The organism is Neisseria sp. P0004.S004 (genome assembly GCF_051963335.1).
In the GTDB taxonomy this organism is placed as follows: domain Bacteria; phylum Pseudomonadota; class Gammaproteobacteria; order Burkholderiales; family Neisseriaceae; genus Neisseria.
Window position 1 is genome coordinate 1 of record NZ_JBQCUK010000011.1, and the last position, 57,671, is coordinate 57,671.

General features: G+C 49.2%; 48 protein-coding genes, 4 tRNA genes and 1 pseudogene (1 of these 53 running past the window's edge). 35 read left to right on the plus strand and 18 right to left on the minus strand.

The window, feature by feature from the left end; translation table 11 throughout:
* Window positions 1–554: 554 nt before the first annotated feature.
* The 6 genes from hpnD (at window position 555) to apaG (ending at window position 5,612) form a co-directional block, all read left to right on the plus strand.
* Entirely contained in the window at window positions 555–1,403 is an 849-nt protein-coding gene (gene hpnD, locus ACTHRY_RS09600; protein ID WP_049323122.1) for a presqualene diphosphate synthase HpnD, read from the plus strand.
* Window positions 1,400–2,707, plus strand: coding sequence for a hydroxysqualene dehydroxylase HpnE (hpnE, locus tag ACTHRY_RS09605; RefSeq protein WP_440374213.1), 1,308 nt, complete (start codon window positions 1,400–1,402; stop codon window positions 2,705–2,707). The genes hpnD and hpnE overlap by 4 nt, the downstream gene beginning before the upstream one ends.
* A gap of 95 nt (window positions 2,708–2,802) precedes the next feature.
* Window positions 2,803–3,522 carry an SDR family oxidoreductase gene (locus tag ACTHRY_RS09610; RefSeq protein ID WP_003747583.1) on the plus strand — a complete coding sequence of 240 codons (720 nt, stop codon included), beginning with the start codon at window positions 2,803–2,805 and terminating at the stop codon, window positions 3,520–3,522.
* 187 nt (window positions 3,523–3,709) lie between these two features.
* The gene (gene thiL, locus ACTHRY_RS09615) at window positions 3,710–4,666 is read left to right on the plus strand and encodes a thiamine-phosphate kinase (protein WP_101756106.1); all 957 of its coding nucleotides are present in this window, start codon (window positions 3,710–3,712) and stop codon (window positions 4,664–4,666) included.
* Window positions 4,659–5,147 (plus strand): phosphatidylglycerophosphatase A family protein, encoded by a 489-nt coding sequence (locus ACTHRY_RS09620; protein WP_063068949.1) that lies wholly within the window; start codon window positions 4,659–4,661, stop codon window positions 5,145–5,147. The genes thiL and ACTHRY_RS09620 overlap by 8 nt, the downstream gene beginning before the upstream one ends.
* Window positions 5,148–5,243: 96 nt before the next feature.
* Window positions 5,244–5,612: a Co2+/Mg2+ efflux protein ApaG gene (gene apaG, locus ACTHRY_RS09625; protein ID WP_003682575.1), complete on the plus strand. Its 369-nt coding sequence runs from the start codon at window positions 5,244–5,246 to the stop codon at window positions 5,610–5,612.
* Between the two features lie 66 nt (window positions 5,613–5,678).
* Here apaG and ACTHRY_RS09630 read toward each other — a convergent pair whose 3' ends face one another.
* Window positions 5,679–5,975 carry a DUF2288 domain-containing protein gene (locus ACTHRY_RS09630; protein WP_049323125.1) on the minus strand — a complete coding sequence of 99 codons (297 nt, stop codon included), beginning with the start codon at window positions 5,973–5,975 and terminating at the stop codon, window positions 5,679–5,681.
* Between the two features lie 270 nt (window positions 5,976–6,245).
* Between ACTHRY_RS09630 and ACTHRY_RS09635 the strand changes: the two genes are divergently transcribed.
* The 4 genes from ACTHRY_RS09635 (at window position 6,246) to ACTHRY_RS09650 (ending at window position 10,512) form a co-directional block, all read left to right on the plus strand.
* Window positions 6,246–6,971 carry a metal ABC transporter ATP-binding protein gene (locus ACTHRY_RS09635; RefSeq protein WP_107832113.1) on the plus strand — a complete coding sequence of 242 codons (726 nt, stop codon included), beginning with the start codon at window positions 6,246–6,248 and terminating at the stop codon, window positions 6,969–6,971.
* Window positions 6,972–7,047: 76 nt separating this feature from the next.
* The gene (locus ACTHRY_RS09640) at window positions 7,048–7,923 is read left to right on the plus strand and encodes a metal ABC transporter permease (RefSeq protein WP_003685375.1); all 876 of its coding nucleotides are present in this window, start codon (window positions 7,048–7,050) and stop codon (window positions 7,921–7,923) included.
* A gap of 79 nt (window positions 7,924–8,002) precedes the next feature.
* Window positions 8,003–8,908: a metal ABC transporter solute-binding protein, Zn/Mn family gene (locus tag ACTHRY_RS09645; protein ID WP_049323129.1), complete on the plus strand. Its 906-nt coding sequence runs from the start codon at window positions 8,003–8,005 to the stop codon at window positions 8,906–8,908.
* A gap of 266 nt (window positions 8,909–9,174) precedes the next feature.
* Window positions 9,175–10,512: a sodium-dependent transporter gene (locus ACTHRY_RS09650; RefSeq protein WP_049323130.1), complete on the plus strand. Its 1,338-nt coding sequence runs from the start codon at window positions 9,175–9,177 to the stop codon at window positions 10,510–10,512.
* A gap of 126 nt (window positions 10,513–10,638) precedes the next feature.
* Here ACTHRY_RS09650 and ACTHRY_RS09655 read toward each other — a convergent pair whose 3' ends face one another.
* Entirely contained in the window at window positions 10,639–12,615 is a 1,977-nt protein-coding gene (locus tag ACTHRY_RS09655) for a TonB-dependent copper receptor (protein ID WP_440374214.1), read from the minus strand.
* A 339-nt stretch (window positions 12,616–12,954) separates the two neighbouring features.
* On the opposite strand from ACTHRY_RS09655, the gene ACTHRY_RS09660 reads away from it, so the two are divergent.
* Window positions 12,955–13,728, plus strand: a complete 774-nt coding sequence (locus tag ACTHRY_RS09660; RefSeq protein ID WP_049323133.1) for a FadR/GntR family transcriptional regulator — start codon at window positions 12,955–12,957, stop codon at window positions 13,726–13,728.
* A 109-nt stretch (window positions 13,729–13,837) separates the two neighbouring features.
* The gene (locus ACTHRY_RS09665) at window positions 13,838–15,031 is read left to right on the plus strand and encodes an amino acid aminotransferase (RefSeq protein WP_049323134.1); all 1,194 of its coding nucleotides are present in this window, start codon (window positions 13,838–13,840) and stop codon (window positions 15,029–15,031) included.
* Window positions 15,032–15,122: 91 nt separating this feature from the next.
* Here ACTHRY_RS09665 and ACTHRY_RS09670 read toward each other — a convergent pair.
* A tRNA-Arg gene (locus tag ACTHRY_RS09670) sits at window positions 15,123–15,198 on the minus strand.
* A 285-nt stretch (window positions 15,199–15,483) separates the two neighbouring features.
* Here ACTHRY_RS09670 and ACTHRY_RS09675 point away from each other — a divergent pair.
* Window positions 15,484–16,350 carry a c-type cytochrome gene (locus ACTHRY_RS09675; RefSeq protein WP_049323135.1) on the plus strand — a complete coding sequence of 289 codons (867 nt, stop codon included), beginning with the start codon at window positions 15,484–15,486 and terminating at the stop codon, window positions 16,348–16,350.
* Window positions 16,351–16,566: 216 nt separating this feature from the next.
* Window positions 16,567–17,904, plus strand: coding sequence for a phosphoglucosamine mutase (glmM, locus tag ACTHRY_RS09680; protein WP_003747557.1), 1,338 nt, complete (start codon window positions 16,567–16,569; stop codon window positions 17,902–17,904).
* Between the two features lie 76 nt (window positions 17,905–17,980).
* Here glmM and lolA read toward each other — a convergent pair whose 3' ends face one another.
* Window positions 17,981–18,601 carry an outer membrane lipoprotein chaperone LolA gene (gene lolA / locus ACTHRY_RS09685; RefSeq protein WP_049323136.1) on the minus strand — a complete coding sequence of 207 codons (621 nt, stop codon included), beginning with the start codon at window positions 18,599–18,601 and terminating at the stop codon, window positions 17,981–17,983.
* Between the two features lie 289 nt (window positions 18,602–18,890).
* Between lolA and ACTHRY_RS09690 the strand changes: the two genes are divergently transcribed.
* The 5 genes from ACTHRY_RS09690 to ACTHRY_RS09710 all read left to right on the plus strand — a co-directional run bounded on the left by ACTHRY_RS09690 (window position 18,891) and on the right by ACTHRY_RS09710 (window position 23,066).
* Window positions 18,891–19,721 carry a ferritin-like domain-containing protein gene (locus tag ACTHRY_RS09690; RefSeq protein ID WP_049323137.1) on the plus strand — a complete coding sequence of 277 codons (831 nt, stop codon included), beginning with the start codon at window positions 18,891–18,893 and terminating at the stop codon, window positions 19,719–19,721.
* 15 nt (window positions 19,722–19,736) lie between these two features.
* The gene (locus tag ACTHRY_RS09695; RefSeq protein WP_049323138.1) at window positions 19,737–20,699 is read left to right on the plus strand and encodes a cation diffusion facilitator family transporter; all 963 of its coding nucleotides are present in this window, start codon (window positions 19,737–19,739) and stop codon (window positions 20,697–20,699) included.
* Between the two features lie 11 nt (window positions 20,700–20,710).
* On the plus strand, window positions 20,711–21,034 hold the full coding sequence (locus tag ACTHRY_RS09700; protein ID WP_049323167.1) for a hypothetical protein: 324 nt from the start codon (window positions 20,711–20,713) through the stop codon (window positions 21,032–21,034).
* Window positions 21,035–21,123: 89 nt separating this feature from the next.
* Window positions 21,124–21,774 carry an HAD family hydrolase gene (locus ACTHRY_RS09705; RefSeq protein WP_049323139.1) on the plus strand — a complete coding sequence of 217 codons (651 nt, stop codon included), beginning with the start codon at window positions 21,124–21,126 and terminating at the stop codon, window positions 21,772–21,774.
* Window positions 21,775–21,872: 98 nt separating this feature from the next.
* The gene (locus ACTHRY_RS09710) at window positions 21,873–23,066 is read left to right on the plus strand and encodes an amino acid aminotransferase (protein ID WP_049323141.1); all 1,194 of its coding nucleotides are present in this window, start codon (window positions 21,873–21,875) and stop codon (window positions 23,064–23,066) included.
* Window positions 23,067–23,130: 64 nt separating this feature from the next.
* Here the strand turns inward: ACTHRY_RS09710 and ACTHRY_RS09715 are convergent, their stop codons facing one another.
* Window positions 23,131–23,544 (minus strand): YqaA family protein, encoded by a 414-nt coding sequence (locus tag ACTHRY_RS09715; protein WP_049359720.1) that lies wholly within the window; start codon window positions 23,542–23,544, stop codon window positions 23,131–23,133.
* A gap of 249 nt (window positions 23,545–23,793) precedes the next feature.
* Here ACTHRY_RS09715 and ACTHRY_RS09720 point away from each other — a divergent pair.
* The 4 genes and pseudogenes from ACTHRY_RS09720 to nth form a co-directional block, all read left to right on the plus strand.
* Window positions 23,794–24,021, plus strand: a pseudogene (locus ACTHRY_RS09720) (glucose/galactose MFS transporter); the annotation flags it as partial.
* A gap of 114 nt (window positions 24,022–24,135) precedes the next feature.
* Window positions 24,136–24,759 carry an alpha/beta fold hydrolase gene (locus ACTHRY_RS09725; protein WP_440374215.1) on the plus strand — a complete coding sequence of 208 codons (624 nt, stop codon included), beginning with the start codon at window positions 24,136–24,138 and terminating at the stop codon, window positions 24,757–24,759.
* Window positions 24,760–24,939: 180 nt separating this feature from the next.
* On the plus strand, window positions 24,940–26,319 hold the full coding sequence (nhaC, locus tag ACTHRY_RS09730) for a Na+/H+ antiporter NhaC (RefSeq protein WP_049344642.1): 1,380 nt from the start codon (window positions 24,940–24,942) through the stop codon (window positions 26,317–26,319).
* A 123-nt stretch (window positions 26,320–26,442) separates the two neighbouring features.
* Window positions 26,443–27,072, plus strand: a complete 630-nt coding sequence (gene nth, locus ACTHRY_RS09735; protein WP_049323145.1) for an endonuclease III — start codon at window positions 26,443–26,445, stop codon at window positions 27,070–27,072.
* A gap of 58 nt (window positions 27,073–27,130) precedes the next feature.
* On the opposite strand, the gene putA is transcribed toward nth, so the two are convergent.
* The 4 genes from putA to ACTHRY_RS09755 all read right to left on the minus strand — a co-directional run bounded on the left by putA (window position 27,131) and on the right by ACTHRY_RS09755 (window position 36,144).
* Window positions 27,131–30,736: a bifunctional proline dehydrogenase/L-glutamate gamma-semialdehyde dehydrogenase PutA gene (putA, locus tag ACTHRY_RS09740; RefSeq protein WP_049323147.1), complete on the minus strand. Its 3,606-nt coding sequence runs from the start codon at window positions 30,734–30,736 to the stop codon at window positions 27,131–27,133.
* A gap of 222 nt (window positions 30,737–30,958) precedes the next feature.
* On the minus strand, window positions 30,959–32,485 hold the full coding sequence (gene putP, locus ACTHRY_RS09745; RefSeq protein WP_049323148.1) for a sodium/proline symporter PutP: 1,527 nt from the start codon (window positions 32,483–32,485) through the stop codon (window positions 30,959–30,961).
* A gap of 452 nt (window positions 32,486–32,937) precedes the next feature.
* Complete coding sequence (locus tag ACTHRY_RS09750) at window positions 32,938–33,732, minus strand: formate/nitrite transporter family protein (protein ID WP_049323149.1); 795 nt, start codon at window positions 33,730–33,732, stop codon at window positions 32,938–32,940.
* A gap of 198 nt (window positions 33,733–33,930) precedes the next feature.
* A complete protein-coding gene (locus ACTHRY_RS09755; protein ID WP_049323150.1) occupies window positions 33,931–36,144 on the minus strand; it encodes a RelA/SpoT family protein in 2,214 nt (737 codons plus the stop codon).
* Between the two features lie 88 nt (window positions 36,145–36,232).
* On the opposite strand from ACTHRY_RS09755, the gene grxB reads away from it, so the two are divergent.
* Window positions 36,233–36,943, plus strand: coding sequence for a glutaredoxin 2 (grxB, locus tag ACTHRY_RS09760; RefSeq protein WP_049323151.1), 711 nt, complete (start codon window positions 36,233–36,235; stop codon window positions 36,941–36,943).
* A gap of 60 nt (window positions 36,944–37,003) precedes the next feature.
* Here grxB and ACTHRY_RS09765 read toward each other — a convergent pair whose 3' ends face one another.
* The 3 genes from ACTHRY_RS09765 to ACTHRY_RS09775 are packed head-to-tail and all read right to left on the minus strand — an operon-like array spanning window position 37,004 to window position 40,490.
* The gene (locus ACTHRY_RS09765) at window positions 37,004–37,522 is read right to left on the minus strand and encodes an ABC-type transport auxiliary lipoprotein family protein (RefSeq protein WP_049323152.1); all 519 of its coding nucleotides are present in this window, start codon (window positions 37,520–37,522) and stop codon (window positions 37,004–37,006) included.
* A complete protein-coding gene (pqiB, locus tag ACTHRY_RS09770; protein ID WP_049323153.1) occupies window positions 37,522–39,183 on the minus strand; it encodes an intermembrane transport protein PqiB in 1,662 nt (553 codons plus the stop codon). Before pqiB ends, ACTHRY_RS09765 begins: the two co-directional genes overlap by 1 nt.
* Window positions 39,180–40,490, minus strand: a complete 1,311-nt coding sequence (locus ACTHRY_RS09775; RefSeq protein ID WP_079453771.1) for a paraquat-inducible protein A — start codon at window positions 40,488–40,490, stop codon at window positions 39,180–39,182. Before ACTHRY_RS09775 ends, pqiB begins: the two co-directional genes overlap by 4 nt.
* A 403-nt stretch (window positions 40,491–40,893) precedes the next feature.
* On the opposite strand from ACTHRY_RS09775, the gene ACTHRY_RS09780 reads away from it, so the two are divergent.
* Together ACTHRY_RS09780 and ACTHRY_RS09785 are read left to right on the plus strand one after the other, a co-directional pair.
* Window positions 40,894–41,517, plus strand: coding sequence for a biliverdin-producing heme oxygenase (locus ACTHRY_RS09780; protein WP_049329094.1), 624 nt, complete (start codon window positions 40,894–40,896; stop codon window positions 41,515–41,517).
* Window positions 41,518–41,691: 174 nt separating this feature from the next.
* A complete protein-coding gene (locus ACTHRY_RS09785) occupies window positions 41,692–44,169 on the plus strand; it encodes a TonB-dependent hemoglobin/transferrin/lactoferrin family receptor (RefSeq protein WP_440374216.1) in 2,478 nt (825 codons plus the stop codon).
* Window positions 44,170–44,246: 77 nt separating this feature from the next.
* Here ACTHRY_RS09785 and mnmC read toward each other — a convergent pair whose 3' ends face one another.
* Entirely contained in the window at window positions 44,247–45,857 is a 1,611-nt protein-coding gene (mnmC, locus tag ACTHRY_RS09790) for an FAD-dependent 5-carboxymethylaminomethyl-2-thiouridine(34) oxidoreductase MnmC (RefSeq protein WP_440374217.1), read from the minus strand.
* A 124-nt stretch (window positions 45,858–45,981) separates the two neighbouring features.
* Between mnmC and ACTHRY_RS09795 the strand changes: the two genes are divergently transcribed.
* Window positions 45,982–46,572: a tyrosine-protein phosphatase gene (locus tag ACTHRY_RS09795; protein WP_049323158.1), complete on the plus strand. Its 591-nt coding sequence runs from the start codon at window positions 45,982–45,984 to the stop codon at window positions 46,570–46,572.
* A 74-nt stretch (window positions 46,573–46,646) separates the two neighbouring features.
* Here the strand turns inward: ACTHRY_RS09795 and cysE are convergent, their stop codons facing one another.
* Window positions 46,647–47,465 carry a serine O-acetyltransferase gene (cysE, locus tag ACTHRY_RS09800; RefSeq protein ID WP_440374218.1) on the minus strand — a complete coding sequence of 273 codons (819 nt, stop codon included), beginning with the start codon at window positions 47,463–47,465 and terminating at the stop codon, window positions 46,647–46,649.
* A gap of 150 nt (window positions 47,466–47,615) precedes the next feature.
* Between cysE and grpE the strand changes: the two genes are divergently transcribed.
* The 3 genes from grpE (at window position 47,616) to ACTHRY_RS09815 (ending at window position 50,891) form a co-directional block, all read left to right on the plus strand.
* Window positions 47,616–48,176, plus strand: coding sequence for a nucleotide exchange factor GrpE (gene grpE / locus ACTHRY_RS09805; protein ID WP_003747507.1), 561 nt, complete (start codon window positions 47,616–47,618; stop codon window positions 48,174–48,176).
* A 302-nt stretch (window positions 48,177–48,478) separates the two neighbouring features.
* Entirely contained in the window at window positions 48,479–50,404 is a 1,926-nt protein-coding gene (dnaK, locus tag ACTHRY_RS09810) for a molecular chaperone DnaK (protein WP_049323161.1), read from the plus strand.
* 298 nt (window positions 50,405–50,702) lie between these two features.
* On the plus strand, window positions 50,703–50,891 hold the full coding sequence (locus ACTHRY_RS09815; RefSeq protein ID WP_234398619.1) for a hypothetical protein: 189 nt from the start codon (window positions 50,703–50,705) through the stop codon (window positions 50,889–50,891).
* Window positions 50,892–50,964: 73 nt separating this feature from the next.
* Here ACTHRY_RS09815 and ACTHRY_RS09820 read toward each other — a convergent pair whose 3' ends face one another.
* Complete coding sequence (locus tag ACTHRY_RS09820) at window positions 50,965–52,305, minus strand: DUF2868 domain-containing protein (protein WP_049323164.1); 1,341 nt, start codon at window positions 52,303–52,305, stop codon at window positions 50,965–50,967.
* Window positions 52,306–52,463: 158 nt separating this feature from the next.
* Window positions 52,464–52,548: transfer RNA gene (locus tag ACTHRY_RS09825), tRNA-Leu, on the minus strand.
* Between the two features lie 161 nt (window positions 52,549–52,709).
* On the opposite strand from ACTHRY_RS09825, the gene ACTHRY_RS09830 reads away from it, so the two are divergent.
* The 4 genes from ACTHRY_RS09830 (at window position 52,710) to ACTHRY_RS09845 (ending at window position 54,271) form a co-directional block, all read left to right on the plus strand.
* Window positions 52,710–53,375, plus strand: coding sequence for a hypothetical protein (locus ACTHRY_RS09830; protein ID WP_049323165.1), 666 nt, complete (start codon window positions 52,710–52,712; stop codon window positions 53,373–53,375).
* Entirely contained in the window at window positions 53,368–53,961 is a 594-nt protein-coding gene (gene ribA, locus ACTHRY_RS09835; RefSeq protein WP_003685106.1) for a GTP cyclohydrolase II, read from the plus strand. Before ACTHRY_RS09830 ends, ribA begins: the two co-directional genes overlap by 8 nt.
* A 125-nt stretch (window positions 53,962–54,086) precedes the next feature.
* A tRNA-Val gene (locus tag ACTHRY_RS09840) sits at window positions 54,087–54,162 on the plus strand.
* Between the two features lie 32 nt (window positions 54,163–54,194).
* Window positions 54,195–54,271: transfer RNA gene (locus ACTHRY_RS09845), tRNA-Asp, on the plus strand.
* 201 nt (window positions 54,272–54,472) lie between these two features.
* On the opposite strand, the gene parE is transcribed toward ACTHRY_RS09845, so the two are convergent.
* Window positions 54,473–56,458: a DNA topoisomerase IV subunit B gene (gene parE / locus ACTHRY_RS09850; protein ID WP_049359887.1), complete on the minus strand. Its 1,986-nt coding sequence runs from the start codon at window positions 56,456–56,458 to the stop codon at window positions 54,473–54,475.
* Between the two features lie 68 nt (window positions 56,459–56,526).
* Window positions 56,527–57,063: an RNA pyrophosphohydrolase gene (locus ACTHRY_RS09855; RefSeq protein ID WP_003747493.1), complete on the minus strand. Its 537-nt coding sequence runs from the start codon at window positions 57,061–57,063 to the stop codon at window positions 56,527–56,529.
* Window positions 57,064–57,391: 328 nt separating this feature from the next.
* Between ACTHRY_RS09855 and ACTHRY_RS09860 the strand changes: the two genes are divergently transcribed.
* Window positions 57,392–57,671 carry the start of a polyamine ABC transporter substrate-binding protein gene (locus tag ACTHRY_RS09860; protein WP_440374219.1) on the plus strand. 860 nt of this gene lie beyond the right edge of the window, so 280 of the gene's 1,140 nt are visible here — the first part of the coding sequence; the start codon lies at window positions 57,392–57,394; its stop codon lies beyond the right edge, outside the window.

The window sequence follows — 57,671 nt, forward strand, 5'->3', positions numbered from 1 at the left end:
GCCTGCCGTGAAAAAATAAGCCGGACTCTGCCTGTATGCCGCCCTGCGGCCGAACCGTTTGCCGGTTGGGCCACGGGACGGCTTTGTTTGGGGGCGGGGATGAAGCTTGAACCAGTGGGGGCTTCCGTCGGGCAATAAGGTAAGAGACAAGGGGGATTTGACGATATTGCATTAAAAAACGGTTGTTGGGAAAGGAGCATGAGTAGGGGAAATGAAATAGAATTTACAAAATAGGTTTCAGGTTGAGACCTTCATAAAAATAGTCTGTTAACGACATTTAATGCATAAAAATACGCCATAAATTTTCAATTGACTAAAATCTTCCTCATATTGAACAAGAAGTTGGAAAATTAGAAAGTTTTTGTATTTTGAAAATGAGATTGATCATAAAATTTTGGTAACTTATATTATTGCAAGGTCTTAGGCCGTCTGAAAGATGCTGAAATCAGCTTTCAGACGGCCTTGTCGTAAGATGGGTTTTGATATTGGCGTACTTTTTTAAATACGGATAAAATCCCTGCTAATTATTTATAACAATATTTTTAGGATACACAGTGCTTGCTTTAGATTATTGTCGTCAAAAGGCTGCGGAAAGCCATTCCAGTTTTTTATCCGGTTTTCGTTTTTTATCAGTAGAAAAACGAAATGCGATCACTGTTTTATACGCTTTTTGTCGTGAACTGGATGATGTGGTCGATGGCTGTACTGATCCGAATGTGGCTCAGATTACCTTGAATTGGTGGCGCAGTGATCTGGACAAAGTGTTTAATAATGAGATGCCTGAGCATCCAGTTCATCAAGCTTTAAAGGATATTCGGGCAAGTTTTGATTTGCCGAAGAATGAATTTGAAGCTTTGATTGATGGCATGCAGATGGATTTGGAGCAGGCTCGTTATGGTAGTTTTGATGAATTAAAGCTGTATTGCCACCGTGTTGCCGGAGTAGTGGGGCGTCTTATTGCACGGATTTTAGGTTTTTCCAATCTGAAAACTTTGGAATATGCGGACAAAATGGGCTTGGCTTTGCAGTTGACGAACATTATTCGCGATGTGGGCGAAGATGCACGGCAGGGAAGAATTTATCTGCCGATAGAGGAAATGCAGAAATTTGATGTACCTGCCAACGTCATCATGCAATGTAAACCGACAGACAATTTTGCGAAATTAATGCAGTTTCAAGTGGATAGGGCGCGTGAAACTTATCGTGAGGCTATGTTGCTTTTGCCGGCTGAGGATAAGAAATCGCAAAAAGTCGGCCTGATTATGGCGGCTATTTATTATGCGCTGTTGAATGAAATTGACCGTGATGGCGCACAAAATGTTTTGACTTACAAAATTGCGATTCCTTCTCCCCGTAAAAAACGTATTGCTTTGAAAACTTGGCTGTTTGGATTTAAACCATGAATACTCAGCGTCCAAAAATTGCTGTGATTGGTGCCGGTTGGGCAGGTTTGTCTGCGGCGGTTTCCCTGATTCAACGAGCTGATATTGCTTTGTTTGAAGCCGGGAGGCAAGCGGGCGGTAGGGCGCGTGCCTTAGCAGGGAAAGATGATGGATTCAGCTTTTTGGATAATGGGCAGCATATTTTATTGGGTGCGTATCATGGTGTTCAAAATTTGATGCGACATATTGGCGTTCAATCTGAATCAGCCTTTTTACGCCAGCCTTTGCAATGGTACATCCATGAGGGATTGCAGTTTCAGACGGCCTCTCTACCTGCACCGTGGCATTTGCTTGTCGGTATCCTGCGTGCAAAAAATCTTTCCTTTTCATTGAGAATCAAATTGCTGTCGGATATGTCGGCATTGCAACGTTGGGCAGGCCATCATAAAACCGATTTGACGGTTGCAAAGTGGTTGAGAACACGAAATGTTCCCCGCAGCCTGCTTGGCCAGTTTTGGCAACCTTTGGTCTGGGGTGCTTTAAATACACCGTTAGAACAGGCATCGTTGCGCATTTTATGTAATGTATTGAATGATGGTGTGTGGTCTGAAAAGGCGAACAGTGATTATCTTTTGCCTAAGCAGGATTTAGGGCGGATCGTAGCCGAACCGGCTTTGGATTTTCTGCACAAGCATGGTGCAAAGATACATCTTGAAACTCGTGTTTCCCATTTAAACCATCATATTGATGGACGAATTGAAATCAATGGCGAAGTATTTGATGCGGTTGTTTTGGCTGTTGCGCCATATCATGTTGACGCGCTTTTGCCTGAAGATACGCCTGACTATATTCAGACGGCCTATCAATCGTTGCATTACCATGCGATTACTACGGTTTATTTGCGTTATGCCCAAACAGTCAAACTACCTGCGCCTTTAACCGGTCTTGACGATGGTACGGCGCAATGGGTGCTGCATCGGGGGGCATTGGGTTTGCCGGATAATGAAGTCGCGGTTGTCATCAGCGTTTCCGATTACACCGAGGCTTGGAAGGATAAAGATTTAGCCGAGAAAATTCATGCGGACATTAAGCGGGTTTGTCCGGATTTGGATAAACCCGAAGCCGTACGCATTATTACGGAAAAACGCGCGACTACGGCGGCAACGGTTGATTTTGTACAACCTGATTTCTCATGGCTGCACCATCGCCGTATTTATCCGGCCGGCGACTACCTCCATCCGCGCTATCCTGCAACATTGGAAGCGGCGGTTCAGTCAGGTTTTGCCGCGGCTGAAAAGCTTATGCTGGATTTGCGGTTTGAATAAACTGAGGCCGTCTGAATGTTCAGACGGCCTTTTTGACTTTACAAAACTTACCAAGCCGATACAATATCCGAAACCATAAAGTTCAAGGAAAAGTCATGACGACATTAGCGGACAAAACCATCTTGGTTACCGGCGCATCCCAAGGCTTGGGCGAGCAGGTTGCCAAAGCCTATGCGGCGGCCGGAGCGACTGTCATTTTGGTGGCGCGTCATCAAAAGCGTTTGGAAAAAGTATATGATGCCATTGTGGCTGCGGGCAGCCCAGAGCCGTTTGCCATCTGCTTTGATTTGATGAGCGCTGAGGAAAAAGAATTTAAACAGTTTGCGGAAACCATTGATGAAGCTACCGGCGGAAAATTGGATGGCGTGGTGCATTGCGCCAGCTATTTCTATGCCTTGTCGCCATTGGATTTCCAAACCGTATCGGAATGGGTCAACCAATACCGTATCAATACCGTTGCGCCTATGGGCCTGACCCGTGCGCTGTTCCCATTGTTGAAGCAATCCGAAGACGCTTCTGTGATTTTTGTCGGCGAAAGCCACGGCGAAAAACCGCAAGCCTATTGGGGCGGTTTCGGAGCTTCTAAAGCCGCGCTTAATTATTTGTGTAAAGTGGCCGCGGACGAGTGGGAACGTTTTGACAATCTGCGTGCCAATGTTTTGGTGCCGGGGGCCATCAATTCGCCGCAACGTATCAAATCCCATCCGGGCGAATCGAAAAGCGAACGTAAAAACTACGAAGATGTCCTGCCGCAATTTATTTGGTGGGCAAGTCGAGAGAGCAGGGGGCGGACAGGCGAAATCGTCTATCTGTAAATCTACCTGCTCAGAGTGGTTTGAGAACATGAGGCCGTCTGAAATCTGTATTTTCAGACGGCCTTTAACTTATTGAGTTTTATATCTAAATAATATGGAAGTTTGATGTTTGACGTTTTAGCAGGCAAACATTAGGCTGGCACAAAATTAGATATAGTAATCTAAGTTATAGTTATATTGGATAAATATGACGGAATTTGACTTTATCAGACAATATTTGCAGCGACAAAAATCGGAAGGTTTGATTTTGGGCATAGGCGATGATGCCGCTATTATTCGCCCAAGTAACGGATTTGATTTATGTTTTAGCGCTGATATGTTGGTTAAGGGTAGACATTTTTTTGAAGATGTTTTGCCCGAAGATTTGGCATGGAAAATGCTTGCAGTAAATTTGTCCGATATGGCCGCAATGGGTGCCAAGCCGCGGTGGGTGTTGCTCAGTGCTGCCTTGCCTGAATTGAATCAAGACTGGCTCAAACGTTTTTGCGATAGCTTTTTTGCTTTGGCCGCGCGTTTTGATACGGTGTTGATTGGTGGCGATACCACTAAAGGTGATTTGGTCTTTAATGTAACGATAGTAGGTGAAGTTCCGACAGGGCGTGCCCTGCGGCGTGATGCGGCCGAAGTCGGCGACGATATTTGGGTATCGGGTCGGTTGGGTTTGGCTGCTGCTGCGTTGAACAAACATCTTGGGCATTATCAATTGCCGTCTGAAATCATGGCGGTTTGCGATGATAAATTGCTCCGTCCGGAGCCGCGCGTTTCATTGGGTCAGGCATTGTTGCCGTTTGCCCATGCCGCGCAAGATGTTTCAGACGGCCTGGCTCAAGATGTGGGGCATATTTTAAAAGCCTCTGCTGTCGGTGCAGAAATATTTGCCGATTGTGTGCCGTCGTTGCCTGAATTGAAAAACGTTTTGTCGCGCGAACAATGGTTGTCGGCAGTATTGGCCGGCGGCGATGATTATGAACTGATTTTTACTGCTGCTCCAAAAGACAGTGAACGCGTTTGTCAGGCAGCGGAACAAAGTGGCGTACCGGTTGCCCGAATTGGTAAAATTACTGACTCAGGCCGTCTGAATATTTTGGATGCCAAAGGCGGCGTATTGGAACTGACTTCTTTAGGATTTGATCATTTTGGCTGAACGTAAACCTACTTTTTCTTGGCTGTTGCACAAACCATTGTGTTTTTTAGGATTCGGTTTCGGCAGCGGCTTGTCGCCGGTTGCGCCGGGTACGGCCGGAACGCTGGCAGCATTACCTCTGGCTTTTGTATTGTGCCTGTTGGGCATAGACGGCTGGATATTGCTTTTATTGTGTATCGCCTTGTTTTTCTGGGGTATCCGCATTTGCGGTTATACCGAGAGGGAACTGGGTATTCAGGATTACGGCGGTATCGTCTGGGATGAAATTGTCGCGATGCTGCTGGTGCTGTCGCTGATTCCTTTTAAATGGAGCTGGTGGCTGGCGGCTTTTGTTATTTTCCGCTTGTTTGATGCGTTGAAACCATGGCCGATCAAATGGTTTGACCGGCGGATTCATGGAGGTTTGGGCATTATGCTTGATGATTTGATTGCGGCTGCGATGACCTTGATGGTCTTGGGCCTGTTTTATTGGATCGCGTGATGCGCTTTAAGTGTTTCGACCCTTTGCAAAAATAGGGCGGGCACGCCGGAATTATCCGGATTGAAATAAAATAAATACCATACGGGGTAAACAATTATGAATGAAATCGAGATTAACGTGGAGCCACGTTATATGGCCGGCCAAAGCGACGTCTACCGCGACCGCTACGCCTTCAATTATCTGATTACTATCTGCAACCGCAGCGATGAAATCATTACTTTGCGTCAGCGTTTTTGGGAAATCACCGACGGACACGGTGAAACAGAGCAAGTCGGCCATGCCGGCCTGATTGAAGAGCAACCTGTTTTGTACCCGGGCGAAGCTTATGAGTACAACAGCGGCTCGCAAATCAGCACGCCTTGGGGCAGTATTGAAGGCGCGTATGAGTTTGAAGACAGCATCGGCAAACGTTTCGTTATCGGGGTGCCGAAGCTTGAATTCAAAGCAGGCTTTACGTTGCAATAGGCCGTCTGAAAAATGAAAAACCGGAGCATGTGAAATGTTCCGGTTTTGTTTTTTCAGACGGCCTTATCAGTCTTTGCAAGGTTGTACCAATACCCACGGTGCTACAACGACCGCCCACATTTCCTGCTTATCCGCTAGAAAAGTACGCGCCATATCATCGCTGACGGCACCGAATTTGCCTTGTTCCATCCATTGTTTCAATGGCGCGGCTTCATCTTCGGCAACATGGCGGGCGACGGCAATCAAATCCAAATCAGGCGCAACATAAACGGCGGCGCCGCGTGCGAAGTGGGGTTGCAGCTCTTCCCATGAAATGCGGGCGGTTTCGGTATTGAGTTTTTCGTTTAAGAGTGGAATAGACATAGGACAATCATCAAATAAAAAACGGATTGTAACCGATATTCGGCCTTTTGCCCGATGCCGTCTGAAAACGAAAGAAATTTACAGGGTTAACGTTATACAGTATCATTTTAATGTTTTAATTTTCTTTCAGACGGCCTGTTGTCCGTATTCGGGCAAGGGCGGTTTTAGGCTTATGAATTCTGTATTGTTGACCGGATTGCTGCAAAGGCTGCTGATTGCGCTTGCCGCATTGGCGGCGTTGTGGGCTGTATATTTTTGGGCGGTATCGCCATGAGTATCGTGGTAGAAAATCTAACGGTCAGCTATCAGCGCAGGCCGGTGGTGCACCATGTCGATATGGTGTTTGACGATGGCAAGATGTGGACGATTTTCGGGCCGAACGGCGCGGGCAAATCGACTTTGCTCAAAGCCATTATGGGCTTGCAGAAGACGGACACGGGCAGTGTGCGCTATGAAAATATGGCGCGCAAGGACATTGCCTATCTGCCTCAGCAGTCGGACATTGACCGCAGCCAGCCGATGACGGTGTTTGAATTGGCGGCGATGGGGCTGTGGTATGAAATCGGCTTTTTTGGACGTGTGAACGCGGAGCAGAAAAAGCGCGTGATGGCGGCTTTGGAACGCGTGGAAATGCAGGATTTTGCCACGCGCCAAATCGCGCACTTGTCCAATGGTCAATTCCAACGCGTATTGTTTGCGCGGATGCTGGTGCAGGATGCCAAATTTTTGCTGCTGGACGAACCGTTTAACGCGGTGGATGCGCGAACGACTTATGCGCTGTTGGAAGTTTTGCGCCAATGCCATCAGGACGGTCAGGCGGTGATTGCCGTGTTGCATGATTACGAGCAGGTGAGGGCATATTTTGCCAACACGCTGCTTTTGGCGCGTGAAAAAGTGACTGCCGGTGCGACTGAAAATGTGTTGACCGATGAGTTTTTGGCACAGGCAAACCGAATGATGCAGAAACAGGAAGCGGCCGATTGGTGCGCGGTTTAATGGACAAGGCCGTCTGAAAGTAAGTATTTTTCAGACGGCCTCAGGCTTTCAGAGATTAATAAAAAAGCGATAAAACATGGATTTATATGATTTGGTCGTCGCGCCGTTCGCCGAATTTGACTTTATGCGCTATGCCTTGGCGTCGATTTTTTGCCTGGCATTGAGCGCGGCGCCTGTCGGTGTGTTTTTGGTAATGCGCCGCATGAGTTTGGTGGGCGATGCTTTGAGCCATGCGGTTTTGCCCGGTGCGGCCATTGGCTATATGTTTGCCGGTTTGAGTTTGCCTGCGATGAGCGTCGGCGGTTTTGCGGCCGGTTTGCTGATGGCTTTGCTGGCAGGTTTGGTCAGCCGGTTTACTTCATTGAAAGAAGACGCGAACTTTGCCGCATTTTATTTGAGCAGCCTTGCCATCGGTGTGGTTTTGGTCAGCAAAAACGGCAGCAGCGTCGATTTGTTGCATTTGCTGTTTGGCTCGGTGTTGGCGGTGGATATTCCGGCTTTGCAGCTGATTGCCGTTTCTGCGAGTGTGACTATTTTGCTAATGGCGGTCATGTTCCGCCCACTGGTGTTGGAAAGCATAGACCCTTTGTTCCTCAAGGCTGTCGGCGGTAAGGGCGGCTTTTGGCATGTGTTGTTTTTGGTGCTGGTCGTGATGAATCTGGTTGCCGGTTTCCAGGCATTGGGCACGCTGATGTCGGTCGGTTTGATGATGTTGCCGGCGATTACCGCCAGACTGTGGGCGAAAAGCATGGGTTGGCTGATGATTTTGTCGGTCGCATTGGCTTTGCTTTGCGGCTTGGCAGGGCTGTTGTTTTCCTACCATATCGAAATCCCGTCCGGCCCGGCGATTATTTTATGCTGCGGCACGCTTTACCTGATTTCCGTCGTGTTTGGTTGGGAAGGCGGCATTTTGGCAAAATGGCTGCGCCGCAAGAAACACCGTACGGCATGATTTTTCAGACGGCCGCTTGAATAATCAGGCGGTCTGTTTTATGATGATGTTAATGTTACGTTATATCAATGGAGAGAATATGAAACATTGGAAACTCGGCATCGTTGCCGCATTATTGACCGGTGCCGCTTATGCCGCTCCGTTGCCTGTTGTCACCAGCTTCAGCATTTTGGGCGACGTGGCCAAACAGATTGGCGGCGACCGCGTGGCCGTTCAAAGCTTGGTGGGTGCCAACCAAGACAGCCATGCCTACCACATGACCAGCGGAGACATCAAAAAAATCCGCAGCGCAAAATTGGTATTGCTCAACGGCTTGGGCTTGGAAGCCGCCGATGTGCAACGCGCAGTCAAACAGAGCAAAGTGCCTTTCGCCGAAGCGACCAAAGGCATTCAGGCTTTGAAAGCAGAAGAGGGCGGTCATCATCATGACCACGATCACGAAGGCCATCATCACGATCATGGCGAATTTGACCCGCACGTTTGGACCGACCCCGTCCTGATGGGCACTTATGCGCAAAACGTTGCCAATGCGCTTATTCAAGCAGACCCTGAAGGCAAAACCTACTATCAGCAACGTTTGGGCAACTACCAAATGCAGCTGAAAAAATTGCACAGCGATGCGCAGGCTGCCTTTAATGCCGTACCTGCCGCCAAGCGTAAAGTTTTGACCGGACACGATGCATTCACATACATGGGCAAACGCTACAATATTGAATTCATCGCCCCTCAAGGCGTGAGCAGCGAAGCCGAGCCGTCTGCCAAACAAGTGGCTTCCATCATCCGTCAAATCAAACGCGAGGGCATTAAAGCCGTCTTTACCGAAAACATCAAAGACACGCGCATGATTGACCGTATCGCCAAAGAAACCGGCGTCAATGTCAGCGGACGTTTGTATTCCGATGCATTGGGTGGCGCACCGGCCAACAGCTACATCGGCATGTACCGCTACAATGTCAAAGTGTTGACCGATGCCATGAAAAAATAAAGTGGTTTAAAGATAAAGGCCGTCTGAAACTTGGAAACAAGGTTTCAGACGGCCTTTTATATGCTTATTTTTAAAATAAACCGTCAAATTTAAAATATAAAAATAAAATTTGTGCTATTAGAAGTTTAATTATCAAAAATTCATGCTAATTTGCTTGGTAAGTACGCACCATCCGTGCGAATTGCTTATCGGCTGTCTGCCGGCCACTCACGGCTTGACTTCACCCTGTTACAATTCGGCATCTTCACGTTTCTTAAACTTACATCATGAGCAATCATTCGTCTTGGTCATCCAAAATCGGCTTTGTGCTTGCTGCGGCAGGCTCGGCCATCGGTTTGGGTGCAATTTGGAAATTTCCTTATACGGCCGGTACCAACGGCGGCGCCGTATTCTTTCTTTTGTTTTTGATTTTCACCATTTTGGTGGCTTTACCGGTTCAACTGGCCGAGTTTTACATCGGCCGTACAGGCGGTAAAAACGCCATTGATTCTTTTAAAGTATTGCGCCCGGGTTCGCAGTGGCCGTGGGTCGGCCGCATGGGTGTGGCCGCGTGTTTTATTTTGCTGTCGTTTTACAGCGTGGTCGGCGGCTGGGTGTTGAACTACGTCGTGCACAGCTTTACCGGCGAAATTCATGCCGGCGCAGACTTTGAAGCCTTGTTCGGCAACACGATTTCTTCACCGTTTGGTTCGCTGTTTTACCAAGGCTTGTTCATGCTGATTACCATTTGGGTGGTTAAAGGCGGCATTTCAGACGGCATTGAAAAGGCAAACCGCGTGTTGATGCCGGGTTTGTTTATCCTCTTTATCGCGCTGGCTATCCGTTCGCTGACTTTGCCCGGCGCAATGGAGGGCGTGGCATTCTTGTTGAAACCGGATTGGTCGTATTTGAAACCGGGTACGATGCTGACTGCTTTGGGTCAGGCGTTTTTTGCATTGAGTATCGGCGTGTCCGCGATGATTACCTATGCTTCGTATTTGGGTAAGGATCAGGATATGTTCCGCTCCGGCCATACGATTATGTGGATGAACCTGTTTGTGTCGCTGTTGGCCGGTTTGGTGATTTTCCCTGCGGTATTTGCCTTCGGTTTTGAACCCGGCCAAGGCCCCGGCCTAATTTTTGTCGTGTTGCCTGCGGTTTTCATGAAAATGCCGATGGGGACTTATTTATTCGCCGTATTCATGCTGTTGGTTGTTTTTGCAACGCTGACTTCCGCGTTCTCTATGCTGGAAACCGTGATTGCGGCAACCATCCGCCAAGACGAGAAAAAGCGCAGCAGCCACACTTGGATAATCGGTATTGCGATTTTCATAGTCGGTATTCCTTCGGCGCTGTCTTTCGGCGTATGGAGCGAGTTTAAAATTTTCGGCAAAACCATTTTTGACTTGTGGGATTTCATTATTTCTGCCGTCATCATGCCGATCGGTGCTTTGAGCGTTGCCGTGTTTACGTCATGGATTCAGGACAAACAGTCTGTCCTGCGCGATGCGGGCATGGGCAGTACAGTGCCGAAACAGCTGCTTTGCCTGTGGCTGGGTGCGCTTCGCTATCTTGCGCCGATTGCGATTGTTGTGGTGTTCATCAACTCTTTGGGTTTGATTTAATCCGATAGTGAGCAAACAGTCCGGCGTTGTATTGCTTCGCTGGACTGTTTGTTTAAAACATCATGAAAAGTATTAAAGCCGTCTGAACATTTTTCAGACGGCCTTTTTATAGATGCGCGAGGCTGGTTAGAACTTCGCTTGCAGTCTCAGCCATGCAGTACGGCCGGGTTCATTCACGCGCATGGTTTGAGTACCGGCAGACGGGTCGCCGCCGCGGCTGACGAATTCAGCATAGGTTTTGTTGAACACGTTGTCCACGCCGCCTTGCAATGTGGCGTATTTGCTGAATTTCCAACCGGCGTTGAGCGAGAGTACACCAAAGCCTGAAGAGGCACCGATGTCTTGGCCGACGATATTGCCTTGGCCTTTGCTGTAACGGTTTTGTTTGGCTACGACGCGCCATAATGCGCCCGCGCTGAATTTGCCGTTGTCAAAGGCAAGGGTGTTGTTCCACTCGAGCGGCGGAGTTTGTGCCAAAGGTTTGCCGTCGGTACGGTTTTTGCCGTGGGTGTAGGCGAGGCTGGTGCCGACTTCCCAGTTAGGCGCAAATGTCCATTTGACTTCGGCTTCGCCGCCAAAGCGTGAAGCGTTGATGTTGCGCACGTTGAAATTCATGCCTTGGAGTTCCATCATGATGAAGTCTTTGATGTTGCTGCCGAATACGGATACAGATGCGTGGAGGTTAGGACGTTTCCAGATTACGCCTGCATCGATTTGGCGGTTTTGCTCTGCGCGGATGGCTTTGTTTTCAGAGCGCAGGCGTTCCCAATAGTCAGGCGCGCGTTCGGCAATGCCGAATCCGGCATAGTATTTCAGACCGTTGTCCGTATTTCTTTCCCAACGCAGGAAACCTGAGTTCAAATTGAATTTTTGATGTTTCAAAACGGGGTCGGTTACGCGCGCGGTATCATAATGCGCTTTGACTTGGTCATGGCGCAAACCTGCTACCCAGCGTTGATTGTCGGTTTGCTGCCAAGAAGCTTCGGTGAAAATACCCCATTGTTTGAAACTTTGGTTGGGCATATAAGGCTTGTGGCTGTAGCCGTCGCCACCGCGCTCCATGCGTGCGACGTGGACGTCGTCCAGATAATCCAAACCGGTTTGCAGGTTGAGCTTGTCCCAGTCGAAGGTAGCTTTCAGACGGCCTGTATCGGTATTGCGTTTAGGGTTGTTGGCATTTTTAATCTGCTTGCCGGCAGGATTGTAGATGGTACGCAGGCTGTATGTGTCCATCACGTGGTCGATTTCGCTTTTACCGTAGCGCAGTTCCAACTCGCTGAACCATGGGGTGAGGTTGCGTTGGGTAAAGCGGATGTTCCATGCATCACGGTCGAATTTGCTGCCGTCCATCATGCGGTCGGCGTAGGCAACCTTGGCCCTGCTGCGCTCGTATGTGCCGGCAATGGTAGTGTTTTCGGTCGGGGTGATGCCCAGTTGCAGCATTTGGCTGTCGCGTTTGAAGTTGGAGTGAATGCGGTTGCCGTCGCCGTCTTTGTAATCGTCGGCTTCGTTATGGGAAATATTGCTGCGGACGTAGCCGTATTTGCCGCCGAACTCGGCTTCCAGCGAGCCGTCAAGACGGTCGTTGCTGCCTGCCGTCAGGGTTGCGTTGATGTTGTAAGGTTTTTCAGTGAAATCAGGATCTTTACGGATAAATTGCACCGAGCCGCTGACCAAACCCATGCCTTGGGTAACGGTTTGCGGGCCTTTGGTGACCACGACTTTATCAAACGAATTGGGGTGGATATAGGCAGTCGGCGGATCCATACGCATACCGCAACCGCCATAAATAAACTGGTCGTCGGCATTGACGGAGAGGCGCGAGCCGCCCAAACCACGGAATAACGGATCGCCCGAGCTACCACCTTTGCGGATGATGCTCATGTTAGGCACGGATTGCAAAAGGTCTGCCCCGTCTCCGGCAGGGAGGGGTTGCAAAGCAGCTTTGGGGTTGAAAGTAACGCGATTGGCTTTTTCTTGTTGTGTGCCGGTGACGGTGACAGGGGAAAGGGTAACTGTTTCTTCAGGTGTAGGGTTAGTCTCTGCCCATGCTTGGGATACGGCTAAGGCAATGGGTAAGATAAGTAATGGTGGGTATTTCATATTGTTTCTCTCTATTATTAGGAATTATGTTAACTAATACCTAAGTATTATACATAAAGTCTAGTTAAATAGAAGCTGTAGGATTTTAATCTAAATCAATATTTTCAAATTTTTGGCGTATAGGTTGTTTATTAAGATTGGTCATACCAAAATATTGATTTGAAGGCATTGGTGAGGTTACGTGATAAAAATGAATGTGTTTGAATTAAACTGCTTGCGATGGGGAGAATGGCATTTCTTGACGAAAAAATAGGGGATTGATTAGAATGGGTGGCTAATTGGTCAATCCAATTTATGGCCGTCTGAATAAAACTGTCCTTCAATCATCAGGAATACAACATGACGAAATTGGTTCGTCCGCAAAAAATCAGCGATCAGGTTTTAGCCGTTTTGGAAGAACGTATCGCGACCGGCATTTATGAAGAAGGCAGTAAATTGCCTCCCGAACGTACGCTCGCGGAAGAATTCGGCGTATCGCGACCGTCGGTCAGGGTGGCATTGAATATTTTAATTGCCAAGCAGGTTTTGGAAGCGCGGCAGGGCGATGGTTATTATGTTTCCGTTAAACCGCAGCAGGATTTTTTGCAAAGCTGGCAGGAGTTGCTCGGCAAACATACCAATTGGGAAACAGACGTATTCGATTTCAGTTGTCACGTTGAAGGCTGTATGGCGGCGCTGGCCGCCGAAAGACGGACTGATGCTGATTTGAAACGTATTGACTTCTGGCGGCAGAAATTTGAAGCGGCCTGCGAAAGCGGAAACTTGGAGCATCAAGCAGAGGCTGATGTCAGCTTTCATCAAACCATTGCCGATGCCGCACACAATATCCTGTTCAGCCACCTTTCCAGCAGCCTGCTCAAAATGCTTTATCAGCAAACACGCAGCGGCATTATCTATATCCATCAAACCGAAGACCCGCGCCCGACGCTGATTGCCCAGCACAGCACTATTTTTGAAGCCATTGCCCAGGCCAAACCAGCCGAGGCGGCGGAAGCGGCAAAACTGCATTTGAATTATGTCGCCCGCCGCATTTTGCAGGACAGGGAATATCAAAGCCGCAGCGAGCATGCGGACGTATTGGCGCAAAATGATTTGAAACGGGTAGATTGGTAGCGTTTAAAAATAATCAGGCCGTCTGAATTTTTCAGACGGCCTGATTTTGCAAATAAGGCCTTTTAGTGCCACAATCTTCCCCATTCTGTCTAAAAACAAAGGAAGCACCATGTACCGTCATGTCGAGTATTATCCGGGCGATCCGATTTTGAGTTTGGTTGAAACCTTCAAACGCGACGAGCGTCCTGAAAAAGTCAATTTGAGCATCGGCATTTATTTTGATGACGAAGGCAAAATGCCGGTTTTGGAATCTGTCCGCCGGGCAGAAGCAGAGCGTGCGGCCGTACCGCGCCCATCGCCTTATTTGCCGATGGAAGGTTTGGACACTTATCGGAGTGCGGTTCAGTATTTGCTGTTTGGGCAGGATAATCCGGCGCTGGCAGAAGGACGCGTTGCAACCATACAGACTTTGGGCGGTTCGGGGGCGTTGAAAGTTGGTGCCGACTTTTTGCACCGTTGGTTCCCTGAAGCGAAAGCCTATGTCAGCGACCCGACTTGGGACAACCATAAAGGTATTTTTGAAGGCGCCGGTTTTGAAGTGGGGACGTATCCTTATTACGACCCTGAAACCGTCGGCGTAAAATTTGAAGAAATGACTACGTTTTTCAAAACCTTGCCGGAAAACAGCGTCTTGATTTTGCATCCATGCTGTCAAAACCCGACCGGCGTCGATATGTCGCAAGCGCAATGGGATGAAGTGTTGGACATCGTTAAAACGCACAAGCTGATTCCGTTTATGGACATTGCCTATCAAGGGTTCGGCGAGGATTTAGACAGCGATGCTTATGCAATCTGTAAAGCCGTCGAAATGGGCCTGCCTTTGTTTGTCAGCAATTCTTTTTCGAAAAACCTGTCGCTGTACGGCGAGCGCGTCGGCGGTTTGAGCGTAGTGTGTCCTAATAAGGAAGAAGCAGAGCTGGTGTTCGGACAGTTGAAATTTACAGTCCGCCGTATTTATTCCAGCCCTGCCGCTCATGGTGCATACATCGCTTCCGATGTGATGAACAGCGAGGAGCTGCGCGCTTTGTGGGAAAACGAAGTTTACGCCATGCGCGACCGCATCCGTGCCATGCGTCAGAAGCTTTATGATGTTTTGACGGCCAAAATTCCCAATCGTGATTTCAGCTATTTCATCAAACAGCGCGGCATGTTCAGCTATACAGGCCTGACCGTAGAGCAGGTACACCGCCTGCGTGACGAGTTTGCCGTTTATCTGCTGGATTCGGGCAGGATGTGTGTAGCGGGATTGAATGCATCGAATATCGATTATGTGGCCGAGGCATTTGCCAAAGTGTTGCAATAGCCGTTTAATCTGAAATTGAATGTAGTTTTATTTGAAGTAAATCAAAAGGCCGTCTGAAAAATTTTCATCTTTCAGACGGCCTCTTTATAATTGGCGCACCCAACAGGGATCGAACCTGTGACCTCCAGCTTCGGAAACTGACACTCTTCCAACTGAGCTATGGGTGCGAGAGCCGTAAGGTTAACGCATATTGGCGCCGTTGGCAAAGTTTATCTTGAAAGTGTCAGAAAGTGGCATTGGCGGTCACGCTTTTGCATGGGTGGAATATTCAAATAACTACAAAGGTTTACAAGAATCAGACGGCCTTTTTGAGGATTTTTGCGTATCTTTTTCTCAAGATGGATTGGAAAGCCTTTGCGAATTCAGTATAATCCAGCAAAATATTGTTAACTGCGTTTAACACATAAACTATAACTTACAGCACAACCTAACCTAACGGCGAGGCCTACCAAATGAAACAACTCCGCGACCACAAAGCCCAAGGCTCTGCATTGTTCACCCTTGTGAGCGGTATCGTTATTGTCATTGCAGTGATTTACTTCCTGATCAAACTGGCGGGAAGCGGTTCATTCGGCGATGTTGCCGAAACAACCGAAGCTGCGACTCAAACCCGTATCCAGCCAGTCGGCCAACTGAAATTGGGCGACGGTATTCCAGTCGGCGAGCGTCAAGGCGATCAGATTTTCAACAAAATCTGTATTCAATGTCACGCGGCGGACAGCATCGTTCCCAAAGCGCCTAAATTTGAAAACAAAGGCGATTGGGCGCCTCGCATTGCACAAGGTTTCGATACCTTGTTCCAACACGCTCTGAACGGTTTCAACGCAATGCCTGCCAAAGGCGGTGCGGCTGACCTGACCGATCAAGAATTGAAACGCGTGATTACTTATATGGCCAACAAAGCCGGCGGTACTTTCCCTGATCCTGATGCCGCAGCTCCTGCCGATGCAGCCGCTTCTGGCGAAGCCGCTTCAGCTCCGGCGGCTGAAGGTGCAGCTCCTGCAGAAGCCCCTAAAGCAGATGCGGCCAAAGCAGATGACAAAGGTGCAGCAGCTCCGGCAGCCGGCGGCGCAGACGGCAAAAAAGTTTACGAAGCCAACTGCCAAGCATGTCACGGCGGTGCAGTTCCAGGTGTTCCTCATGTAGGTAAAAAAGAAGACTGGGCTCCTCGTATCAAACAAGGTAAAGACACCCTGCACAAACACGCACTCGAAGGCTTCAACGCAATGCCTGCCAAAGGCGGTAACGGTAGCCTGAGCGATGATGAAGTGAAAGCTGCAGTTGATTACATGGCTAATCAGTCTGGTGCTAAATTCTAAGATTTGATTTTGAATCTCGAATAGGAAGCGCATTCTGCAAAAGGATGCGCTTTTTTCGTGCAGGAAATCCGGATCTTGCTATAATACTGAAGTAGTAAATTATTCTCATGATCAAGGGTCGTCTGAAAGATTCAGACGGCCTTCGAATACAATCAAGATTCTTTTAAAGAAGTTCAACCATATTCACATACGACAAAACAATCACGGAGTTATCTCATGGCAAAAAAATATTTTGGTACTGACGGTGTGCGCGGTGAAGTCGGTCAGTTTCCCATCAATCCTGATTTTGTCCTGAAATTAGGCTATGCGGCAGGTCAGGTTTTGGTGCAGCACGAAGGCGAAATCAAACCGACCGTCTTGATCGGTAAAGACACGCGTATTTCAGGCTATATGCTGGAAGCCGCGCTGATTGCCGGTTTTACCGCCGCCGGTGTTAATGTTATTCAAACCGGCCCTCTGCCGACTCCGGGTGTGGCGTATTTGACCCGTGCTTTGCGTTTGTCTGCCGGTGTGATGATTTCTGCTTCCCACAACGTTTATTCCGATAACGGCATTAAATTCTTTGCCGAAGGCGGTGTGAAGCTGAGCGATGAAATCGAGTTGGAAATCGAAGCCAAAATCGATGAGGAAATGAAAACCCAGCCGTCCAGCCGTCTTGGCCGCGCGCGCCGGATTAATGGTGCGGATGACCGCTATATCGAGTTCTGTAAATCCACTTTCCCAAGCCATTTAGACTTGCGCGGTCTGAAATTGGTGGTCGATACCGCCAATGGTGCGGGCTATGCGGTTGCGCCTAAAGTATTCCATGAATTAGGTGCGCAAGTGGTCAGTATCGGTAATGAGCCAAACGGCTACAACATCAATGAAAAATGCGGTGCGACCCATCCGAAAGCTTTGCAAGCTGCTGTGTTGCAAAATGAAGCCGATTACGGCATTGCCTTGGATGGCGACGGCGACCGTTTGATGATGGTTGACCGCAATGGCAAAGTGTATGACGGCGACAGCTTGATTTATGTGATTGCCAAAGCACGCGCACACGAAGGCGTGGAAATCGGCGGCGTTGTGGGTACGGTAATGACCAATATGGCGATGGAAGTTGCTTTGAAAGAGCAGGGCGTTGATTTCTGCCGCGCCAAAGTGGGCGACCGCTATGTGTTGGAACAGCTCCATCAACGCGGTTGGCTGATTGGCGGCGAAGCCAGCGGCCATATTTTGTGCATGGACAAACATAATACCGGCGACGGCATCATTTCTGCGCTGCAAGTTTTGGCTGCACTGCAAACCTTGAATCAAGACCTTGCCACCGTTTGCGCAGATTGGCAGCCGTATCCGCAAACCATGATTAACGTCCGCATCAAAAAAGGCCAAAACTGGCAGGATGCTTCTAAAGAGGCTTTGGCCGAAGTGGAAAAAGAACTCGAAGGCAAAGGCCGCGTGGTCTTGCGTGCATCCGGTACCGAGCCTGTCGTGCGCGTGATGGTGGAAGCCAAGCAGGCAGACTGGGCGAAAAAAGGCGCAGAAAAAATTGCCGCCGCCATTCAAGGTCAAAAGTAACAGTGTGTTTGATGTTGAATTGAACTAAATAAAAGGCCGTCTGTTGTTCAGACGGCCTTTGTGTTTCATTAGAAGCTTAGTTGCTCAAGACATCAACGCCTTTAGGAGGCGTGAATTTGAACATACCGCTGGAAAGGTTAGGCTTGGTGTTCAAACCGCTGAAGCTGATGCTGGTTTGGTTGCCGAAGCTGTCTTTCAGCTGCATGGCGGCGAGGTTGTCGCCTTTGAAGCCGATGCGGATGTATTGGTAGCCGGCGTTGTTTTTCTTAGGCGTAGCCAAAACGTAGTCGATACCGTTGGCAGAGCCGTCTTCTTTCAGCGTGTAGCTGCTGTCCAATGCCGTTTTGTTGGAGAGGATGGCGGCAGGGCTGTCGCCGATGGTTTGGTCTTGTGAGGATTTTGTTACTTGCGCCAAATCTACGTCATAGAGCCAAATGGTTTTACCGTCGCCGACGATGGTTTGTTTGTAGGGTTTGGTGTATTCCCATTTGAACAAGCCAGGGCGCAGGATTTTGAATGTACCGTATGTGGTTTGGGTTTTCTTTTTGCTGTGAACGGTTTGGCTGAAGTTGCCGCTGATACCGTCGGCGTCATTATTGAATTTTTTCAGGGCGTCCACTGCGCCGGCTTGTGCAAAGCCGATGGCTGAAGAAAGCAGCGCGGCAGCGGTCAGGGTGAACAGTCGGTTGGTTTTCATGTTTTGGTTCCTTGTTCGGAGAGATGGGTTCAGTATAGACGTTATGGTGTAACAGGCAAGGGGCTGAAGGGCGGGTTTAATTTGTGTAAATATGAAAAAACTAAGCAAGTATCTGAAATAACTTTATTTCTCCAGACGTCCTGTATTTGGTTTTGACGTTTTTTTAATGAAACGCATAAGGGCTTGGTGTGGTATTTAATGTCATTTTACGGAAAGCGTGAAATTATAGTCTTTCTGTTTGCTTTTTAAAACGGTTATAATATTTATCTTTTGAAAACAATGGTTTTGTATGTATCTGAATCCTTATCCTTTATTGGAACAGGCTTTGCTGTCGGACAATCCGGATGAAAAAGGAAAATTGACGCAGGCCTTGTTTGCGCAGTTGGGCGAGGCGGCAGGCTTGACGGCTGAAGCGTCGAAACCCGTGGATTGCCGTTTTGCAGGCCATCCGTTGCGTCCGCGTTTGGTTGCGCCTTCGGAAGTTACGCCGCGCAAGATGAATACGGTCGAAGGCTATGCGGCGATGTTGCATGCGATTGCGCATATTGAATTTAACGCGATTAATCTGGCTTTGGATGCGGCGTATCGTTTCCGCAATATGCCGTTTCAGTTTGTGCGCGATTGGGTAAGGGTGGCAAAAGAAGAAGTGTTTCACTTCGGCTTGATGCGTGGCCGTCTGAACAGCTTGGGCTACGATTACGGCGATTTTGAAGCGCACGGGCATTTGTGGGACATGGCGTATAAAACCGCTTACGATCCCTTGTTACGCATGGCTTTGGTGCCGCGGGTATTGGAAGCGCGCGGTTTGGATGTTACGCCGGGTATTCGTGCAAAAGTGGCGCAGCGCGGCGATATGGAAACCTGCGATGTGCTGGATATTATTTACCGCGATGAAGTGGGGCATGTCGCCATCGGCAATCATTGGTATCAGCATCTTTGCCGTGAGCGCGGTTTGGAACCGGTCGCCCTGTTCCGCAGCCTGATTGCACGTTACGATATGTTTATCTTCCGCGGCTACGTCAATATCGAAGCGCGGGAACGTGCTGGATTCAGCCGTTTCGAGCTGGATATGTTGGAAGATTTTGAGAAAAGTTTGAAACAGGATAAAAAGGCCGTCTGAAACGCTAAAACCATCATGGCACATCATCACGATCATTCGCACGCGCATACGCATACCGCCAACAAGCAGGTATTGCGCATTTCATTTTTTGTTATTGCCGGATTTATGCTGGTTGAGGCGGTCGGCGGCTGGCTGACCAATTCTTTGGCCCTGCTTTCCGATGCGGGGCATATGTTCAGCGATGCGTTTTCGTTGGGCATGGCATTGTGGGCATTCAAACTTGGCGAGAAACAGACCACGCTGCAAAAGACATTCGGTTACAAGCGTTTTGAAATTTTGACGGCAATGTTTAACGGATTGTCGCTGGTGTTGATTGCGGCGATGATTTTTTATGAAGCAGTCAAACGATTGTTTTATCCGCCGGAAATTTTGACGGGCGGCATGTTGGTGGTCAGTATTATCGGGTTGCTGGTTAACATCGGCGTCGCCGTTTATATGTTGAAAAATAGCGATACCGAAGAAAACGTTAATATGCGCGGCGCGTATCTGCATGTAATCAGCGATTTGTTCGGCTCGATAGGGGCGATTGTCGCAGCAGTGCTGATAATGGCGTATGGCTGGCAATGGGCGGATACAGTTGCCAGCGTATTGGTGGCGGCTTTGGTAGGGCGCAGCGGCTGGACGCTGTTTAAACAGACTTTGCACATTTTGATGGAAGGTGCACCGGAAAACATCCATACCGATGAGTTGCTCAGCGTGATCCGCAATACGGAGGGCGTAAAATCCGTTCACGACTTGCATGTTTGGACGATTACCAGCAATATCCACGTTTTATCCTGCCATATTGTCGTAGATGGCAGCATGACGGTTGCCGAATCCGAACAAATCGCCTACCGCATCGAACATGAATTGGCGCATCACAACATCGGGCATTGTACGATTCAGATTGAAAGCGAACGGCACCCGCATAAAGATGAAGTTTTGTGTTCGCAGGAAATGCATGAACATCATGAAATGCATGAACATCATAATGAATAATGAGGAAAAAAATGGATAAGAAACAATTAGAGGCAGATTTTCATCATGCCATGTTGGAAATTTATGATTTGGCAAAGAAATTACCAACGCCTTATAGGGCTACGCGGTTTAAGCAAATGGTAGATGAGATGGGTGGTAAGGCTGCAGCCGATAAATTACTGGCTTCGCCAGATATTAGCCAAGGCTTAGGAGAGCTATACCTTGCAGGCCAAGAAAAAGGATTAAAAATCAGCATGGAGTATTTAATTCTCCAAGAGCGATGGTCGCCGTTGTTCACAGAAGAACAGAAAAGCATTGCGCGTAAAAAATTAAAGCAATGCGGTTTAGATGTTTAAAAATTTATCATCACCATTAACCATATTCAGGCCGTCTGAAACTTGTTGAATTGTTCAGACGGCCTTCTAAAATCATCAAAGGAACACTTATGACCCAAGCCGTATTATTCGACCTTGACGGCACGCTTGCCGATACCGCACTTGATTTGGGTGGCGCGCTCAACACGGTATTGCGCCGACACGGTTTGCCTGAAAAAAGCATGGATGAAATCCGTCCGCAGGCCAGCCACGGTGCGAGCGGTTTGCTCAAACTCGGTGCAGGCATTACGCCCGAGCATCCGGACTATATGCAATGGCGCAAAGAATTTTTGGATGAATACAGCCGCTGCTATGCCGACCAAACCATCTTGTTCGACGGCGTAAATGAAATGCTGGAAGCCTTAGTTCAACGCGGTATCCAATGGGGAATTATCACCAACAAGCCCATGCGTTTTACCGATGTCCTCGTGCCTAAACTCGGGTTTACCGTGCCTCCCGCCGTGATTGTCAGCGGCGATACTTGCGATGAACCCAAGCCCAGCGTGAAGCCTATGTTTTATGCGTGCGAACAGATTGGCGTTGAGGCGCAGCGATGTTTTTATGTCGGCGATGCCGAGCGCGATATACAGGCAGGCAAGAATGCCGGGATGACAACCGTGCTTGCCGATTGGGGCTATATTTCCGCTGAAGACCAAACCGAAAACTGGCTTGCCGATTTCCGTATTGCCACGCCTTTGGATTTGTTGGCAATCTTGCGTTAAAACCCTGTAATAATCCGTTTTCAGACGGCCTGAAACGGCGTAAAATTACATAAATTTGTATTTTTTCAACCGTTTTACTACTTGTAAAGAGAAAAATCATGTTCTTCAAGCATATCGAAGCAGCTCCTGCTGATCCGATTTTAGGTTTGGGCGAAGCGTTTAAAGCCGAAACCCGTCCCGAAAAAGTCAATCTCGGCATCGGCGTGTACAAAGACGCATCCGGCGCAACGCCTATTGTCAAAGCCGTCAAAGAGGCTGAAAAACGCCTGTTGGAAAGCGAGACAACTAAAAATTACCTCACCATCGACGGCGTTGCCGATTACAACGAGCAAACCCAAATTCTGCTGTTTGGCAAAGACCACGAAATCATTGCTAGCCGTCGCGCCAAAACAGCGCAAAGCCTTGGCGGTACAGGCGCATTGCGTATTGCGGCCGAATTTGTCAAACGCCAGTTGAACGCGCAAACCATCTGGATTTCCAATCCGACTTGGCCAAACCACAACGCCATCGCCAAAGCAGTCGGTATCCAAGACAAACCATATCGTTATTACGATGCCGCCAAACACGGTTTGGATTGGGACGGCATGATTGAAGACTTGAGCCAAGCGCAAAAAGGCGACATCGTCCTGCTGCACGGCTGCTGCCACAACCCTACCGGCATCGACCCTACGCCCGAACAATGGGAAACTTTGGCAAAACTTTCTGCCGAAAAAGGCTGGTTGCCACTGTTTGACTTTGCCTACCAGGGCTTCGGCAACGGCTTGGAAGAAGATGCCTACGGCTTGCGCGTATTCTTGAAATACAATAAAGAATTGCTGATTGCCAGCTCTTATTCCAAAAACTTCGGTATGTACAACGAGCGCGTCGGCGCGTTCACTTTGGTGGCCGAAGATGAAGCAACAGCAGCCCGCGCCCACAGCCAAGTCAAAACCATCATCCGTACCTTGTATTCCAACCCGGCTTCACACGGTGCGAACACCATTGCGCTGGTGTTGAAAAATGATGATTTGAAAGCACAATGGATTGCCGAACTCGATGAAATGCGCGGCCGCATCAAAGCCATGCGTCAAAAATTTGTCGAGTTGCTCAAGGCTAAAGGTGCTAGCCAAGACTTTGATTTCATTATCGAACAAAACGGTATGTTCTCTTTCAGCAGTCTGACTCCCGAACAAGTCGACCGTTTGAAAAACGAGTTTGCCATTTATGCCGTGCGCTCCGGCCGCATCAACGTTGCCGGCATTACTGATGACAATATCGATTATTTGTGCGAGAGCATTGTAAAAGTGTTGTAATTGTCGAATTAAAGGCAAAGGCCGTCTGAATCGTTCAGACGGCCTTTATTTTTGACTTGTCAGCTTATCCGGCAACTGCGTTCATCCCCCAATAAATCATCGCATAGCGCAGCAGTTTGCCTGCAATCAGAATAATGGCGCAATGCAGGGCATTGAGCCTGAGCCAGCCTGCGGCAAGGGGGAGGGCATCGCCGATAATCGGCAACCATGCGAACAATAGCGGCCAAATTCCCCATCGTTTTATGCGCGCCAATACTTTTTCAGACGGCCTTTTTTTATTTGGAAACATCCTGCCCATGTAATACGAAACCATACTGCCCAAGCCATTCGCCAATCCGGCACACAAACATGCGCCGAGGGCGTGTTGCGGGTATTGGTACACAAATGCGGCGTATGCCGCCTCGGATGTACCTGGAAGTAGTGTGGCAGAAGTAAAGGCAGAGGCAATCAGGCCAAGGTAAGCGTAAAGAAGAGGCATATTTTGAGTTATATCAAGGAGTATTGTAAAAAAGAAATAACAGGCTTAATAAGAGGATTATGCCTTTGTTTTTTAATCTATCAAAAGATAAATCCAATATTATTGAATTTTTTAAAATTAAACGGTTGAAGGATAATGTAGTCGGCTGTTAGAAAATAGTTTTCAAAGTGACGGATTATCAGTATGATACGGGCGGCTGTTAATGGGTGTTAAGTTTAATGAACTGATTTAAGCTCGTTTTTCCAGCGAATCTTAACAAAACGAAAGGCAAATCATACTCCTGCGCTGGTTGTTCTAACCACACTCTTTTTCATGATGGGTTTCATTACCTGCATGAACGATATTTTGATTCCGCATTTGAAAGATATTTTCGACCTGACTTATGTTCAGGCAATGCTGATTCAATTCTGTTTCTTTACCGCTTATGCGATTATGTCGATTCCGATGGGCTATTTGGTCGGCAAAATCGGCTATAAAAGGCTACAAAGCTGACGAATAATCCATCATGATAACAGGCCGTCTGAAACCTTATGGGATTTCAGACGGCCTTTTGACTTTGTGGCATAATGATTTAAATGACAGGAGGAAAAAATGGCCAAAATCATTTTGCTGCATGGTCTGCACATGCATTCGTGGGTCATGAGACCGCTGGCGTATTTGCTGGAACAAGAAGGTTTTGAAGTTGCGCTGTTCGATTATTGCAGTGTGTTGCATTCGATGAACCGACATGTTGAGGACTTGGCCCGATGGATTGATGAGAACCATGCTGATGAAACGCTGCACTTTGTCGGCCATAGTTTGGGCGGCTTGGTTTTACGCAATTTTGCGGCGGCATATCCGGATAAAGTCAGCGGCCGTATCGTTACCATGGGTACGCCGCACCAAGGCAGCCGTGCCGCGCAACGTGTGTTCAATATGGGTTTGCAAAAGCCGGTATTGGGCGGCTCGTATAAAGGCGCATTGGACGGCGGTATGCCTGAATTGCCAGAGGGTGTTGAGCTGGGCAGTATCGCCGGTAACAAACCGTATGGTCTGGGCCGTGTTTTAGGTTTGCATGGCGAACATGATGGTACGGTTTTGGTCAGCGAAACGCATTGTCCGAATATGCGCGATCATATTGTTTTACCTGTCAGCCATAGCGGTATGCTGTTTAACCGTAAAACGGTCGAGCAAGTGGTGGCATTTTTGCATGATGGATATTTTAAAAAGCAATAAAATACTATTTATTTTAATTAAAAAATATTTTATTCTAAATAATTCGTTTATTTTAAAGAAAATGGCAAGGATTTGTGAGCGTTGCTTTCGTAAAATAATCAACAGGCCGTCTGAAACCGGTTTTTCAGACGGCCTGTTATGCTAAAATCTGTTAAATACTTATTAAAAAGGCAAAGAACAATGTTTGCTTTCAAATCCTTACTTAATATGCCGCGCTTTGAGGCCATCGCTGTGGCCTTAGCTTTGGTGGCTGCAATGGGTTATACGATTATTTCGCTTGAATGGCTGCCGCATATGTCGATTGTGACGGCGATCGTGGTCTTGCTTTTGTACGGTTTGATGCGTGGCTTGAAATATCAAGATATGCAAAACGGTATGATAGGCGCGGTCGGGCAGGGCATGGGCGCGATTTATCTGTTTTTCTTTATCGGCCTGATGGTCAGCGCGCTGATGATGAGTGGTGCGATTCCGACGCTGATGTATTACGGTTTCGGATTGATTTCGCCGACTTATTTTTATTTTTCGGCGTTTGCGCTTTGCTCGATCATCGGTATTTCCATCGGCAGTAGTTTGACGACTTGTGCAACTGTTGGCGTGGCATTTATGGGGATGGCGGCTGCGTTTCATGCCGATATGGCGATGACGGCAGGTGCGATTGTGTCGGGTGCGTTTTTCGGCGATAAAATGTCGCCGCTTTCCGATACGACCGGTATTTCCGCTTCGATTGTCGGCATTGATTTGTTCGAGCACATCAAAAACATGATGTACACCACTGTGCCTGCGTGGTTGATCAGTGCGGCCTTGATGTTGTGGCTCTTGCCCAATGTTGCCGCGCATGATATGAACAGCGTCGAGGCTTTCCGCGCGCAATTGGAAGCAACCGGTTTGGTGCATGCCTACTCGCTGATTCCGTTTGCTTTATTGGTTGTCCTCGCCCTGATGCGCGTCAATGCCATTGTGGCTATGCTGTTTACCGTTGTGGTGGCACTGATTGTGACTTACTTCCATAGTACGCCTGATTTGAAACAGCTGGGCGCGTGGTTTTACAGCGGATACAAACTTGAAGGCGAAGCATTTAAAGACATTGCCCGCTTGATTTCGCGCGGCGGCTTGGAAAGCATGTTCTTTACGCAAACCATCGTGATACTCGGCATGAGCTTGGGAGGCCTGTTGTTCAGCATTGGTGTGATTCCGTCTTTGTTGGAAGCCATTCGTGCGTTCCTGACCAATGCCGGACGCGCTACTTTCAGCGTGGCCATGACATCGGTCGGCGTCAACTTCCTGATTGGCGAGCAATATTTGAGTATCCTGCTTTCCGGCGAAACCTTTAAGCCGGTTTATGACAAACTCGGCCTGCATTCGCGCAACCTTGCCCGTACGCTGGAAGATGCGGGTACAGTCATCAACCCGTTGGTGCCTTGGAGTGTCTGCGGCGTATTCATCAGCCATGCCTTGGGTGTGCCTGTTTGGGAATACCTGCCTTACGCCTTCTTCTGCTACTTGAGCTTGGCTCTGACGCTGGTGTTTGGCTGGACAGGGCTGACTCTGAGTAAAAAATAAACAGTAGGCTGTTTGATCATCAGGCCGTCTGAATGCGTTTCAGACGGCCTTGTTTTACTTGAAGTAGCCGTATCAACATGATTTCACTATAATTGCTGCGCCAATAAAAAAATAATCCAAACAATGAACAAACAAATCCGCCAAGAAATTTTCGAGCGTTTCCGCGCTGCCAATCCTCATCCGACTACCGAGTTGAATTTCAGCTCGCCGTTTGAGCTGCTCATCGCTGTTTTATTGTCTGCTCAGGCGACGGATGTCGGTGTGAACAAAGCGACTGCCAAACTCTTTCCCGTTGCCAATACGCCGCAAGCTATGTTGGATTTGGGGCTGGACGGCGTGATGGAATACACCAAAACCATAGGCCTCTACAAAACCAAATCCAAACACATCATGCAGACTTGCCGTATTTTGCTGGAAAAATACAATGGCGAAGTGCCTGCCGACCGCGAGGCTTTGGAATCTTTGCCAGGTGTCGGCCGGAAAACCGCCAACGTGGTATTGAATACTGCCTTCGGGCAACCTGTTATGGCGGTCGATACCCATATTTTCCGTGTGGCCAACCGCACCAAAATCGCGCCGGGCAAGGATGTGCGTGAAGTTGAAGACAAGCTGATGCGCTTTATTCCCAAAGAATTTTTGATGGATGCCCATCATTGGTTGATTTTGCACGGCCGCTATACATGTAAGGCTTTGAAACCGCAATGCAGCAAATGTTTGATTAATGATTTGTGCGAATATCCGGCAAAAATGTAAATAAAAACAGATAAAAAAAGGCCGTCTGAATTTCAGACGGCCTTTGATTTGGCTGTGATTAGTCGGCAACTGCCATCAGGCTGGCGTTACCGCCGGCAGCGGTAGTATTGATACTGCAAGAGATTTCTTCAAATACTTGCAGGATGTCCAGACCTTGTTCGGAAGGCAGGATGCGGATGAGCGCACCGTCGCGGCCGGCCAACTCTTGTTTGCGCTCGCTGCTCAAAGGCTCGATAGCGGCAACATGGCTGATGCCTGCGTTTTCAGGTTTGCTGTTGACTTGCAACAAACCGTCCAAATCGGCTGAGTAGGAAGCCAACGGGCTGTTAGGCTCAACAACGGTTTGGATGCCTGCGGCTGCCAGCTCGGTCAGGGCAGAGAAGGCTTGCAGCAGATTGCCGCCATGTACCCAAACGCGTTTTGGAGAACGCCAGCTCAATGAGTTGCGTTCGCCGGTCGGGCCGACCAATACGGTTTCGGCTTTGCGCAGGGTACGGACGCGGGCGTGACCCAAAGCTGCGGCTGCGGCTTTTTTCTCTTCGGCGTTAAACGGCAGTTTGTGAACCAGGGTTTCCAAACGTTTGAGCGCGTCTTCGTCTGCTTGGCCGATGCGGCTGAGGGTTGGGGCAACCCATTCAGGAGTACGTACCAGGCGTTGCAGATAGAATGAACCGCCTGCTTTTGGACCGGTACCGGACAAGCCGTGACCGCCGAAAGGTTGTACGCCGACAACGGCACCGACGATGTTGCGGTTAACGTAGATGTTACCGGCTTCGATGCGGTCGCGGATGTGGTCGACAGTGCCTTCGATACGGCTGTGTACACCGCTAGTCAGAGCATAGCCTTTGGCATTGATTTGGTCGATGAGTTGATCCAATTCGCTGGCGCGGTAGCGGACAACGTGCAGTACAGGACCGAACACTTCGCGTTGCAACTCGTTCAGGTTGTTCAATTCAAACAGGATTGGACGAACGAAGGTAGAGTTGTTGTCATTAACGTCGGCGGCAGTTTTGATTTCGTGGTAAGCCTTCGCTACGCCTTTCATTTTGTTGATGTGGGCCAACAGGTTTTGTTGGGCTTCAGCATCGATGACAGGGCCGATGTCTGTGGTCAGTTGGATCGGTTTGCCGACAACCAGCTCATCCATTGCACCTTTGATAATGTTGATCATTTTATCGGCAACATCTTCTTGAACACACAAGATACGCAGGGCGGAACAACGTTGGCCCGCGCTGTCGAAGGCAGAGTTCAATACGTCGAGGCAGACTTGTTCCGGCAGGGCGGTAGAGTCTACGATCATCGCGTTTTGACCGCCGGTTTCGGCAATCAGGACAGGGCTGTCGTCGCGTTTGGACAGGGCTTTGTTGATCAGGCGCGCTACTTCGGTAGAACCGGTGAAGATCACGCCGCCGATGCGGGCATCGCCGGTCAGGGCGGAGCCGACATCACCTGCGCCGAGTACGAGTTGCAGCGCAGAAGTCGGAATACCGGCTTGATGCATCAGGGAAACGGCGTAAGTAGCAATCAGGCTGGTTTGTTCGGCAGGTTTGGCGATAACGGTGTTACCGGCAGCCAGGGCGGAAACGACTTCGCCGGTAAAGATGGCCAATGGGAAGTTCCATGGGCTGATGGCAACGATTGCGCCGACGGCTTTGGCATCTTTAGGCAGGGTGTTTTCAGCTTCGTTGGCATAGTAGCGGCAGAAGTCAACGGCTTCGCGTACTTCGGCAACGGCGTTGTTCAGGGTTTTACCGGCTTCGCGGACGGCCAGCATCATCAATGCAGGCGTGTGTTGTTCCAACAAATCGGCAAAACGGCGCAGGCAGTCGGCGCGTTCTGAAGCAGGTTTGGCACTCCACTCCGGCAGGGCGGCAACGGCTGCACCAATAGCTTCTTGAGCCAAGGCTGCATCGGCAAAGCTGACAGTGCCGACAACATCGTTGTGGTCTGCAGGGTTGCGGACGGGTTGCGTTTCGCCCACGTTACGCGCTTCGCCATTGACGATAGATGCAGCGTGGAAGTCTTCGGAAGAAGCTTGGTTGAGTTTTTCTTGCAGGTTTTGCAATACGTTTTCGTTGCTGAAATCGACGCCTTGGGAGTTCAGACGGCCTTTGCCATACAAATCGCGCGGCAGAGGCAAGGCCGGATGCAGGTGGATGCCTTGTTCGGCGATGGTGTCAAACGGGCTCTTAATCAAGCGGTCGATGCTGATGTTTTCGTCAACGATTTGGTTCACGAAAGAAGAGTTCGCACCGTTTTCCAACAGACGGCGTACCAAGTAGGCAAGCAGGGTTTCGTGTGTGCCGACCGGGGCATACACGCGTACGCGGCGGCCTAAGTTTTGCGGGCCGACCACTTGGTCGTACAGGGTTTCGCCCATGCCGTGCAGACATTGGTGTTCGAAGTCTTTGCCTTTACCCATTTGGTAGATTGCGCCCAAGGTGTAGGCGTTGTGTGTGGCAAATTGTGGGAACACGGCATCTTGAGCATCCAAGAGTTTGCGTGCGCAGGCAAGGTAGGAGATGTCGGTGTGGACTTTACGGGTGTAAGTCGGGTAGCCGTCCATGCCGTCTACTTGGGCCCATTTCACTTCGCTGTCCCAGTATGCGCCTTTAACCAAACGGATCATCAGTTTTTGGTTGTTGCGTCGGGCCAGGTCGATCAGGTAGTCGATAACGAACGGGCAACGTTTTTGGTAGGCTTGAACAACGAAACCGATACCTTTGTAGCCGGCCAAGTCAGGATCGGAAACCAAAGCCTCCATCAAGTCCAAAGACAATTCGAGACGGTTGGCCTCTTCGGCATCGATGTTGATACCGATATCGTATTTTTTACCCAAAAGGAACAATTCTTTCAGGCGCGGCAGCAGTTCGCTCATCACGCGTTCGTGTTGGGCGCGTGAGTAGCGTGGGTGGATGGCGGAAAGTTTGACGGAAATACCGTTGCCTTCGTAAACGCCTTGGCCTGCGGCATCTTTACCGATGGCGTGAATGGCTTGAACGTAGTCGTTGTAGTAGCGGTTGGCATCTTCTTCGGTGTATGCGGCTTCGCCCAACATATCGAAGGAGAAGCGGTAACCCATTTTTTCGCGCTCTTTACCGTTTTGCAGCGCTTCTTCAATGGTTTGACCGGTGACGAACTGTTTGCCCAGCAGGCGCATGGCGTAGTTAACGCCTTGACGGATCAGAGGCGCGCCACCTTTGCTGATCAGACGGCTCAATGCGGAACTCATCTGTTTGTCGTTTGTCGCGGTCAGTTTGCCGGTAATCAGCAGACCCCATGCGGCCGCGTTAACGAAGAGGGAAGGGCTGTTGTTCAAGTGGCTTTTCCAGTTGCCTTCAGAGATTTTGTCGGCAATCAGGCGGTCACGGGTGGCATTGTCCGGAATGCGCAGCAGGGCTTCGGCCAGACACATCAGTGCAACACCTTCTTCACTGGAGAGGGAAAACTCGTGCATCAAGGCATCTACACCGCTGGCTTTGGTACGGCTGGCACGGACTTGGGTAACCAAACGACGAGCAAGCTCGGAAGCGGCGTTGCGCTCTTCGTCGGTCATCTGTGCACGTTGCAACATATCCTGTACGGCTTCGATTTCATCGCGGCGGTAGGCATCGGTTATCGCTTGGCGCAAAGGAGTTTGTGTTGGAAAAGCAAAGTTAAACATTATTTAAGTTCTCCAGAGGTTTTTTCATGATTTCAGACGGCCTGGATAGGATTGCTAAAACAGGTATTCTGAAGGATAGTAATATCGTAATAAATTTATGATGCGGATACAAGATGCATCCGCATAAATTGCTGTTTTTTCTGATAAGTATCAGATTATTTTGAAACAGTTTATGTCGTAAAAACGGCCTGCACGGAATCATGCAGGCCGTCTGAAAACACCTTATTTAGAGGCGCGGTATTCTGCGTCTGCTTTTTCAAAGCGTTCTTGCAATTCGCGTGAAGGTTTTTTGTCGATCAGGGACACCAAAACAATCACGAGTGTGCAAATGATAAAGCCGGGGACGATTTCATAGACAGTAGTGAAACCTGTTTCTTGTGCGGCCAAAGCAGGTTTTTTGATCCACTCGGCCCAAACCACTACAGTCAGTGCACCTGCAATCATGCCGGAGAGTGCGCCGTAGGCAGTAATGCGTTTCCACAGTACAGACAGGATAACAACCGGGCCGAATGCGGCACCAAAACCTGCCCATGCGTAAGCCACCAAGCCCAATACTTTGCTGTTAGGATCAGAAGCAATCAGGATGGAAATCACGGCAATCGCCAAAACCATCAGACGGCCAATCCATACCAACTCGGCTTGTTGTGCTTTTTTACGCAGGAAGCCTTTGTAGAAGTCTTCGGTAATCGCGCTGGAGCAAACCAACAATTGGCAAGACAGAGTGGACATTACGGCGGCGAGAATCGCGCTCAAGATGATACCGGCAATCCAAGGGTTGAAGAGCAGGGTGGCCAAGGCGATGAAGATACGCTCGTGGTTGCCGTTCATTTCATCAACGTGGGCAGGGTTGGCACCGAAGTAAGCGATACCGAAGTAGCCGACAGCCACGGCACCGGCCATACACAGAATCATCCAAGTCATACCGATGCGGCGTGCAGAAACCAGGGATTTGGCACTTTCGGCAGCCATGAAGCGAGCCAAGATGTGCGGTTGGCCGAAATAGCCCAAGCCCCAAGCGGCGGTGGAGATAATGCCGATGACGGTTGTACCGGCAAACAGGCTGCCGTATTCTTTACCGGTAGAGGCAGCGACTTGTTGCATAGCGGCATTCATTTGATCTGCACCGCCCAAGCCCAGGTACACCATTACAGGGGTCAGGATCAATGCAAAAATCATCAAAGAAGCTTGCAGGGTATCGGTCCAGCTTACGGCCAAGAAACCGCCCAAGAAGGTATAGGCGATGGTTGCGCCGGCACCCAGCCACATGGCTTGAGTGTAAGACATACCGTGGAACAGGCTTTGGAACAGGGTAGCACCGGCCACGATGCCTGAAGCACAGTAAATAGTGAAGAAGAACAAGATAATCAGTGCGGAAACCACTTTCATCAAGTGACCGCCGGCACCGAAGCGGTGGAAGAAGTAGTCAGGAAGCGTCAGTGCGTTGTTGGCGTATTCGGTATGCACGCGCAGACGGCCTGCAACCAAAAGCCAGTTGAAGTATGCGCCTACAATCAGACCAATGGCAATCCAAGCTTCATTCAAACCGCTCAGGTAAATGGCACCGGGCAAACCCATCAAGAGCCAACCTGACATATCGGAAGCACCGGCAGACATCGCGGTCACGAACGGGCCCAAGCTACGGCCGCCGAGGATGTAGTCGTCGAAGTTGCGGGTTGAAAAATAGGCGGCAAGGCCGATCAGTAGTACGGCGACCAAATAGATCGCGAAAGTGATATACATGGGATTCATGTACTTATTCCTCATCTAACTTTTAAAACGGGTTTGAAATTGCAAGCAATTCATACCCAAACTTTTTTCTAATAAAAATACAGCTTAAAAATCCTGTTTTTTGCGAGAGAGACAGGATAAATTATTTTCAAATACAATAAAATACGAAATCTTAATGCATTAAATTGTAAATAATTTAAATCAGCATACCGCAAAAAGTCGCTTTTGCAAAGCGAAGAACTCAGCCTTTATTCGAAATTGATGCCGCCTTTTGGCTAAGTCATTTAAAAACATAAAAATATATAAATTTTTACCGATGATGACGAAGGAAAGTGTGTGAAACTATCTTTCCTGATGTTTTTTGGGGATTAAAGAGAAAAAGTAATTAAACGACTTGGGCTTTCAGACGGCCCTATGCAGAAACCCCGTATCTGTGTCGGGCAGATACGGGGTTTTTAGAAAAAAAGACTACATCAAATAGAAAAATCGTCTTTTAATAAGTGTTTGTAAGCAAAGAGATAAGAGGCCGCGACAAAGGATGATCCGCCCAGGACGTTGCCTAAGAAAACAGGAATCATGTTGTAGAAAAATTGACCCCAGCTGACGTTTGCGCCCGCCCAAATGCCGGCCGGAATGATGAACATATTGGCAACAAAGTGTTGAAAGCCGATTAATACGAAGATCATAACCGGGAACCACATGGCTAAGATTCGTCCTGAAGTATGGCGTGCGCCGAAGTAAAACCAGATGCCCATACACACCATCCAGTTACATGCGATGGCAGAAACGAATGCGCGGCCGAAGTCCATATTGACTTTGGCTTCGGCAATGGCAATGGTTTTCGCTGTGGCCGGTCCTTCGGCAAGGCCGACGTAGTGGCCGAGGAAATAAGCCATGGCTACGGCTCCTGCCAGATTGCCCAAGCTGACAATCAGCCAGTTGCGCACCAGTTTGTGGGTGCTGACTCGGCCGGTCAGCTTACCCAAGGCCATAATCATCATATTGCCTGTTGCCAACTCGCCGCCGCCGATTAAGATACAAATCAGTGCGATAGGGAACACGGATGCGCCCAACAGGGCGGCTAGACCGTTCCATTCGGCAGGAATGCCGCTGATGACGCGCAGGCAGGCAAGATAGCCGAAGCCGACATAACCGCCGCCTAAGAAACTCAAAATCACCAACATCTTGATGCTGAATTCAGATTTGGCGCAACTCTTGCCGATGGCGTCCTGCAAAATTTCATGAGGGAACAGGTCTCGTGTATCCATGAAGTTTCCTTAAGGTTAATATAAGAATAAAAATATCTTTCTTTATCATACGGATGGCGAGTTTGCCTGAGAATACGGCGGACAGGAAATAACGGCTGATTGTAAGGATAGAAGCGTAGGTTATATATTGGCAGCCGATGTGTAAAAGGCCGTCTGAAAGCAATACTTTCAGACGGCCTTTAGATGGAGGAATGGAAATTATAAGCGCGTTACGCTTAAAACGCCTTTGATGTCGCCCAGACTGGCTAATACGCGCGGCAGGTCGTTGACTTGGCGGACTTCAAGGGTAAAGCGCATGCTGGCTTCCAAATCGCGCGATTGGGTTTGCACCGCGGTAACGTTGAGCTTGTGCCGTGCCAGCGCATCCGAAACGTCGCGCAGCAAACCGGAGCGGTCTTGGGCGCGGATTTCGACATCGACGGCAAATACTTGTCCTTCCTGCAGGGCTGCCCAGCTTGCGTTCAACACTTTTTCCGGAGCCTGCTCGGCAAGGTGGCGGAAAGAAGGGCAGGTGCAGCGGTGGACGGAAATGCCGCGGTCGCGGGTAACAAAGCCCACAATATCATCGGGCGGCGCGGGTTTGCAGCATTTGGCAAGCGTGGTCATCAGGCCGTCTTCGCCGTCAATCAGAATGCCGTTTTTGCCGCCTTTTTTGATTTTGGACTGTTTGACGATATTGGTCTCGTCAACCGGTACCGGAGCCGGCTCGATCAAAGCACCGCAGGCCTTGCTGATGGCGCGGTTGGAAATCTCGCCCTGGCCGATGGCCGTATAGAGTTCGTCGGTTTTTTTGAAGCCGAGTTTTTCCGCCAGTGCTTGCAGATTGGGTTTGGGGAAGATTTTTGACAACTGTTTGTCCAACTGGGCCCGGCCTGTTTCGCGCACGGTATCCGCATTTTGCTGGCGGATGAAGGCACGGATTTTGCTGATGGCGCGGTTGGATTTGACCCAGCCTTCGTAGAGCCAGTTGACGGAAGGATTGCCTTCTTTTGCAGTAATGATTTCAACGCGTTGTCCGTTTTCCAAAGGCGTGGACAGCGGCACGATTTGTCCTTCGACTTTTGCACCGCGGCAACGGTCGCCCACGCTGCTGTGCAGGGCGTAGGCAAAGTCGATGGGGGTGGCGCCCGTAGGCAGGGAGAGGACTTTGCCGTGCGGGGTCAAAACATAAATCGTGTCGTTGAAAAGTTCGGTTTTGAAGGCGGCGGCGAGGTCTTCCTTGCCGCTTTCGGCCATGTTTTCGCGCCAGTCCAAGAGTTGGCGCAACCAGGCAATTTTCTGTTCGTAGGCGGAATCGCCCTTGCCACCTTCTTTATAACGCCAGTGGGCGGCGACACCGAATTCGTTGAATTGGTGCATGTCGAAGGTGCGGATTTGGACTTCCACACCTTTGTCTTCCGGGCCGACGATAACGGTGTGCAAACTTTTGTAGCCGTTGCCTTTCGGGTTGGCGATGTAGTCGTCGAACTCGCCCGGAATCGGCTGCCAGAGACTGTGGACGATACCCAGCGTGGTGTAACACTCGGGAACGGTGTCGACCAGAATCCGCACGGCGCGGATGTCGAACAGCCCGTCGAAAGTGAGCTTTTTCTTCACCATTTTTTTGTAAATGGAGTAGATGTGCTTCGGTCTTCCGGCAACTTCAAAATGAATATTGTATTTTTTCAGTTCCGTACGCAGGATATTGAGGAAGTTTTCGATGTATTCGAGGCGCTCGGTGCGCTTTTCGTCCAAAAGCAGGGCGATTTCGCGGTATTTTTCCGGCTCTTGATGACGGAAGCCCAAATCTTCGAGCTGCCATTTGAGTTGCCACACGCCCAAGCGGTTGGCGAGGGGGGCAAAAATGTCGAGGGTTTCTTTGGCAACGGCGCGTTTTTCAGGATTGTCGGGAACGTTGCTTAAGAATTGGAGGGTGCGCGTGCGCATGGCCAGTTTGATCAGGACGACGCGGATGTCGGTAACCATCGCCAACAGCATTTTACGCATGGTTTCGGCTTGTTGGGCGCGCTCTTCCGGCGTAGCAAGGCTGTCCACGCGTGCGAATTGGGTCAGTTTTTGTACTTCGTCTACGCCTTTGACCAGCTCGCAAACGGTGCTGTTGCAGCGTTCGGTAACCAATTCTTGCCAAGTGGGAACGTATTTGCCGATGTCGGACAAAATCGTAGCGGCTACGGCATCGGGCAAGAGGTCGAGTTCGCTGACGATTTGCATCGAGCCGAGAAAATGTTCCATTAAAGGCTCGCCGTAAGTCGTTAGGGCATCGGCGGGATAATGTTCTTTAGCCAGGTCAAAGGCCGTCTGAATCAGGTTTTTATCGGGATCAGGCAGCGCGGCGACATAGCCGTCGAACCATGCGAGGAGGCCTTCCAGCGTTACGTTCGATGTTTGGGGCGTTTGGCGAATAGTGGTCATGGCGTGCGTTTTTTTCTTTTTGATAAAAACGTTGCCATTGTAACAGTTTATTGCCGGCAGCCCTAGATTTGTATGCAAAGGTGGCACTATGTTTCAGGAAGCCTTGTTTCAGACGGCCTTGGGTGTTATGGTTAACCGTTTTGAAATTTTAAGGAGCATTTCGATGAAACTGTATATTTACGACCATTGCCCGTTTTGCGTTCGTGCGCGGATGATTTTTGGCTTGCGCGATGTGGAGGTGGAAGAGGTCGTCTTGGCGAACGATGACGAAGCTACGCCGATTGGCATGATTGGCTCAAAACAAGTGCCGATTTTGCAAAAAGAAGACGGTTCGTTTATGGGTGAAAGTTTGGATATTGTCCGCTATATCGATCAAGGCCGTCTGAAAGAAGAGGTTCGTCCTGAGGTTCAGGCTTGGTTGGACAAAGTGGGCGAATACAATAACAAATTGGTACAGCCGCGTATGGTCAAAATCGGCCTGCCCGAATTTGAGACCGATGAAGCGAAACAATACTATATCGACAAAAAAGAGAAAAATATCGGCAATTTCGAGACTAATCTGAACAAAACGGCGCAGTATCTGGAACGTCTGCATCAGGACTTGGCAGAATTGGAAACGCTGGTGTGTGAAGGCGAGGGTTTGGGCGGTGAAATCAGTTTGGAAGATATTCTGACTTTCCCTATTTTGCGCAACCTGACCGTTGTGCGCGGTATTCAATGGCCGCAAAAATTGATGGATTATTTGTTGGCGATGAGCGAGCGATCCGGCGTGGCTCTGTATTTTGACCGCGCATTGTGATGAATGTTTGAAACATAAAAAAGGCCGTCTGAAAATGTTCAGACGGCCTTTCGTTTAAGTTTAATAAGCAATCGTATCGGCAACCTGTGACAAACCGTTTTCCAATGATTCAAGCATGGCGGTATAGCCGTCGCCTTGTTGTGGCGTGACGGCGTTAAACGGTTTGCTGCGTCCGTCCGGCCATTGTGCATAACCGCTGATGGTGGTCTGCCCCTGATAGCTGCCTTGGAAGGCTTCGATATAGACTTTCAGGGTTTGGCTGCTTTGGCTGCGTGAAGCAGGGACGAAAGTATGGCGCGGATTGAGGCGGTTGAGCTTGTTGCTGAGGTTTGCTGCCAACGCGCCATCGAGCGGCGCTGCCCAAAGATGGTTTTTCGCCAAGTTCACATGATAGGTATCGGTTTGGTAAACGAGGCCGCCGTTGGCAAGCGGTTCGGCAAGGTTGACTTTGACCGCGATTTCGTTGCCGTGCGCAGCCGGACGGATGTACTGGCTGTCGGGCAGGACGAAATATTGTGTGCTTTGCGCGGTGCCGCAGGCGGCAAGCGTCAGGGCGGCGGCAATCGGGAAGAGGCGCATTATCGGCTTCCTTTCGGGATGGGGTCTTTGCTGCTGTTATTGAAAATCAGCGCATTGGGTTTTTCTTTCAAAGTATTAATCACGGGTTGAACGTCTTTTAAAGTCTTGTCCAAACTTTGCAGCGTATTTTGCACGTCGCCATAGATAGGCGATTGAGGCGATACGCCTTGCAGGGTTTGACGCAATTCTTTCAGGGTTTGGTTCAACTCGTTCGGAATGTTTTGCGTTTGCGGTTTACCGACCAGTTTGTCAATAGAGCTTAAAGCGGCATTGGCAGATTTGAGGGTGGACTTGAGCTCGGCAAGCGAGCCGTTCAAGCCGGCAACGGTTTTATCCAATGGCAGATTGTTGAACTTGTCTAACAAGTCGGCCACTTTTGCCTGCAAATCGTCCAAACCGCCGCCTTGGGTTGCGATAACGGTATCGCCGGCATAAACGGTATGCGGTCGCAGCTTGGGCGAGGCGGAAGGCTGATCGTTCAATTCAATCATTTTGCTGCCGGTCAGCAGGTTGTTGCTGGAGATGGTGGCAGTCAGGCCTTTGTTTAAGGCCGTCTGAAATTGTTGTTTCCAATGCTCTTTGCTTTGCTCGTCGGCATTGATTTCCAAACGGGAAGGCTCAATGCGGATGCGCACGGGAATCCAGCCGTTTTCAAACAAATGCAGGCTGTCGTTGCGGTCGAAATAAGGAACATCGGAAACCACGCCGACATTCAAGCCTTTGTATTCGACGGGCGAACCGGCAGTCAGGCCGCGTACGGATTGTTTGAAGAATGCGGTGTAATACAGCGAGCGGTCGTCAGGCAGGTTAGCCACTTCGCTGCGGCTGTCATAAAGCGTGAAGCTGTCTTCGCTTTTGACGTTTTTGCTGTCGCTTGTTTTGGGCGAATCAAAGGAAATTGCGCCGGACAGCAGGGCAGGCAGAGGGGCGGAATTGAGTTTGACACCGCTGCCTGTGGTTTCGATATTAATGCCGCTTTCCAGCCAGAAGCGGCTGGCGGAATTAATCAGTTTGTCGTTGGGGCTTTGGATGAAAATGGTGTAATGCACGCTTTGGTCAGACGGGTCGAAATGCGCGCTTTCTACTTGACCGACCATAAAGTTTTCATACAAAACAGGGCTGCTGACGTTGAGGATGCGGTCGTTTTTGCCGATCAAATTTAGGCGCAGGCCGCTTTGGCCGATGGCGGCAATCGGTGGAATGTCCTGCACGACAAACACATCTTGGGTTTCTTGGCTTTTGCCCGGTGTAAATGCAATATATGAACCGGAAAGCAAAGTGCCCAAGCCGGTAACGCCGCTTTGGTCGATACGCGGTTTGACCACCCAAAATTGGGTATCGCTGCGGATAAGGTCTTTGGCATCGGCGCTGAGTTGGGCGGTAACTTCCACGCCTTTTTGGTCGTCGCGCAATTTGATGCGGGTAACGCGTCCGACATCGACATTCAACACTTTAATAACGGTGTTGTTGACTTCGATGCCTTCCGCGCTGTCCATCAACAGTGTAACGACAGGGCCGCGGTTGCGGATGTCTTTAACCAAAAGCCAGCCGCCGGCAATCAGCGCAATCAACGGAATCAGCCACACGACAGACGTGAAGACATTGGTTTTCTTGACACGCGCCGGGGCGTGATAATTGGGTGAAGAATCGTGTTTTTTCATTGTGTTAAGGTCTGCTCAGAATCAAGGCCGTCTGAAAGCTGCTGTTGCTTGTCCCAAATCAGACGGGGATCGAAATAATAGGCCGAAAGCATGGTCAAAATAACGACCAGGCAGAAATAAACCGCCGCACCGCCCGGCACAACGCGCGCCATATTGGTGTGGAACGAACTCATCAAAATAATAATCACAAAAATATCGATCATCGACCAGCGGCCGATGGATTCGGTAATTCGATACAAAACCGACATTTTGTCCGCGCTCATCACGGGTTTGAAGTATGCGGAATAAATCAAAACCGCCATTGCGATAATCTTCAATACCGGCACCATAATACTGGCGCTGAAAATAATCACCGCAATCAACCGGTCGCCGTCGTCCCACATATAAACAATGCCGTTGAAAATCGTATTGATCTCCAAAGCCGTCGGGTTGGACGAAATCATAATCGGCAGGATGTTGGCAGGGAAATACAGGATAAACGCCGCCACTAAAAACGCCAGCGAAATGCTCAGGCTTTTCGGGCGGCGGCGGTATAAGTCTGCGCCGCATACGCCGCAAGGCTGCTCGTCTTTATTGCGGAAATACAGGCAGCGGCTGCAACAGATTTTGTCCTCAGAGGCCGTCTGAACCGCATGGCCGCCGGTTAAACGGTGAATCTTATAATAAACCCAATGCTGCGGAATCGATACCGAAGTCCGAATCAGCATGACCGACAACGGAAACATCAGATAAAACGCCGAACCAAACTCTACCGTAGCAACGGACGAGAGTTTGATATACGCCACCAAAGTGGAAATAAAAAACACATCCACCATAATCCAATGGCGTAGCCGCACCAATACGCGCGTTGCAAAGCGCAGCGCAGGGTAGGCCTTTTCGCGTATCAAAGCCGTATAAACATACAGGCAGAGCAGTAAAAACAGTAAAGGTGCTCCGAAGGTAAGGATAAACATCACTTCTGCCAGAAAACCGTAATCCAGCGAAATCAAAAGCTGCATCATTTGCGGCAACGACAAAATCGATGTTACGCCGAACAAATCGACGCGGATATACACCATATTGTACGCGAACGCCATCAGAATCAAGGTTGTCAGCGCATAGGCAATCGGCGCGATATACGGATTGTTTTCCACCTCCACGATTTCATGGTTGCATACCGGACAATGCGCTTCCTGCCCCTGACGCAGGCGCGGAATATCCATACGGCAGCCGCAATCCGGGCATTCCACCGTATGTGCAGGCAGCGTCGCATCAGGAAGATAAGACTTGTAGCGCCACCAGCGATGGTAGGCAGGAATCCGTTTCATGGTTCGGCAGGGGATAAAGAAGGTGCAAAGAGTGTCGCATTATAAAGGAAAACAGAAGGATAGCCCAAATTTAGGTCGATATTTGATTGAATGGCAGCTGCTTAATAAGGTTTGGGCCGTCTGAAAAGTTTGAAAAGACTTCAGAAGGTTATTGCTATGGACCGTTAAATTTTATTAATAGGTCTTAGTTTGGTTTATTTCCATTAGGATAAAAATAAGATATATTCTCAATATTTAAAAACACGATAATCCTTGTAGATTTGTGGAAGGTACACGGTCAACGAACCTGAAGTAGGCTAAAAATTATCTTCTTTGTTTTTAAAACAATTCTTTTCAAATTAGACGGATTTTTAACCATAAAGGCCGTCTGAAACTATTAGTCTTTTAATTCAAAGGAAACATCATGAGTGAAACCCAAGAGCTGACTTTCGCCAAACGCTTGAAAGAGCAAACCACGACAACGCACGACAGCGTTGATAACTTGGTTATGTCCGTTCAGCCTTTTTCCAGCAAAGAAAACTACATCAAATTCTTGAAACTTCAATCTGTTTTCCATAAGGCCGTCGATCACATCTATAAAGATGCCGAATTGAACAAAGCCATTCCAGAACTTGAATATATGGCGCGTTACGATGCCGTAACTCAAGACTTGAAAGACTTGGGCGAAGAGCCTTACAAATTTGACAAAGAATTACCACACGAAACCGGTAATAAAGCCATCGGCTGGCTGTATTGCGCCGAAGGTTCTAATTTGGGCGCGGCATTCTTGTTCAAACATGCTCAAAAACTCGAATACACCGGCGAATTTGGCGCACGCCACCTGGCTCCTCATCCGAACGGCCGTGGCAAACACTGGCGCGCTTTTGTCGAGCATCTGAACGCTTTGAACTTGACTCCGGAAGCTGAGGCGGAAGCCATTCAAGGCGCGCGCGAAGCTTTTGAATTCTATAAAGTGATTCTGCGTGAAACCTTCGGTTTGCCGGAAGGTGCGGAAGCGCCTGAAGGTATGACGCCGCACAGACTCTAAAAAATAATTAAATCAAACAGACAAGGTCTCGGCGTAGATGTTTGCAGGGGCCTTTAATTACACAACAAAGTTTTGTTTGAACGGGTTGCTGTCTTATTAATCATTAATGATTATCAGAAATTTTTTATGCATTAACTGATGGATGAACAATCCATTACATCTTGAGTTGATAATATGAAACCATTACAAATGCTCCCTATTGCCGTGCTAGTCGGTAGTATTTTTGGCAATCCAGTATTAGCAGCAGATGAAGCTGCAACTGAAACCACACCCGTTAAAGCAGAGATAAAAGAAGTCCGCGTTAAAGGTCAGCGCAATGCAGCTACCACTGTGGAACGAGTAAATGCTAGAACTATTCAAGAACAAATGATTCGGGATACACGCGATTTGGTGCGTTACTCTTCTGATGTTGGTGTTTCTGATGATGGTCGTCGCATGAAAGGCTTTGCCATGCGCGGTGTGGAAGATAACCGTGTAGGTATCAGTATCGACGGTGTGGCATTGCCCAGTTCGGAAGAAAATTCACTCTATGCGCGTTACGGAAACTTCAATAATTCCCGTTTAAGCATCGATACCGAGTTGGTTAAAGGTGTGGATATTACGAAAGGTGCGGATTCATTTGAAAGCGGCAGCGGTTCTTTGGGTGGTAATGTGAACTACCGCACGCTTGATGCACGGGATATTGTTTTGCCGGAACAAAATTTCGGCGCACTTCTACGCAGCGGTTACGCAAGTAAAAACAGAGAGTGGGCGAATACCGCAGGTTTCGGCTATGCCGGCAATGTTTTTGATGCAGTGGTTTTGTATTCTCGCCGACACGGGCACGAAATGAAAAGCAGGGGCGGTGATATCGTTGATTTTGTAGGTTTTGATGAATTGGATAAACAGGATAAGGCAGAGCGTGGCTCAGCGCGTATTCATCCTGATCCATCCAAACACAATAACCATAGTTATTTGGTGAAATTAGGCTGGCAGCCGGCTGATTCGCACCGTTTCGGTTTTTCTGTTAACGGACAAAATAACAGTAATTACACTCATGAAAAAACTTACTCCCTAACAAGTTATTGGAGGGAGGCAGACGATGTGCAGAAACGCACCAATATTAACCTAAACCACGAGTGGACCCCTACCTCTTCCATTCTTGCTTTGCTACGTACGGACTTGGATTATCAGAAGACCCGCAATGGAGCGATAAACTATAAAGGCGATATGGTTCGTACCGGAGATTGGCGCACAGGTTATCAGTATCACAACGGTTTTATGGCTGATAGAGACGAGCGGAATATGGATACCAAATACAAGCGCATTACCTTCCGTTTGGACAGCCAGCCTTTTTCACTGTGGAAAGGTGAACACAGATTATCTTTTAAGACTTTTGCCAGTCGTCGCGACTTTGAAAATGTAAATGATGATTTAGATTTTAATTCAACAGGTAATATAACTGGCCGTAAACATTACACCATTATGCGTCCTATGAAGACGGATCAAATCGGTTTTTCATTGCAGGATAAAATCGCTTTAGGCGATAAGTTCTCTGTAAATGCAGGGGTGCGCTACGACCATGAGAAGGTAAAACCACAGGCTTTCAAGCCAGATACGCCTTGTTTGAGTACCTGTGTTAATGATGGCAATCCTGCCGCAAGAAGTTTTAATACATGGAATGGTACTTTAGGCTTGGGTTACCGCTTTAATGATACTTGGCGTGCAGCCTATCAAATCAATACGGGGCATCGCGTGCCGACAGCATCGGAAATGTATTTTACTTATACCAGCGTGTATGGCAACTGGATAGCGAATCCGTCGCTGAAAGCTGAACGCAGCCTTAATCAAACATTGTCGCTGCATGGTAAAAACGACAAAGGGTCTTTGGATTTCAGCCTGTATCAAACCCGTTACCGCAATTTCCTGTTTGAAGAAGAACATACCTTCCAAGCTCCCAATCCATTTGCTGGTGATTGGTATGCTTGTTATACGGATCCGACCTATTGCGGTGCTACGCTTACCCAAATCGGTCAGCAAATGGTTAATATCGATAAAGCAAGGGTGAGGGGCATTGAATTTAAAGGCGAGATGAACCTACATCAAGTAATGCCCGTGCCGGAAGGTTTCAAATTATCCGGCGCATTGGGTTACAGCAAAGGCAAATTGTCCGGCGATCGCGGCAGTATGCTGTCCATCCAGCCGCTGAAGTTGGTGCTTGGATTCGATTATGAGTCTCCTGATGAGCGTTGGGGTATTTTCTCCCGTGTCAGCTATATGGGCAGGAAAAAAGCCAAAGATGCCCAAGTAATTGAACAAAAGAGCTATTGCACAAGCTATAAGCTCGATCCTTGGACAGGTGAGGAAACAGATGATTGTGCTGTTGCCTTGCAGTATCGTGACGATAAAATCGACTTCCGTTGGTTGAATAAAGCGGCAACTGTTGTGGATGTATTCGGCTACTACAAACCGGTAAAACGTATGACTTTACGGGCGGGCGTTTATAATCTGTTTAACCGGAAATACCATACATGGGACAGCTTGCGCGGCATCAATCCGAGATCGACTATTAACTCTTTAAGCACAAGTGATACTAAATCAGCAGCCCAGGGCTTGGAACGCTACTATGCCCCAGGCCGCAATTACGCTGTATCGCTGGAATGGAAATTCTAAGCAGTTAACGGATAGCTAAAGGCCGTCTGAAAGTTTTGATGACTTTCAGACGGCCTTTTTTATTTAAAACGAAATCTTTAAACGGATAACAACGGCTGCTGCCGAACAATCGCGCGGATGATGGCGCGGTTGGGGTGCAGCGCGGTTCTCAGTCTTTGCGATAGTGGGTGCGGCAAGCCGAGTATTTCGGCCGCAATGGCGGCGGCGCAGATGGGGGCTGTCGCCAGTCCGCGTGTACCGTGTGCCGTATTGATGTAGGCATTGGGCAGGTAAGGGCAGGGGATATTGTCGAGGCGGTAGTTTTTGTCCAATGCCAGTTTGGCGTAGGCGGACTGCATTGCGGCGATGTCGCCGAGTGCGCCGACAACGGGCAAGTGGTCGAGGCTGTCGCAACGCAGGGCGGCATGGCCTTGTGTGTTTTGAAGGCCGTCTGAAAACGAATTTTGATCAAACAGGGATTGTGCCAATGGGGGATTGAGCTGTTGCAGGGCGGCGCGGTTTGCGGTTTCTTCGTGCAGATGCCAAGTTTCATCGTTGCTGTTGAGGATAAATGTCGCGCCGTAGCAGTGTCGACCTTGCCAGCTCGGGCTGATGTAGCTTTCGCCGGAAATGGCGCAACGCAGTTTTTGTGAAAACGGGCTGGCGGACACAACGCCGGTTTGGCCGCGGATTTGGCGGAAAGGCAGGGCGGAGACATTGGTGTCGGCGGCAGTCGGGCTGTGTGCACCCATACAGTAAACAATATGGCTGGCTCTGAAATGCGCGTTTGGCGTGTGTGCCGTCCATTGTGAGCCGTCATGCGATACGGCGGTCAGCGGCGATTGTTCGTGCAACTCAATCAGCGGATGATTCAATAAGGTATGAACGACGGCAGGCGGATTCAGCCATACGCCTTGCGGCCAATAAAGGCCGTCTGAAAATACGTCCATGCCTGCAATGTGCGCAGCCTCTTCGGCAGATACGCTGCGGTAAAGGTGTTTATGCTGGTGTTGCAACCCCAAGGCCTGATTGCGTTTGCGTTCGCTGTCGTCAAAATTCAAATGCAATACGCCGTCGCCGCCCCATACGTCGGAGTCGGGCAGCAAGTCTTCCAGCAATCGGCGCGTGTAGCCGTAGCCTGTCAGCAGCAGCTCGGTTTGTTCGGTATCGTGTGGCGAGATTTTGGCGTAGAGCAAGCCTTGGCGGTTGCCGCTGCCTGCCTGCGCCGCTTTGCCTGCCTCCAAAACCGTAACGCGTACGCCGTGTTCCGCCAGTTTGCGTGCAGTCGCTGCGCCGGCAATGCCTGCGCCGATAATCAGGACGTGTTCGGGTGCGGCTTGATGTTCAGGCCGTCTGAACCAAGGTTTTAGGGGAATAGGGGCGGATTGGGGTATGGCTTCGGTTTGCCATTCGATATGAGGGAAATGTTCGTGTAAGCGGTCGGCGCGGTGTGGCGGAACCAGCCAAAGGTGCACGTCAGGCAAGAGGTTTTCTAAAACATTGACGCTGTTGAACTGAAGGCATTTCATGGCTTGATCGAGGCGGTTGTTCAGACGGCCTTCAAGCTCGGAGGGATGATTTGACAGCGGAAAATCGGGAATATGGTTTTTAGGCAGGCAGACAATCAAATAAAGCGGCGCGGTATGTTGTTCGATGGCGCGGCAAAGGTCGGCAAGGGCGGGCGTGGTGTTCCAAGCAAGGCAGGTCATGATGAAAGGCCGTCTGAAAAAAGAGGCTTTATTGTAACGCGGTTTGCGTGGATAGAATATCCGGACGGGTTTTGATAAAATCTTTCGATATTTGTTTTCCCATTGATTTTCATACAGGAATTTTATGCGCCGTCTTTTATTGTGCCTTCTCGCTTCCGGCTTGCCCGTTGCCTGTTTATCCGCGCCGCCGGATAACGGCGGCAAAGCCTTTCAGCCCGAACGGTGGGCAACACCCATTAAACACGATGCCAACCTTTATCGCATCGATGACAAGCTTTACCGCAGCGAGCAGCCTATTGCCGAAGATGGCGAAGCCATTGTCAAGCTGGGCATTCAAAGCGTGATCAACCTGCGCTTTTTCGACCGCAACGATGACGACCATTTGAAGGCGTATGGTTTGACCTTGTTAAACCGTCCGTTGCTGTCATGGAGCATTAAGCCGAAAGAGATTGCGGAAATCCTATACCTGATTGAAAAACAACAGCAAAACGGCGCGGTACTCATCCATTGTTATCACGGAGCGGACCGTACCGGTTTGATTGCCGGAATGTACCGCATCATTTATCAAGGCTGGCCGGTGGAAGAGGCAAAAGCCGAAATGCAACACGGGCCTTACGGTTATCACAGCATTTGGAAAAACATTGTCAAACTGTTTACCGAAGAGAAAGTCAAGCAGGTTAAAACGCATTTGGAAGCCTTGCGCAAACGCGGTTGACGCCAAGATTCAAAACATAAAAAGGCCGTCTGAAAGATTTGTTTTTTCAGACGGCCTTTTTAATGGCAGATGACTTAAATCACAAAATCCGTAGATGATAATTGAATGCTTTGATCCATATCGGCAGATGGGGTTTTGGAAGAGCGGCCGACCGGTTTGGCCGGTACGCCGACAACGGTAATCGAAGACGGCACATCGGCAACCACCACGCTGCCTGCGCCGATTTTGGCATTTTCGCCGATGCGGATGTTGCCCAATATCGAAGCGTTCGCACCAATCATTACGCCATTGCCGATTTTCGGGTGGCGGTCGCCGCTTTCTTTGCCCGAACCGCCCAGCGTTACGCCGTGGAGGATGGAAATATTGTTGCCCAAGACGGCGGTTTCACCGGCCACAAAACCAGTGGCATGGTCGAGCATCAAACCATGACCGAAACGCGCAGCCGGGTGGATATCGACGCCGAACACTTCCGACATGCGGTTTTGCAGGAAATACGCCAGCGTTTTGCGGCCGTTTTGATAAAGCCAGTGGTTGATGCGGTGTGCCTGTACGGCGTGGAAACCTTTGAAATACAACAGCGGTAGCGAATATTCATCACAAGCCGGGTCGCGCTCGTAAATGGCTTTCAAGTCGGCCTCGACACATTTGCTGATGCGGGTGTCCGCACTTAAAGCCTGCTGATAAATTTCAAACAGCGCACGCACGTCCATAATCGGACTGCCGAGCTTGCTGGAAAGATGGTAGGCCAATACCGAATCGAGAGACTGGTGGCGCAATACGGTTTGATGCAGGAAGCTCGCTAGCATCGGCTCGGCCACGGCGGCGGCTTCGGTTTCTTCGCGGATGGTGTGCCACAGATTAAAATCAGTTGAATTCAAATGGTCTTTTTTCATGTTTGAGGCCGTCTGAAGAATACAATCAGATGGTTATCTTACCGTTTTCCAACGTCTTTTAACAAGGCATTTGATAATCGGCATTCAAATGCTTGAAGTTTTTTCAGACGGCCTTATATATGAAACATCGAATATCAACACGCTAAAAGGATGTCAGAAATGACGGAGCATAACGAACAACATCAACACGAAGCAGAAGAAGCGGCAGCCGTAGAAACTGCCGAAACCGTTGAAACCGAACAAGCCGAACCGACTTACGAAGAACTTCAGGCGCGTGTCGCCGAGTTGGAAGGCCAGCTCAAAGACAGCGAATTGCGCGGTCTGGCAAACGAGCAAAACCTGCGCCGCCGCCATCAGCAGGAAATCGCCGACACGCATAAATTCGCCGGACAAAAATTTGCAGCAGAAATGTTGCCGGTTAAAGATTATCTCGAAATGGCGCTGCTGGACCAAAGCGGCAATTTCGATGCGCTGAAAATGGGCGTGCAAATGACTTTGAACGAGCTGCAAAAAGCATTTGATGCCACCCATATTAAAGAAATCAACCCGCAGCCGGGCGACAAACTCGATCCGCACCAACATCAAGCCATGCAGGCAGTCGTCAGCGAGCAAGAGCCGAATACCATCGTCAGCGTGATGAAAAAAGGTTATACATTGGCCGACCGCGTGCTGCGTCCTGCAATGGTTGTCGTGGCGAAAAAAGAAGATTGAAGGCATCGCTTGATAAAGTTTATCAAGCATAAAATCTTCAGACGGCCTTATCCGGTTTCAAAACCCGATGTTCCGCTATTGGAAAATCATTCCGATAAACCGGAATCGGAAAATGAAAACCGGGTCGTCTGAAAAAAGAATAAACGGCTTGTGGATAAATAAATCAAGCACTTGAATTTAATCTTAAAAAAAATTCAAATTAGGCCTTGAAAAAAAATGAAGCAACCTTATTTACAAGCCATCGGAACGAAATGTTCCACAGGATTATTAATTAAGAAAAGTTTATTTAGGAGCAACATAATATGGCAAAAGTAATCGGTATTGACTTAGGTACAACCAACTCTTGTTTGGCCATTTCTGAAAACGGTCAAACCAAAGTCATCGAAAATGCAGAAGGCGCACGTACCACTCCTTCCGTTATCGCTTATTTGGACGGCGGCGAAATCCTTGTCGGCGCGCCTGCAAAACGCCAAGCGGTAACCAACGCTAAAAATACTATTTACGCGGCCAAACGTTTGATCGGCCACAAATTTGAAGACAAAGAAGTACAACGCGACATCGAATCCATGCCTTTTGAAATCATCAAAGCCAACAACGGCGACGCATGGGTAAAAGCACAAGGTAAAGAGCTGTCTCCTCCTCAAATTTCCGCAGAAGTTTTGCGTAAAATGAAAGAAGCAGCTGAAGCTTACTTAGGCGAAAAAGTAACCGAAGCCGTGATTACCGTTCCTGCCTACTTCAACGACAGCCAACGTCAAGCGACTAAAGACGCAGGCCGTATCGCAGGTTTGGAAGTAAAACGCATCATCAACGAACCGACCGCAGCCGCTTTGGCATTCGGTATGGACAAAGGCGACAGCAAAGACCGTAAAATTGCCGTGTATGACTTGGGTGGCGGTACTTTCGATATTTCCATCATCGAAATCGCCAACATCGACGGCGACAAACAATTCGAAGTATTGGCAACCAACGGCGACACCTTCTTGGGCGGCGAAGACTTCGACCAACGCTTGATCGACTACATCATTGACGAGTTCAAAAAAGAACAAGGCATTGATTTGAAACAAGACGTCATGGCTCTGCAACGCCTGAAAGAAGCTGCCGAGAAAGCCAAAATCGAATTGTCCAGCGGTCAGCAAACCGAAATCAACCTGCCGTACATTACTATGGACGCAACCGGTCCGAAACACTTGGCCATGAAAATTACCCGTGCCAAATTTGAAAGCCTGGTTGAAGATTTGATCCAACGTTCTATCGAGCCTTGCAAAATCGCATTGAAAGATGCCGGCTTGAGCACCAGCGACATCGACGACGTGATTTTGGTCGGCGGTCAAAGCCGTATGCCGAAAGTACAAGAAGCCGTTCGAGACTTCTTCGGCAAAGAGCCTCGTAAAGACGTGAACCCTGACGAAGCCGTTGCCGTAGGCGCAGCGATTCAAGGCGAAGTATTGAGCGGCGGCCGCAGCGACGTATTGCTGCTGGACGTAACTCCTCTGTCTTTGGGTATCGAAACCATGGGCGGCGTGATGACCAAGCTGATTCAAAAGAACACTACTATTCCGACTAAAGCGTCTCAAGTGTTCTCTACTGCCGAAGACAACCAAAGCGCTGTAACCATCCATGTGCTGCAAGGCGAACGCGAACGCGCTTCTGCCAACAAGTCTTTGGGTCAGTTCAACTTGACCGACATCGCACCTGCACCACGCGGTATGCCTCAAATTGAAGTTACTTTCGACATCGACGCCAACGGTATCTTGCACGTTTCTGCCAAAGACAAAGGCACCGGCAAAGCCGCCAACATCACCATCCAAGGTTCTTCAGGTTTGAGCGAAGAAGAAATCGAACGTATGGTGAAAGATGCCGAAGCCAACGCTGAAGAAGATAAAAAACTGACTGAATTGGTCGCTTCACGCAACCAAGCCGAAGCCCTGATTCACTCCGTGAAAAAATCTTTGGCCGACTACGGCGACAAACTCGACGCTGCCGAGAAAGAAAAAATCGAAGCTGCGTTGAAAGAAGCTGAAGAAGCCGTTAAAGGCGACGACAAAGCCGCTATCGATGCTAAAGCCGAAGCTTTGGGTACAGCCAGCCAAAAACTGGGCGAAATGGTTTACGCTCAAGCGCAAGCCGAAGCACAAGCAGGCGAGGGCGCACAAGCCGAGTCTTCTGCTAAGAAAGACGACGTTGTAGATGCCGACTTTGAAGAAGTAAAAGACGACAAAAAATAATTGATGCTGTCTGAAAAAAGCGCGAATCGAAAGGTTCGCGCTTTTTGTTGTTTGGGGAATGTGTAAAGACGCTTTGTCAAAGTTGACGGTAAACTTTCAAAACCTTGCTACATCATCGCGTTGCCATACTTCTATTGCTGAATTTTGAACAGATTTCGCCGAATGCAGACAGCAGCTGACAGTCAAAGCCATTAATATTTGTCCATCGCTTGAGTGCGAATAAATGCTTATTTTTACCTCAAATCAACCTCTTGAAAGAAGATAAATATGAAAAAACTGATTCAAATGACCATCTTTGATGGTTGCCGCTGCCGGCTTGGTATTGGCTCCTGTCGCTTCTGCGCATGGCAAACACGAAATGCATCCGAAACAAGAACGTATGCACAAAAAAGCCAAACCGCACAAAATGAAAAAACCTGCACCTAAAGCCAAACACCACGCACCGAAGCCCAAACATCATCAAGAGCATCACCACGAACCTCATTAAGATGAATCCTCAACAATAAATAAGGCCGTCTGAAACACAAACATCAGGTTTCAGACGGCCTTCGGTTTATCTGTCAAATAGCGCTTTGCCGTTTTTCTTGTGCCAAACGGGTCGGCTCCAGCCAGGCAATGTTTCTTTCTGCCAGCGCATCGCGCCAATAATCCAGTTTGGTATCCAAATCTTCAGAGAAACTGTCTTGATTCAAAAGTTGAATGATAACGCCGCCATCCGTAGCTTCGGCCAAGCGGCTGATTTGACGCAAAATGCCGCGGTCGGGAACAGTTTGCGTGCGTACGCCGATGAGAAGTTGCGCCGGAGTTTGTTTCAATTCGGCTTCCAATTGTTCCAAATCTTTTCTGCCGGCGACTACGCCTTTGTCTATCCACTCTTGCGCCAAAACGCCGGAAAACCAAAGCGGATCAGGCCATTCCGTTTCGAGTGTAACGGCCCATTTGGGCGCATTATTCAGCGTAATTTTGGATGAAACGGGAACGATGTTTTCCTGAAAGTCATCGGCATCAACAATCTTCGTTTGCCATGTACGGAGAATGTTTTGATAGTAGGGCTGATTCAGATCCAAACGTTCGCGCAGGGTTTTTAAAGAAATCTTGCAAGCCAGCCAAGCAATCAAGCGAGGCAGAATGCCATAGCAGATAATGCTGCCGATGAGTAAACCCGCCCAAGCGCGTGCATCTTCGATATGATTGTTCAGACGGCCTGCAATTACGGCCTGACTGTCGGGAACAGGAAAGCCCAAACGTTCCGGCAGCCATGACAAAGCCTCAACCGTTTTCACCAATGCCGTATTGCTTAACAGCGTACTTTCCCAGTTGAACGTATATTGACGCACCAAAAGCAGCAGCAAAACAGAAACCAACATTCCCGACAGCGTACAAAGCCACAGACTGTGTGAGGTTGTGCCAATCAGCCAACGCGTTTGCGGTTTGCGCCATTCGTCCATGTAAAGCCGCAAAATAGCCTGATTGACCGGGTCTTTACCTCGGAACCAAGTTGCCGGACTGCTGATAAAGTGCATATTTTTCAAACGCAGGAATAAAGTCGCCAGCCACACCAGCAGCATGACCGTATTCATGCCCAAAATCCCGGCCAATACCAGAAAAAAGTTCAGCCCCTGATTGTCCATCAACAGATAAGTGCTGGAAAAACCGACCGTAAACAACAACGTCGCCGCAACAATCCAAAGCCAAAACGAGCCCGTCTCCACCTGTTGCAACGCATATTTCAAATGCTTGTCGCGGTCGATAATTTGAGCGCGGCGTATCAGTTTTTCCTCATTGCCGCCGTCAATATGTCGCAACGCTTCCGTCGCCTGCACAGGATCTCCCGGAAAAATATAGGCACGCTCTTCAAGGATACGGACCAATTCGACAAGTTTTTGCGATGGATTCAACATAAATGATAGGCCGTCTGAAAGATAAAATGGAAACGTCTGTTATACCCACAAATAAACCCCTTTTTTGCAAAGGTCAAAAAATTAAAAGCAGTTTTGATTTTGGGTATATAGTGGAATAGATGTAAAAAAAGCAGCCCGAAAGCTGCTTATTTTGAGTGTGGTGCGGACGGAGAGACTCGAACTCTCACACCTCGCGGCGCCAGAACCTAAATCTGGTGCGTCTACCAATTTCGCCACGTCCGCACTAATTTGAACCGTGGATTATACACAAGATTAATGGGGGCGCAAAGTCTTGTTTGCTTGAATTTGTCGGTTTATCCCTTATATAATGACTTATTCCGGCCGTCTGAAAGCAGGGTTTGTTTTCAGACGGCCTCAACTTTCCATTTGGTGAGGAAGGGCTGATGCCTGCTTTATTGATTAAAGATTTTTTGCAGACGCAAGGTTTGAAGTTGCCTGCGGATGAGATACATGTTGCTTATTTGACTACCCAGGCTGTGATTAAAATGGGCAATGCTTCTGTTGAGCGTTCGATTTTGTGGCCGTCTGAAAATGGTTGGCAGTTGGCGGATTATGTCGATGCCGAACATGAATGGTTGCTGAAACAGATTTTTATGGCTTTGGATTCGGTTGCCGAGCGCACCGAGCATTTGAAAAGTGCAGCGGTTTATACAGCGTTTCCGAAAGATGGCGCGTTGTCGCTGGTTCGTCTGAGCCGTTGGGGCGTGCCGTTGGAAAATGTGATTCCAATTGATGAGCCGACCGGGCAGGCTTTTTTGGCTGTGCGTACGGCGCAAAGCGGTTGGATGAATGTTTGTCAGAATGTGGCGTATTGGCAGGAAATTGGTGAATTGTCGGCCGAACGCAATCATCCCGGTTTGAGTCAGATTTCTGTTCCTGTCTGTATGCCCAGCGGTGCAGTTTTAGGCGTGGTACATGCTGAATTTGATGTCAAGGACGGTGCGCCTGACGAAGTGTTGATGGCCTGGATTGCCCTTGCATTAGCCTTGGCAGAACCTTTGAAAAACCTCTTGGGTGTGGCTGAAAACGAGGAAGCGGAAAATGAGTAACGCGTTGAAGTTTGTCGCGTCATGCCGTTTGCCTACGGAATGGGGTGAATTTACGATGCACGGCTTCGAAGAAGAGGGTGGGCAGGAACATGTCGCATTGACGATGGGCGATGTTTCAGACGGCCTGCCTGTGTTGTCACGTATCCATTCCGAGTGCTTGACCGGCGATGCTTTATTTTCGGTGAAATGTGATTGCGGCCCTCAGCTTCAAGCGGCAATGCAGGCTGTTCAGAAAGAAGGGCGCGGTGTTATCGTATATTTGCGCCAAGAAGGCAGGGGCATTGGTTTGATAAACAAAATCCGTGCGTATCGTCTGCAAGACCAAGGCTTGGATACGGTTGAGGCCAATGTTGCACTCGGCCTTCCTGTGGATGCGCGCGACTTTACTTTGGCCAAGCAGATTTATGATTATCTGCATATTCGTGAAGTCAGGTTGCTGACTAATAACCCTGAGAAAATTCAAACGTTGAAAGATTCCGGCATTAATGTGGTCGAACGGATTGCATTACATGTCGGCGAAAATGTGGAAAATGAGCGTTATCTGCATACTAAAGCGGATAAATTGGGGCATTTGATTTTCGATTGATAGACGGGCATAACGGTTATTTTTATTGTTAAATAAAATATTCTATATTCTTTCAATGGGATATGTTTTTATTTAAATAAAAACCTTGCGCGTAATCTGATTTTTTGATTTAATGTCGGCTTATCGGGTGATTAGCTCAGTTGGTAGAGCGTCTGCCTTACAAGCAGAATGTCGGCGGTTCGACTCCGTCATCACCCACCACTTTCCTTTTCATTGTCTTTGACAGTGGATGCGCGGTGGTAGCTCAGTTGGTTAGAGTACCGGCCTGTCACGCCGGGGGTCGCGGGTTCGAGCCCCGTCCGCCGCGCCATTATTTAAAAAGCACTGATTATATCAGTGCTTTTTTGTTTGTCTTATAAAGGCACAATTAAGCCACGAAAATAGAAACAGGTAAATAACCACAGTGTATTGAAATTGAAATACTGTTTAATCTTAATTTTCTTATGTTTTAAAAAAGGCCGTCTGAAACTTTTAAAGTTTCAGACGGCCTTTATTCTATTGAAACAATGGATTAAATATCCAATTCTGCCGTATCGCCTTCTTTTTCCATCCATGCGCGGCGGGCGGCGGCTTCGCCTTTGCCCATCAGTTTGACGAAGATGTCGCGTGTTTCGTCATCTGCGCCTTCGGGGATTTGTACCTGCAACAGGCGGCGGGTGTCGGGGTGCATGGTGGTGTCTTTGAGCTGGTCGGGGTTCATCTCGCCCAAGCCTTTGAAACGGCTGATGGAATAGGCAGTTTCTTTAACGCCTTCTTTTTGCAGCCGCTCCAAAATGCTGTCGAGTTCGTTTTGGTCGAGGGCATAGAATTTGCGGGCGGGTTTGCTCTTGCCTTGTGCGTTGACATCGACGCGGAACAGCGGCGGCTGGGCGACGTAGATGTGTCCGTCGGCAATCAGTTTCGGGAAGTGGCGGTAGAACAGGGTCAACAGCAAAACCTGAATATGCGAGCCGTCCACGTCGGCATCGGACAAGATGGCGATTTTGCCGTAACGCAGGCCGCTTAAATCGGGATTGTCGTTGATGCCGTGCGGATCAACGCCGATGGCGACGGAAATGTCGTGGATTTCGGCGTTGCCGAAGAGTTGGTCAGGGTGGACTTCAAAGCTGTTGAGCACTTTGCCGCGCAGGGGCAAAATCGCTTGTGTGGCTTTGTCGCGGGCGAGTTTGGCGGAGCCGCCTGCGGAATCGCCTTCGACGAGGAAGAGTTCATTTTCGCGGATGTCTTCGCTTTCGCAGTCGGTCAGTTTGCCGGGCAGGACGGCGACGCCGCTGCCTTTTTTCTTTTCAATCTTTTTAACCGAACGCATCCGCGCTTGTGCCTGACGGATGGCGAGTTCGGCGATTTTTTTGCCGAAGTCCACGTTTTGGTTCAGCCACAATTCCAAAGGGTCGCCCGACACGGTAGCAACGAGTTTCAACGCGTCGCGGTTGGTCAGTTTGTCTTTGGTCTGACCTTGGAACTGCGGGTCGAGGACGCGGGCGGAGAGGACGAAGGCGGTTTTGCCGAACACGTCGTCGCTTTGCACTTTCACGCCGCGCGGTAGGAGGTTGTGCAGATTGATGAAGTTGTTGACCGCGTTGAACACGGCTTGTTTCAAGCCTGCTTCGTGCGTGCCGCCCAACGGAGTAGGGATGAGGTTGACGTAGCTTTCGTTGGCGCATGAGCCTTCTTCCAGCCAAGTCAGGGCAAACGCAGCACCTTCGCCGATGCTGAAATCGCCGTTGTGGCCGTCTGAAATGTAGTTTTCGCAAGAGAAGATAGGCACAGCTTCTTGCGCATCGGCAATCAGGTCGGTCAGATAGCTTTTCAGGCCGTCCGGGTAGTGCCAAGTTTGGGTGTATGCTTCGTCTTCGCCTTTAACCGGACGGGTCAGAGAAACGCGCACGCCCGGCAGCAGTACGGCTTTGGCGCGCAGCAGGCGTTCGAGTTCGGGAATGCTGTAATTCGGGCTTTCAAAATATTTGCCGTCCGGCCACACGCGCACTTCGGTGCCGCTGTCTTTGACGGCGCATTTGCCCACTTCAGTCAAAGGTTCAATGACGTCGCCACCGGAAAAGACGATGCGGTGGATTTTGCCTTCGCGTTTGACCGTTACCTCAAGGCGGGTGGAGAGGGCGTTGGTCACGGATACGCCGACGCCGTGCAGACCGCCCGAAAAGGCATACGCGCTGCCGCCGTCTTTTTTATTGAACTTGCCACCTGCGTGCAGACGGGTGAACACGAGTTCGACTACGGGTACGCCTTCTTCAGGGTGCAGGCCGACGGGAATGCCGCGGCCGTTGTCGCGTACGGAAAGCGAACCGTCTTCATGAATTTGCACGTCAATTTCAGTTGCGAAACCGCCCAACGCCTCGTCCGCCGCGTTATCAATCACTTCCTGACAGATATGGGTCGGGCTGTCGGTACGGGTGTACATGCCGGGACGTTCTTTGACCGGCTCCAAACCTTTGAGGACGGTAATGCTGGATTCGCTGTATTGATTGTTTTTAGCCATAGGAATAATGTAAAGGCCGTCTGAAAGGAAGAAAAACAACGCTTTCAGACGGCCTGAAAGCGTTGGGGTTATAGGTTTTCTATTGGATTGCGACGGATAAATTCTTCATAGCTTTCTATGCCGCGCAAGAAACGGGAAAGTTCGGTCAATGCGCCCAAATACACGCCGCGCTTGAAGTCGATGACTTCGTCAACCGGCGCCCAGTATTGGTGCCAGCGCCAGCCGTCAAATTCAGGATGGTGGCAGGCGCGGAGGTTGACGTCGCTGTCGCGGCCGACCAAACGCAAAAGATACCAAATCTGTTTTTGTCCGCGATACGAACCGCGCCATTCGCGGCGCACCCAGTGGCTGGGCACGTCATAGCGCAGCCAGTCGCGCGTGCGGCCGATAATTTTGACATGTTGCGGCAGCAGGCCGACTTCTTCGTACAACTCGCGGTACATGGCGGTCTCAGGGCTTTCGCCCGGCTTGATGCCGCCTTGCGGAAACTGCCAAGAATGTTCGCGTACGCGTTTGCCCCAAAAGACTTCGTTACGTTCGTTAATCAGGATAATACCGACATTGGGGCGATAGCCTTCTCTGTCTAACACGGGGTCGCCCTTCATTAAATTCAATCGTGCAATTTTCCCACAAATTGGGCGGTTTTGACAAATCTTGAGGCCGTCTGAATAAGCACACAGTTTTTTCCAGACGGCATGAAACCGTTTCTGAAAAAATGTTGTTTATGAATAAAACCATAGCTTCAGGCCGTCTGAAAAGGGAGAATTTTTTCTGCTTTAAGGTCTTGCATTCAAAAGCTTTTTGCCGTTTAATGCGAACCTTGCTGAATCAAGGGCAAAGGACACATGCCGGCCGCCCCCACAGTTTCCCTTTTGTAAGTGGCATCTGCCACCGCTGCAATATTTTTACCCCCCGAACAAAAGGTCTGAAACCATGAAAAAATCTTTGATGGCGGCGGCAATCGTGAGCCTCGTCTTGACTGCGTGCAGCGACGGACAAGGAACCGCCGCAGAATCTTCCGCATCGCAAACTTCCTCTTCCCAAACCGATAAACTCAATATCTACAACTGGTCGGATTATGTCGATCCGGCCACGCTGTCTGCGTTTGAAAACAAAACGCATATCAACGTCCGCTACGATTACTACGACAGCAACGAAGCGCTGGAAGCCAAGCTGCTGACCGGCAAGTCGGGTTATGACCTGGTTGCGCCGT

Bases quoted from the DNA above. Each gene is read 5' to 3' on its own strand.
- ACTHRY_RS09665 (WP_049323134.1), top strand. From the start codon at position 13,838: ATGTACCGTCATGTCGAGTATTATCCGGGCGATCCGATTTTGAGTTTG.
- ACTHRY_RS09690 (WP_049323137.1), top strand. From the start codon at position 18,891: ATGTATCTGAATCCTTATCCTTTATTGGAACAGGCTTTGCTGTCGGAC.
- ACTHRY_RS09765 (WP_049323152.1), bottom strand. From the start codon at position 37,522: ATGCGCCTCTTCCCGATTGCCGCCGCCCTGACGCTTGCCGCCTGCGGC.
- ACTHRY_RS09710 (WP_049323141.1), top strand. From the start codon at position 21,873: ATGTTCTTCAAGCATATCGAAGCAGCTCCTGCTGATCCGATTTTAGGT.
- ACTHRY_RS09795 (WP_049323158.1), top strand. From the start codon at position 45,982: ATGCGCCGTCTTTTATTGTGCCTTCTCGCTTCCGGCTTGCCCGTTGCC.
- ACTHRY_RS09815 (WP_234398619.1), top strand. From the start codon at position 50,703: ATGGTTGCCGCTGCCGGCTTGGTATTGGCTCCTGTCGCTTCTGCGCAT.
- mnmC (WP_440374217.1), bottom strand. From the start codon at position 45,857: ATGACCTGCCTTGCTTGGAACACCACGCCCGCCCTTGCCGACCTTTGC.
- hpnE (WP_440374213.1), top strand. From the start codon at position 1,400: ATGAATACTCAGCGTCCAAAAATTGCTGTGATTGGTGCCGGTTGGGCA.
- ACTHRY_RS09645 (WP_049323129.1), top strand. From the start codon at position 8,003: ATGAAACATTGGAAACTCGGCATCGTTGCCGCATTATTGACCGGTGCC.
- ACTHRY_RS09750 (WP_049323149.1), bottom strand. From the start codon at position 33,732: ATGGATACACGAGACCTGTTCCCTCATGAAATTTTGCAGGACGCCATC.
- thiL (WP_101756106.1), top strand. From the start codon at position 3,710: ATGACGGAATTTGACTTTATCAGACAATATTTGCAGCGACAAAAATCG.
- ACTHRY_RS09695 (WP_049323138.1), top strand. From the start codon at position 19,737: ATGGCACATCATCACGATCATTCGCACGCGCATACGCATACCGCCAAC.
- ACTHRY_RS09705 (WP_049323139.1), top strand. From the start codon at position 21,124: ATGACCCAAGCCGTATTATTCGACCTTGACGGCACGCTTGCCGATACC.
- glmM (WP_003747557.1), top strand. From the start codon at position 16,567: ATGGCAAAAAAATATTTTGGTACTGACGGTGTGCGCGGTGAAGTCGGT.
- ACTHRY_RS09830 (WP_049323165.1), top strand. From the start codon at position 52,710: ATGCCTGCTTTATTGATTAAAGATTTTTTGCAGACGCAAGGTTTGAAG.
- ACTHRY_RS09655 (WP_440374214.1), bottom strand. From the start codon at position 12,615: ATGAAATACCCACCATTACTTATCTTACCCATTGCCTTAGCCGTATCC.
- ACTHRY_RS09650 (WP_049323130.1), top strand. From the start codon at position 9,175: ATGAGCAATCATTCGTCTTGGTCATCCAAAATCGGCTTTGTGCTTGCT.
- ACTHRY_RS09775 (WP_079453771.1), bottom strand. From the start codon at position 40,490: ATGAAACGGATTCCTGCCTACCATCGCTGGTGGCGCTACAAGTCTTAT.
- apaG (WP_003682575.1), top strand. From the start codon at position 5,244: ATGAATGAAATCGAGATTAACGTGGAGCCACGTTATATGGCCGGCCAA.
- nth (WP_049323145.1), top strand. From the start codon at position 26,443: ATGAACAAACAAATCCGCCAAGAAATTTTCGAGCGTTTCCGCGCTGCC.
- pqiB (WP_049323153.1), bottom strand. From the start codon at position 39,183: ATGAAAAAACACGATTCTTCACCCAATTATCACGCCCCGGCGCGTGTC.
- putA (WP_049323147.1), bottom strand. From the start codon at position 30,736: ATGTTTAACTTTGCTTTTCCAACACAAACTCCTTTGCGCCAAGCGATA.
- dnaK (WP_049323161.1), top strand. From the start codon at position 48,479: ATGGCAAAAGTAATCGGTATTGACTTAGGTACAACCAACTCTTGTTTG.
- ACTHRY_RS09675 (WP_049323135.1), top strand. From the start codon at position 15,484: ATGAAACAACTCCGCGACCACAAAGCCCAAGGCTCTGCATTGTTCACC.
- ACTHRY_RS09755 (WP_049323150.1), bottom strand. From the start codon at position 36,144: ATGACCACTATTCGCCAAACGCCCCAAACATCGAACGTAACGCTGGAA.
- ACTHRY_RS09640 (WP_003685375.1), top strand. From the start codon at position 7,048: ATGGATTTATATGATTTGGTCGTCGCGCCGTTCGCCGAATTTGACTTT.
- nhaC (WP_049344642.1), top strand. From the start codon at position 24,940: ATGTTTGCTTTCAAATCCTTACTTAATATGCCGCGCTTTGAGGCCATC.
- ACTHRY_RS09855 (WP_003747493.1), bottom strand. From the start codon at position 57,063: ATGAAGGGCGACCCCGTGTTAGACAGAGAAGGCTATCGCCCCAATGTC.
- ACTHRY_RS09785 (WP_440374216.1), top strand. From the start codon at position 41,692: ATGAAACCATTACAAATGCTCCCTATTGCCGTGCTAGTCGGTAGTATT.
- ACTHRY_RS09660 (WP_049323133.1), top strand. From the start codon at position 12,955: ATGACGAAATTGGTTCGTCCGCAAAAAATCAGCGATCAGGTTTTAGCC.
- ACTHRY_RS09725 (WP_440374215.1), top strand. From the start codon at position 24,136: ATGGCCAAAATCATTTTGCTGCATGGTCTGCACATGCATTCGTGGGTC.
- cysE (WP_440374218.1), bottom strand. From the start codon at position 47,465: ATGAAAAAAGACCATTTGAATTCAACTGATTTTAATCTGTGGCACACC.
- ACTHRY_RS09715 (WP_049359720.1), bottom strand. From the start codon at position 23,544: ATGCCTCTTCTTTACGCTTACCTTGGCCTGATTGCCTCTGCCTTTACT.
- ACTHRY_RS09780 (WP_049329094.1), top strand. From the start codon at position 40,894: ATGAGTGAAACCCAAGAGCTGACTTTCGCCAAACGCTTGAAAGAGCAA.
- grxB (WP_049323151.1), top strand. From the start codon at position 36,233: ATGTTTCAGGAAGCCTTGTTTCAGACGGCCTTGGGTGTTATGGTTAAC.
- ACTHRY_RS09610 (WP_003747583.1), top strand. From the start codon at position 2,803: ATGACGACATTAGCGGACAAAACCATCTTGGTTACCGGCGCATCCCAA.
- putP (WP_049323148.1), bottom strand. From the start codon at position 32,485: ATGAATCCCATGTATATCACTTTCGCGATCTATTTGGTCGCCGTACTA.
- ACTHRY_RS09820 (WP_049323164.1), bottom strand. From the start codon at position 52,305: ATGTTGAATCCATCGCAAAAACTTGTCGAATTGGTCCGTATCCTTGAA.
- grpE (WP_003747507.1), top strand. From the start codon at position 47,616: ATGTCAGAAATGACGGAGCATAACGAACAACATCAACACGAAGCAGAA.
- ribA (WP_003685106.1), top strand. From the start codon at position 53,368: ATGAGTAACGCGTTGAAGTTTGTCGCGTCATGCCGTTTGCCTACGGAA.
- lolA (WP_049323136.1), bottom strand. From the start codon at position 18,601: ATGAAAACCAACCGACTGTTCACCCTGACCGCTGCCGCGCTGCTTTCT.
- ACTHRY_RS09700 (WP_049323167.1), top strand. From the start codon at position 20,711: ATGGATAAGAAACAATTAGAGGCAGATTTTCATCATGCCATGTTGGAA.
- parE (WP_049359887.1), bottom strand. From the start codon at position 56,458: ATGGCTAAAAACAATCAATACAGCGAATCCAGCATTACCGTCCTCAAA.
- ACTHRY_RS09630 (WP_049323125.1), bottom strand. From the start codon at position 5,975: ATGTCTATTCCACTCTTAAACGAAAAACTCAATACCGAAACCGCCCGC.
- ACTHRY_RS09635 (WP_107832113.1), top strand. From the start codon at position 6,246: ATGAGTATCGTGGTAGAAAATCTAACGGTCAGCTATCAGCGCAGGCCG.